Origin of the sequence: Sphaerotilus sp., from assembly GCF_013299175.1 — a bacterium.
GTDB lineage: Bacteria > Pseudomonadota > Gammaproteobacteria > Burkholderiales > Burkholderiaceae_C > Sphaerotilus.
This window is the reverse complement of the sequence record NZ_JAAFKF010000002.1, coordinates 1-52,610: the sequence shown is the minus strand read 5'-3', so window position 1 is coordinate 52,610 and position 52,610 is coordinate 1. Positions and strand designations below refer to the sequence as shown.

62 protein-coding genes and 1 tRNA gene (1 of these 63 running past the window's edge) are annotated in these 52,610 nt (G+C 68.3%); 22 read left to right on the top strand and 41 right to left on the bottom strand.

Translation table 11 applies throughout. The features are described from left to right. Positions 1-394, top strand: the 3' end of a protein-coding gene (locus tag QZW52_RS00845; protein ID WP_293994060.1) for a DMT family transporter. It extends 509 nt beyond the left edge of the window; the window shows 394 of its 903 coding nt (coding positions 510-903); the start codon falls outside the window, past its left edge; its stop codon occupies positions 392-394. 44 nt (positions 395-438) lie between these two features. On the opposite strand, the gene orn is transcribed toward QZW52_RS00845, so the two are convergent. Continuing rightward, the gene (gene orn / locus QZW52_RS00840) at positions 439-1,023 is read right to left on the bottom strand and encodes an oligoribonuclease (protein ID WP_293994058.1); all 585 of its coding nucleotides are present in this window, start codon (positions 1,021-1,023) and stop codon (positions 439-441) included. Positions 1,024-1,079: 56 nt separating this feature from the next. Here orn and QZW52_RS00835 point away from each other — a divergent pair, with 56 nt between their 5' ends. Then, entirely contained in the window at positions 1,080-2,348 is a 1,269-nt protein-coding gene (locus tag QZW52_RS00835; RefSeq protein ID WP_293994055.1) for a M48 family metallopeptidase, read from the top strand. Further along, positions 2,335-3,249: a ribosome small subunit-dependent GTPase A gene (gene rsgA, locus QZW52_RS00830; protein WP_293994052.1), complete on the top strand. Its 915-nt coding sequence runs from the start codon at positions 2,335-2,337 to the stop codon at positions 3,247-3,249. Before QZW52_RS00835 ends, rsgA begins: the two co-directional genes overlap by 14 nt. Positions 3,250-3,267: 18 nt before the next feature. On the opposite strand, the gene QZW52_RS00825 is transcribed toward rsgA, so the two are convergent. Next, a complete protein-coding gene (locus tag QZW52_RS00825; protein WP_293994050.1) occupies positions 3,268-3,873 on the bottom strand; it encodes a LysE family translocator in 606 nt (201 codons plus the stop codon). A 104-nt stretch (positions 3,874-3,977) separates the two neighbouring features. Here QZW52_RS00825 and QZW52_RS00820 point away from each other — a divergent pair, with 104 nt between their 5' ends. Next, on the top strand, positions 3,978-4,913 hold the full coding sequence (locus tag QZW52_RS00820; protein ID WP_293994047.1) for a LysR family transcriptional regulator: 936 nt from the start codon (positions 3,978-3,980) through the stop codon (positions 4,911-4,913). 2 nt (positions 4,914-4,915) lie between these two features. Here the strand turns inward: QZW52_RS00820 and QZW52_RS00815 are convergent, their stop codons facing one another. Further along, on the bottom strand, positions 4,916-5,821 hold the full coding sequence (locus QZW52_RS00815; protein WP_293994044.1) for a LysR family transcriptional regulator ArgP: 906 nt from the start codon (positions 5,819-5,821) through the stop codon (positions 4,916-4,918). Positions 5,822-5,896: 75 nt separating this feature from the next. On the opposite strand from QZW52_RS00815, the gene QZW52_RS00810 reads away from it, so the two are divergent. Continuing rightward, on the top strand, positions 5,897-6,517 hold the full coding sequence (locus tag QZW52_RS00810) for a LysE/ArgO family amino acid transporter (RefSeq protein WP_293994043.1): 621 nt from the start codon (positions 5,897-5,899) through the stop codon (positions 6,515-6,517). Here QZW52_RS00810 and QZW52_RS00805 read toward each other — a convergent pair whose 3' ends face one another. From QZW52_RS00805 to rpsP, 6 genes are all read right to left on the bottom strand, one after another. Further along, positions 6,518-7,507, bottom strand: a complete 990-nt coding sequence (locus QZW52_RS00805) for a CobD/CbiB family protein (RefSeq protein WP_293994041.1) — start codon at positions 7,505-7,507, stop codon at positions 6,518-6,520. Between the two features lie 59 nt (positions 7,508-7,566). Continuing rightward, positions 7,567-8,271: an NUDIX hydrolase gene (locus QZW52_RS00800; protein WP_293994040.1), complete on the bottom strand. Its 705-nt coding sequence runs from the start codon at positions 8,269-8,271 to the stop codon at positions 7,567-7,569. A 101-nt stretch (positions 8,272-8,372) separates the two neighbouring features. After that, on the bottom strand, positions 8,373-8,726 hold the full coding sequence (rplS, locus tag QZW52_RS00795; RefSeq protein WP_293994038.1) for a 50S ribosomal protein L19: 354 nt from the start codon (positions 8,724-8,726) through the stop codon (positions 8,373-8,375). An 85-nt stretch (positions 8,727-8,811) separates the two neighbouring features. Next, on the bottom strand, positions 8,812-9,558 hold the full coding sequence (trmD, locus tag QZW52_RS00790) for a tRNA (guanosine(37)-N1)-methyltransferase TrmD (protein WP_293994036.1): 747 nt from the start codon (positions 9,556-9,558) through the stop codon (positions 8,812-8,814). Between the two features lie 25 nt (positions 9,559-9,583). Next, on the bottom strand, positions 9,584-10,177 hold the full coding sequence (gene rimM, locus QZW52_RS00785) for a ribosome maturation factor RimM (protein ID WP_293994034.1): 594 nt from the start codon (positions 10,175-10,177) through the stop codon (positions 9,584-9,586). A gap of 44 nt (positions 10,178-10,221) precedes the next feature. Further along, positions 10,222-10,494, bottom strand: coding sequence for a 30S ribosomal protein S16 (gene rpsP / locus QZW52_RS00780; protein ID WP_293994032.1), 273 nt, complete (start codon positions 10,492-10,494; stop codon positions 10,222-10,224). Between the two features lie 221 nt (positions 10,495-10,715). On the opposite strand from rpsP, the gene QZW52_RS00775 reads away from it, so the two are divergent. Both QZW52_RS00775 and QZW52_RS00770 read left to right on the top strand, forming a co-directional pair. Next, positions 10,716-11,288 carry a GNAT family N-acetyltransferase gene (locus tag QZW52_RS00775; protein WP_293994030.1) on the top strand — a complete coding sequence of 191 codons (573 nt, stop codon included), beginning with the start codon at positions 10,716-10,718 and terminating at the stop codon, positions 11,286-11,288. Further along, a complete protein-coding gene (locus QZW52_RS00770) occupies positions 11,285-11,740 on the top strand; it encodes a TM2 domain-containing protein (protein WP_293994028.1) in 456 nt (151 codons plus the stop codon). The genes QZW52_RS00775 and QZW52_RS00770 overlap by 4 nt, the downstream gene beginning before the upstream one ends. Before the next feature lie 31 nt (positions 11,741-11,771). Here QZW52_RS00770 and QZW52_RS00765 read toward each other — a convergent pair whose 3' ends face one another. The 9 genes from QZW52_RS00765 to murJ all read right to left on the bottom strand — a co-directional run bounded on the left by QZW52_RS00765 (position 11,772) and on the right by murJ (position 20,572). Next, positions 11,772-12,782, bottom strand: coding sequence for an inorganic phosphate transporter (locus QZW52_RS00765; RefSeq protein ID WP_293994026.1), 1,011 nt, complete (start codon positions 12,780-12,782; stop codon positions 11,772-11,774). Positions 12,783-12,801: 19 nt separating this feature from the next. Continuing rightward, on the bottom strand, positions 12,802-13,449 hold the full coding sequence (locus QZW52_RS00760; RefSeq protein ID WP_293994024.1) for a DUF47 domain-containing protein: 648 nt from the start codon (positions 13,447-13,449) through the stop codon (positions 12,802-12,804). Positions 13,450-13,564: 115 nt separating this feature from the next. Beyond that, positions 13,565-14,098, bottom strand: coding sequence for a 2-amino-4-hydroxy-6-hydroxymethyldihydropteridine diphosphokinase (gene folK / locus QZW52_RS00755; RefSeq protein ID WP_293994022.1), 534 nt, complete (start codon positions 14,096-14,098; stop codon positions 13,565-13,567). Further along, on the bottom strand, positions 14,082-15,683 hold the full coding sequence (pcnB, locus tag QZW52_RS00750; protein WP_293994020.1) for a polynucleotide adenylyltransferase PcnB: 1,602 nt from the start codon (positions 15,681-15,683) through the stop codon (positions 14,082-14,084). Before pcnB ends, folK begins: the two co-directional genes overlap by 17 nt. Beyond that, positions 15,680-16,369 carry an HAD family hydrolase gene (locus tag QZW52_RS00745; protein ID WP_293994018.1) on the bottom strand — a complete coding sequence of 230 codons (690 nt, stop codon included), beginning with the start codon at positions 16,367-16,369 and terminating at the stop codon, positions 15,680-15,682. Before QZW52_RS00745 ends, pcnB begins: the two co-directional genes overlap by 4 nt. Positions 16,370-16,406: 37 nt before the next feature. Beyond that, on the bottom strand, positions 16,407-17,117 hold the full coding sequence (hda, locus tag QZW52_RS00740; RefSeq protein ID WP_293994016.1) for a DnaA regulatory inactivator Hda: 711 nt from the start codon (positions 17,115-17,117) through the stop codon (positions 16,407-16,409). A gap of 21 nt (positions 17,118-17,138) precedes the next feature. Then, a complete protein-coding gene (locus QZW52_RS00735) occupies positions 17,139-18,197 on the bottom strand; it encodes an AI-2E family transporter (RefSeq protein WP_293994013.1) in 1,059 nt (352 codons plus the stop codon). A 16-nt stretch (positions 18,198-18,213) separates the two neighbouring features. Beyond that, positions 18,214-18,978 (bottom strand): SirB1 family protein, encoded by a 765-nt coding sequence (locus QZW52_RS00730; protein WP_293994009.1) that lies wholly within the window; start codon positions 18,976-18,978, stop codon positions 18,214-18,216. Between the two features lie 34 nt (positions 18,979-19,012). Then, a complete protein-coding gene (gene murJ, locus QZW52_RS00725) occupies positions 19,013-20,572 on the bottom strand; it encodes a murein biosynthesis integral membrane protein MurJ (protein WP_293994006.1) in 1,560 nt (519 codons plus the stop codon). Between the two features lie 85 nt (positions 20,573-20,657). Here murJ and rpsT point away from each other — a divergent pair, with 85 nt between their 5' ends. Then, the gene (gene rpsT / locus QZW52_RS00720; RefSeq protein WP_293994003.1) at positions 20,658-20,966 is read left to right on the top strand and encodes a 30S ribosomal protein S20; all 309 of its coding nucleotides are present in this window, start codon (positions 20,658-20,660) and stop codon (positions 20,964-20,966) included. A 71-nt stretch (positions 20,967-21,037) separates the two neighbouring features. On the opposite strand, the gene QZW52_RS00715 is transcribed toward rpsT, so the two are convergent. Continuing rightward, positions 21,038-22,063 (bottom strand): CDP-6-deoxy-delta-3,4-glucoseen reductase, encoded by a 1,026-nt coding sequence (locus tag QZW52_RS00715; RefSeq protein WP_293994001.1) that lies wholly within the window; start codon positions 22,061-22,063, stop codon positions 21,038-21,040. 97 nt (positions 22,064-22,160) lie between these two features. Between QZW52_RS00715 and QZW52_RS00710 the strand changes: the two genes are divergently transcribed. Beyond that, the gene (locus tag QZW52_RS00710) at positions 22,161-23,102 is read left to right on the top strand and encodes an NAD-dependent epimerase/dehydratase family protein (RefSeq protein WP_434738250.1); all 942 of its coding nucleotides are present in this window, start codon (positions 22,161-22,163) and stop codon (positions 23,100-23,102) included. Here the strand turns inward: QZW52_RS00710 and QZW52_RS00705 are convergent, their stop codons facing one another. Together QZW52_RS00705 and QZW52_RS00700 are read right to left on the bottom strand one after the other, a co-directional pair. Next, complete coding sequence (locus QZW52_RS00705) at positions 23,103-23,708, bottom strand: rhomboid family intramembrane serine protease (RefSeq protein WP_293993999.1); 606 nt, start codon at positions 23,706-23,708, stop codon at positions 23,103-23,105. Between the two features lie 70 nt (positions 23,709-23,778). After that, a tRNA-Leu gene (locus QZW52_RS00700) sits at positions 23,779-23,866 on the bottom strand. Positions 23,867-24,006: 140 nt separating this feature from the next. Between QZW52_RS00700 and cysM the strand changes: the two genes are divergently transcribed. The 3 genes from cysM (at position 24,007) to QZW52_RS00685 (ending at position 27,152) form a co-directional block, all read left to right on the top strand. Then, positions 24,007-24,912, top strand: a complete 906-nt coding sequence (cysM, locus tag QZW52_RS00695; RefSeq protein WP_293993997.1) for a cysteine synthase CysM — start codon at positions 24,007-24,009, stop codon at positions 24,910-24,912. Between the two features lie 250 nt (positions 24,913-25,162). Continuing rightward, a complete protein-coding gene (locus QZW52_RS00690; protein WP_293993994.1) occupies positions 25,163-26,377 on the top strand; it encodes an ammonium transporter in 1,215 nt (404 codons plus the stop codon). 4 nt (positions 26,378-26,381) lie between these two features. After that, positions 26,382-27,152 carry a hypothetical protein gene (locus QZW52_RS00685; RefSeq protein ID WP_293993991.1) on the top strand — a complete coding sequence of 257 codons (771 nt, stop codon included), beginning with the start codon at positions 26,382-26,384 and terminating at the stop codon, positions 27,150-27,152. A gap of 48 nt (positions 27,153-27,200) precedes the next feature. Here QZW52_RS00685 and QZW52_RS00680 read toward each other — a convergent pair whose 3' ends face one another. The 9 genes from QZW52_RS00680 to QZW52_RS00640 all read right to left on the bottom strand — a co-directional run bounded on the left by QZW52_RS00680 (position 27,201) and on the right by QZW52_RS00640 (position 34,016). Then, a complete protein-coding gene (locus QZW52_RS00680) occupies positions 27,201-28,265 on the bottom strand; it encodes a FimV/HubP family polar landmark protein (RefSeq protein WP_293993988.1) in 1,065 nt (354 codons plus the stop codon). An 8-nt stretch (positions 28,266-28,273) separates the two neighbouring features. Further along, positions 28,274-29,023 (bottom strand): phosphate/phosphite/phosphonate ABC transporter substrate-binding protein, encoded by a 750-nt coding sequence (locus QZW52_RS00675; RefSeq protein WP_293993986.1) that lies wholly within the window; start codon positions 29,021-29,023, stop codon positions 28,274-28,276. After that, positions 29,020-29,514 carry a PAS domain-containing protein gene (locus QZW52_RS00670; protein WP_293993984.1) on the bottom strand — a complete coding sequence of 165 codons (495 nt, stop codon included), beginning with the start codon at positions 29,512-29,514 and terminating at the stop codon, positions 29,020-29,022. Before QZW52_RS00670 ends, QZW52_RS00675 begins: the two co-directional genes overlap by 4 nt. Positions 29,515-29,544: 30 nt before the next feature. After that, positions 29,545-29,907, bottom strand: a complete 363-nt coding sequence (locus QZW52_RS00665; RefSeq protein ID WP_293993981.1) for a roadblock/LC7 domain-containing protein — start codon at positions 29,905-29,907, stop codon at positions 29,545-29,547. A gap of 51 nt (positions 29,908-29,958) precedes the next feature. After that, entirely contained in the window at positions 29,959-30,600 is a 642-nt protein-coding gene (locus QZW52_RS00660) for a hypothetical protein (protein ID WP_293993978.1), read from the bottom strand. A gap of 22 nt (positions 30,601-30,622) precedes the next feature. Next, the gene (locus tag QZW52_RS00655; RefSeq protein ID WP_293993977.1) at positions 30,623-31,159 is read right to left on the bottom strand and encodes a GTP-binding protein; all 537 of its coding nucleotides are present in this window, start codon (positions 31,157-31,159) and stop codon (positions 30,623-30,625) included. Between the two features lie 5 nt (positions 31,160-31,164). Further along, entirely contained in the window at positions 31,165-31,950 is a 786-nt protein-coding gene (locus QZW52_RS00650) for a hypothetical protein (protein ID WP_293993975.1), read from the bottom strand. 1,017 nt (positions 31,951-32,967) lie between these two features. Continuing rightward, complete coding sequence (locus tag QZW52_RS00645; RefSeq protein ID WP_293993973.1) at positions 32,968-33,630, bottom strand: hypothetical protein; 663 nt, start codon at positions 33,628-33,630, stop codon at positions 32,968-32,970. Next, a complete protein-coding gene (locus QZW52_RS00640; protein ID WP_293993970.1) occupies positions 33,627-34,016 on the bottom strand; it encodes a bactofilin family protein in 390 nt (129 codons plus the stop codon). The genes QZW52_RS00645 and QZW52_RS00640 overlap by 4 nt, the downstream gene beginning before the upstream one ends. A 510-nt stretch (positions 34,017-34,526) precedes the next feature. On the opposite strand from QZW52_RS00640, the gene miaB reads away from it, so the two are divergent. From miaB to QZW52_RS00625, 3 genes are read left to right on the top strand one after another with little or no spacing between them, the layout of a single operon-like run. Continuing rightward, a complete protein-coding gene (miaB, locus tag QZW52_RS00635) occupies positions 34,527-35,909 on the top strand; it encodes a tRNA (N6-isopentenyl adenosine(37)-C2)-methylthiotransferase MiaB (RefSeq protein ID WP_293993968.1) in 1,383 nt (460 codons plus the stop codon). Between the two features lies 1 nt (position 35,910). Then, on the top strand, positions 35,911-36,819 hold the full coding sequence (locus QZW52_RS00630; protein ID WP_293993965.1) for an MBL fold metallo-hydrolase: 909 nt from the start codon (positions 35,911-35,913) through the stop codon (positions 36,817-36,819). Between the two features lie 9 nt (positions 36,820-36,828). Continuing rightward, positions 36,829-37,803 carry a LysR family transcriptional regulator gene (locus tag QZW52_RS00625; protein ID WP_293993963.1) on the top strand — a complete coding sequence of 325 codons (975 nt, stop codon included), beginning with the start codon at positions 36,829-36,831 and terminating at the stop codon, positions 37,801-37,803. Between the two features lie 8 nt (positions 37,804-37,811). On the opposite strand, the gene QZW52_RS00620 is transcribed toward QZW52_RS00625, so the two are convergent. Continuing rightward, a complete protein-coding gene (locus QZW52_RS00620) occupies positions 37,812-38,090 on the bottom strand; it encodes a hypothetical protein (RefSeq protein WP_293993962.1) in 279 nt (92 codons plus the stop codon). A gap of 82 nt (positions 38,091-38,172) precedes the next feature. On the opposite strand from QZW52_RS00620, the gene hemA reads away from it, so the two are divergent. From hemA to QZW52_RS00590, 6 genes are all read left to right on the top strand, one after another. After that, a complete protein-coding gene (gene hemA / locus QZW52_RS00615) occupies positions 38,173-39,456 on the top strand; it encodes a glutamyl-tRNA reductase (RefSeq protein WP_293993959.1) in 1,284 nt (427 codons plus the stop codon). Continuing rightward, entirely contained in the window at positions 39,453-40,535 is a 1,083-nt protein-coding gene (gene prfA / locus QZW52_RS00610) for a peptide chain release factor 1 (protein ID WP_293993957.1), read from the top strand. The genes hemA and prfA overlap by 4 nt, the downstream gene beginning before the upstream one ends. After that, entirely contained in the window at positions 40,532-41,353 is an 822-nt protein-coding gene (prmC, locus tag QZW52_RS00605; RefSeq protein ID WP_293993955.1) for a peptide chain release factor N(5)-glutamine methyltransferase, read from the top strand. Before prfA ends, prmC begins: the two co-directional genes overlap by 4 nt. 126 nt (positions 41,354-41,479) lie before the next feature. After that, positions 41,480-41,899, top strand: coding sequence for a hypothetical protein (locus QZW52_RS00600; RefSeq protein ID WP_293993952.1), 420 nt, complete (start codon positions 41,480-41,482; stop codon positions 41,897-41,899). A 63-nt stretch (positions 41,900-41,962) separates the two neighbouring features. Further along, positions 41,963-42,292 (top strand): Grx4 family monothiol glutaredoxin, encoded by a 330-nt coding sequence (gene grxD, locus QZW52_RS00595; protein WP_293993950.1) that lies wholly within the window; start codon positions 41,963-41,965, stop codon positions 42,290-42,292. Positions 42,293-42,296: 4 nt separating this feature from the next. Beyond that, a complete protein-coding gene (locus QZW52_RS00590) occupies positions 42,297-42,902 on the top strand; it encodes a UbiX family flavin prenyltransferase (RefSeq protein ID WP_293993948.1) in 606 nt (201 codons plus the stop codon). On the opposite strand, the gene QZW52_RS00585 is transcribed toward QZW52_RS00590, so the two are convergent. From QZW52_RS00585 to QZW52_RS00550, 8 genes are all read right to left on the bottom strand, one after another. Next, complete coding sequence (locus QZW52_RS00585; protein ID WP_293993946.1) at positions 42,874-44,067, bottom strand: HupE/UreJ family protein; 1,194 nt, start codon at positions 44,065-44,067, stop codon at positions 42,874-42,876. The two genes, QZW52_RS00590 and QZW52_RS00585, sit on opposite strands and share 29 nt — an antisense overlap. Continuing rightward, positions 44,064-45,260: a hypothetical protein gene (locus tag QZW52_RS00580; RefSeq protein WP_293993943.1), complete on the bottom strand. Its 1,197-nt coding sequence runs from the start codon at positions 45,258-45,260 to the stop codon at positions 44,064-44,066. The genes QZW52_RS00585 and QZW52_RS00580 overlap by 4 nt, the downstream gene beginning before the upstream one ends. 8 nt (positions 45,261-45,268) lie before the next feature. Then, on the bottom strand, positions 45,269-45,529 hold the full coding sequence (locus QZW52_RS00575; RefSeq protein WP_293993941.1) for a hypothetical protein: 261 nt from the start codon (positions 45,527-45,529) through the stop codon (positions 45,269-45,271). Between the two features lie 10 nt (positions 45,530-45,539). Continuing rightward, positions 45,540-47,021 carry a DUF4331 domain-containing protein gene (locus QZW52_RS00570; RefSeq protein ID WP_293994131.1) on the bottom strand — a complete coding sequence of 494 codons (1,482 nt, stop codon included), beginning with the start codon at positions 47,019-47,021 and terminating at the stop codon, positions 45,540-45,542. Between the two features lie 234 nt (positions 47,022-47,255). Then, complete coding sequence (locus QZW52_RS00565; protein ID WP_293993939.1) at positions 47,256-47,951, bottom strand: Bax inhibitor-1/YccA family protein; 696 nt, start codon at positions 47,949-47,951, stop codon at positions 47,256-47,258. 78 nt (positions 47,952-48,029) lie between these two features. Then, complete coding sequence (locus tag QZW52_RS00560; protein WP_293993937.1) at positions 48,030-48,356, bottom strand: hypothetical protein; 327 nt, start codon at positions 48,354-48,356, stop codon at positions 48,030-48,032. Between the two features lie 26 nt (positions 48,357-48,382). Beyond that, on the bottom strand, positions 48,383-49,030 hold the full coding sequence (locus QZW52_RS00555; RefSeq protein ID WP_293993935.1) for a lytic transglycosylase domain-containing protein: 648 nt from the start codon (positions 49,028-49,030) through the stop codon (positions 48,383-48,385). Further along, positions 49,027-50,772 carry a proline--tRNA ligase gene (locus tag QZW52_RS00550; protein WP_293993933.1) on the bottom strand — a complete coding sequence of 582 codons (1,746 nt, stop codon included), beginning with the start codon at positions 50,770-50,772 and terminating at the stop codon, positions 49,027-49,029. The genes QZW52_RS00555 and QZW52_RS00550 overlap by 4 nt, the downstream gene beginning before the upstream one ends. Positions 50,773-50,884: 112 nt before the next feature. Here QZW52_RS00550 and QZW52_RS00545 point away from each other — a divergent pair, with 112 nt between their 5' ends. After that, the gene (locus QZW52_RS00545) at positions 50,885-51,535 is read left to right on the top strand and encodes an RNA pyrophosphohydrolase (protein ID WP_293993930.1); all 651 of its coding nucleotides are present in this window, start codon (positions 50,885-50,887) and stop codon (positions 51,533-51,535) included. Positions 51,536-51,583: 48 nt separating this feature from the next. Here QZW52_RS00545 and QZW52_RS00540 read toward each other — a convergent pair whose 3' ends face one another. Next, positions 51,584-52,474 carry a DMT family transporter gene (locus tag QZW52_RS00540; protein ID WP_293993927.1) on the bottom strand — a complete coding sequence of 297 codons (891 nt, stop codon included), beginning with the start codon at positions 52,472-52,474 and terminating at the stop codon, positions 51,584-51,586. Between the two features lie 18 nt (positions 52,475-52,492). Beyond that, positions 52,493-52,609, bottom strand: coding sequence for a zinc ribbon domain-containing protein (locus tag QZW52_RS00535; protein WP_293994128.1), 117 nt, complete (start codon positions 52,607-52,609; stop codon positions 52,493-52,495). Position 52,610 lies beyond the last annotated feature (1 nt).

The following is a 52,610-nucleotide window of genomic DNA, read 5'->3' as shown; positions in this document are numbered from 1 at the left end:
GATCGCCCTGCTCGGCATCACGGCCGGCACGCTCTACCAGAAGCGGTTCTGCCCGCGCTTCGATGTCCGCACCGGGGCGGTGGCGCAGTTCGTGCCGTGCCTGCTGGTCACCGGCGTGCTCGCCTGGACCACCGAGGACCGCGCCATCGACTGGTCCTCGGGACCGTTCGTCTTCGCGCTGGGGTGGCTGGTGCTGGTGCTGTCGCTGGGGGCGGTCGGGCTGCTGAACCTGCTGATCCGCTCGGGCAGCGCGGTGAACGTCGCCAGCCTGTTCTACATGGTGCCGCCCTGCACGGCGGTGGTGGCGTGGGCGCTGTTCGGCGAGGCGCTCAGCCCGGTGGCGATGGGGGGGATGGTGATCGCGATGGCGGGCGTCTATCTGGCGCGCAAGTAGCCAGCAGCGCACGCCATCGACCGGCGCACCTCACACCTCACACCTCACACCTTGAGGATGTGCGCCCGGTAGTACAGCAACTCGTCGATCGACTCGTGGATGTCCGCCAGCGCCGTGTGCTTCTGGTGTTTCTTGAAGCCTTCGACCAGCCCCGGCTGCCAGCGCCGCGCCAGCTCCTTCAGCGTGGAGACATCGACGTTGCGGTAGTGGAAGAAGGCTTCGAGCTTCTTCATGTAGTTCGCCATGAAGCGCCGGTCCTGGCAGATGGTGTTGCCGCACATCGGGGAGAGCTTGGCGCCGACGTGCTGCTTCAGGAAGGCGATCACCTGCTGCGCCGCTTCGTCCTCGGTCACGGTGGACGCTTTCACGCGGTCGATCAGGCCGCTCTTGCCGTGCGTGCCCTTGTTCCAGGCGTCCATGCCGTTGAGCACCGCGTCGGACTGGTGGATGGCGATCACCGGGCCTTCGATGCGCACGGTGAGTTGCGGGTCGGTGACGACGACGGCGATCTCGATGATGCGGTCGGTCGCCGGGTCGAGTCCGGTCATTTCCATGTCCACCCAGACGAGGTTCTGGTCGTGGCGGGCAAGGACGGGGGCAAGGGCAGCGGCGGCAGTCGGCTCGGTCATCAGGGGCTCCAGGAGAAGCCGGGATTTTCCCACGCGCCATCGGCGAGAATCGGCGCATGCATTCGCTCGCCGTGACGTTCGCCTTTGCCGCCGCCCTCGTGGCGATGCTCGGCACCCGCCTGTGGCTCATCAGCCGCCAGATCCGCCATGTCGCGCAGCACCGCGCCGCCGTGCCCCCAGCGTTCGCCGATGTGGTGTCGCTGGAGGCCCACCAGAAAGCCGCCGACTACACCATCGCCCGCCAGCGTTTCGAGCTGCTCACCACCGCGTGGGGCGGCGTGATGCTGCTGGGCTGGACGCTGCTGGGCGGGCTGGACGCGGTGAACGTCGTCGTGCGCGACTGGGCGTTGCCGCGCTGGGGTGAACTCGGCTACCAAGTCGCCTTGCTGATGGTCGTGAGCCTGATCGGCAGCGTGATCGACCTGCCCTTCGACCTGTGGCGCACCTTCCGCATCGAGCAGCAGTTCGGCTTCAACCGCATGACCTGGGCGCTGTGGCTCAAGGATGCGCTGGTCGGCACGGTCGTGGGCGTCGCGGTCGGCGTGCCGCTGCTGGCGCTGGTGCTGTGGCTGATGGCGGCGGCGGGGGCGCTGTGGTGGCTGTGGGCGTTCGCGGTGCTGGCGGGGTTCACGCTGCTGATGCAGGTGCTCTACCCGACGGTCATCGCGCCGCTGTTCAACAAGTTCCACCCGCTGGCCGACGAGGCGCTGAAAGGCCGCGTGCAGGCGCTGATGCAACGCTGCGGTTTCAAGGCGCAGGGGCTGTACGTGATGGACGGCTCCAAGCGGTCGGCGCACGCCAACGCCTACTTCACCGGCTTCGGCAGCAGCAAGCGCGTGGTCTTCTTCGACACGCTGCTGGCCCGGCTGTCCCCCGAGGAGATCGAGGCCGTGCTCGCCCACGAACTCGGCCACTTCCACCACCGCCATGTGCCCAAGCGCATGGCCACGGTGATGGGCGTGTGGCTGGCGGGGCTGGCGCTGCTGGGCTGGCTGATGAACCAACCGGCGTTCTACACGGGACTCGGGGTGCAGCCGAACCTGATGGCGCCGAACCATGGCCTCGCGCTGCTGCTGCTGACGCTGGCCGGGCCGGTGTTCAGCTTCTTCGTCACGCCGCTCATGGCCGCCACGTCGCGCCGCCACGAGTTCGAGGCCGATGCCTACGCCAGCGTGCAGGCCCGCGCCGCCGACCTGACCTCCGCACTGCTCAAGCTGTTCGAGGACAACGCCAGCACGCTGACGCCCGATCCGCTGTACGTGCGTTTCCACTACTCCCACCCCCCCGCGTCCGAACGCCTTGCCGCCCTCCATGCCCACACCTGAACTCGACATCGGCCTCGTCATCGCCGGCCACGGCCGCCACTACATCGTCGAGACACCGGAGGGCCGCGAGATCAAGTGCAGCACCCGCGGCAAGAAAAGCCAGTGCGTCGTCGGCGACCGCGTGCGCTGGCAGCCCACCGACACGCTGGGCAACGAGGGCGTGATCGAGTCGCTGGAGCCACGCGACAACCTGCTCTACCGCCAGGACGAGTGGAAAACCAAGTCGTTTGCCGCCAACCTGGACCGGCTGCTGATCCTCGTCGCCGCCGAGCCGGTGTTCAGCGAGAGCCAGCTCGCCCGTGCGCTGGTCGCGGCGGAACAGGCGCGGATCAAGGTCAGCATCCTCCTGAACAAGATCGACCTGATCGAGTCGGCGCAACTCGCCCGCGATCGGCTGGCCCCTTACGTGAAGATGGGCTACGACGTGATCGAGGTGGCCATCAAGGCGCAGCCGGACGAGACCCGCGCCCGCCTGACCGACCTGCTGGCGACAGGCTCGACGCTGGTGCTCGGCCCGTCCGGCACCGGCAAGAGCACGCTGGTGAACCTGCTCGGGCTGGACGCGGCGGCACCCGTGCGGGAAATCTCGGTGGCGCTGAACTCCGGCCGCCACACGACGACGCACACGCGCTGGTACTGGCTCGACGATGCGCACAAAGGCGCGCTGATCGACTCGCCGGGCTTCCAGGAGTTCGGCCTGCGCCACATCCCGGTGGAAGACCTCGCCGCGTGGATGCCTGACCTGTCGCGCTACCTCGGCCAGTGCCGCTTCGCCAACTGCAGCCACGACCACGAGCCGGGCTGCGCGGTGCTGGCGGCGCTGGGGCGCGGGGACATCGCGCCGTCGCGGCATCGGATCTACCTGGAAGTGCGGGACGAGCTGGGGCGCACGCATTACTGAATCAGCGCCACCTGCAATTCATGTCAACGCAAGCCAGAAACCAAGCCCTGCCAGAATGATGCCGATCATGCGATTCAGTACGCGCTGGTGATGCACCATCTTTGAACGCAGGTGCTCCTCCGAAAAAAACACCGTCACAAGGCTGAACCATATCCAGTGCGCCAGTGACATGAATAATCCATACCCCACTTGCACGGCAATGGATGTTTCTGGTTGAATGATTTGCGTATAGACACTGACTACAAAAAGGGTGGTTTTAGGGTTCAGTGCATTGGTGAAAAAACCTGTGCGCAATGCGTCGAACGCACCAAGCTTCTTGAGTGGTGTCGCGCTGCTGCTCGACGGCAGAGGGGTAAAAAAGGTCTTGTAGCCTACGTAGACCAGATAGACGGCACCAAGCAATTTGACAGTCGAAAAAAGCCCCGGGGAATTCTGAAGCACAAGACCGACACCCAGCATGGTGTACAGCACATGCAACTGAACGCCGAGCGCAATGCCCAGCGAAGCCAGCAGTCCGGCCGACCGGCCATGAATAAGGCTGTTGCGTGTCACCATCGCAAAATCTGCACCCGGACTGATGACAGCCAAAATAGTAATGGTCGCTACGGCAGCAAGTTCGATCATGGCATCGGGTATATTTTGGTGGTAACTGGTCCGGGTGAAGACCAAGTCAAGTCAATATTCTCCATGACGAATTTGAAATTGATAATCGATTTATACTCACGCCCATGAGTGAGAAAAAATCACCTTTCGACAGCCGCATCCCGCCGATGAACAGCTTACGCGTGTTCGAGGCGGCGGCCCGTCACGAGAGCTTCGTGCGGGCGGCGGACGAGTTGCATGTGACACACGGGGCGGTCAGCCGCCAGATCAAGCAGTTGGAAGAGTCGCTGGGAGTGGATCTCTTCGATCGGCGCAACCGGGCCGTCTTCCTGACCCCTCGGGGAAAGATCCTGCTGGAAGCGTGTACGCAAGCCATGGAGCGGCTGACGGAAGCCCTGCGTCAGGTGAAGGCGCCCACCGTGGAATTGCCCTTGGTCTTGTCGTGCGAGCCAACCATCGCCATGCGCTGGCTGATCCCCCGGTTGCCAGCGTTCCGTGAACGCTTTCCGCAACACCAGATCCACCTGCTGACGGCCGGGGGACCGGTGGACTTCGCCCGCGACCGGGTGGACCTCGCCTTGCGGCGCAACGATTTCAACTGGGGCACGCACTGCCATGCCGAACCTGTGGCACCCGAATTGACGGGGCCGGTCTGCACACCCAGCGTGGCATTGGCCATGGCGTCCGACCTGCCAGCGTCCCGCAAACACAAGTTGCTGCACTCGCGCACACGACCAAGCGCATGGCAGCGGTGGTTTGACGTGGGTGGTCACAGTCCAGAGGCGGCCGGATCAGAGCATTTCGAGCATTTTTATCTGAGCTTGCAGGCGGCGGGGGCGGGCCTGGGCATGACGATCGGGTCGGCTTACATGGTGGAAGAGGATCTGCGCGATGAACGTCTGGTCGCGCCGTTCGGCTTCCTGCCGGATGGTTCTGAATACGTCTTGCTGTCACCGACCCCGTTCAGGGGCGACACGCGGCGCATGCTGTTCCTGGACTGGCTGCGACATGAAATGGGGCGCTCTCGGCACGGGGTGGAAAGCCTGATCGATGCGGCGTGAAGTCAGGCCGGCTCCAGCACCGCCGACGCCGCCCGCCAGACGCAGTCCCGCAGCGTGCGCACACTGGCCGAGTCCAGCCGCCAGCTCTGCCAATACAGCGCCACCGAAATGCTGTGCCCCGGACACAGGTCCGCCAGCGTGCCCGCCTTCAACGCCGCGGCGGCCAGCGGCACCGGGTGCAGCCCCCAGCCCAGCCCGGCGATGGCCGCGTCCAGAAACCCCTGCGCCGACGGCACCCACCACTGCGGCGGCGTGCAGTCCTCGCCGATCACCTGCGACAGGAAGCGGTGCTGCATCTGGTCTTTCTGGTTGTAGACCAGCATCGGCGCCCGCCGGAAACCCTCCGCCAGCGTCACGCCCGAGAAATACCGCTGTGCAAACGCCGGGCTGACCGCCGCGACGTAGCGCATCACCCCCAGCGCATCGACCCGGCAGCCGCCCACCGGCTCGGCCGCCGCCGTGACCGCCCCGAACACTGTGCCGTTTTTCAGCCACTCGCGGGTGTGGTCCTGGTCATCGACGTGCAGCGCCAGCGTGTCACCGCTGCGGGTGTGGAAATCGACCATCGCCGGGATGAACCAGGTCGCCAGACTGTCGGCGTTGACGGCCACGGGGATGCTGCGCGAGCGGCTACCAGGGGTGCCTGCCTCGGCGAGCGGCTGCAAATCGTTCTGCAGATCCGCTTCCAGCATCTCGATCTGCAGGTAGTGGCGGTACAGGCGCGCGCCTTCCGGCGTGGCCGTGACGGGCGCCGAGCGGACCAGCAGCACGCAGCCCAGCCGCTCCTCCAGCGCCTTCACCCGCTGCGACACCGCGGACGGCGTGACGTGCAGCTCCCGCGCCGCACGCTCGAAGCTGCCCAGCCGCAGCACGGTGGACAGCGCACGCAGCGCGACGAGGTCGATCATGGGGTGAAGTACAGCTTAATCATGATTAGGAAGTTTAGCTGTACTGCACACCGAGCGCCCCCTACGCTGCACGGCATGAACACGTCCACCTACTTCCTCGGCATGGCCGCCAGCGCCGGTCTGATCATGGCCATCGGCGCCCAGAACGCGTTTGTCCTGCGCCAGGGCATTCGGCGCGAGCATGTGGCGGCGGTGGTCGCCGTGTGCGCCTTGTCGGATGCGGCGCTGATCGCACTGGGCACCGCGGGCATCGGGGCGGTGTCCACGCGCTTTCCGCTGGCGATTGCGCTGCTGACGGTGGCGGGCATCCTGTTCCTGTCGGTCTACGGCCTGCGGGCGGCGCGGCGGGCGTGGCACCCTGCGGGGCCAGGACTCGACGCGCAAGGAGGCACGCCGCTGGCGTTGTCGGCCGCGCTGGTGCAGGCGGCGGCGTTCAGTTGGCTCAATCCCCATGCGTGGCTCGACACCACGGTGCTGCTGGGTTCGCTGGCCAATGCGCAAGGGGACGCTCGCTGGAGCTTCGCGGCTGGGGCGATGACGGCGAGCCTGCTGTGGTTCACGGGGCTGGCGTGGATGGCGGGCCGGCTGGCGCCGCTGTTTCGCCGGCCGCACACCTGGCGCGTCTTCGACGCCGGAGTGGCGGTGATGATGATCGGGCTGGCGGGCGGGTTGACGCTGCAGACCCTGAAGGGCTGATCAACCCAACCGGTTCGCCAGCGACAGCAGCGCCAGCAACATCATCCACAGCACCATCGAGCGCCACACCAGCCCCACGACCGTGCGCAGGTGGGACAGGGCGGGCGGCGCGCCGGGGGTGCTGCCCTGGCCATCCACGGGCAACTCGCCGGGCAAGGCCACGGCGTAGCCCGCCGCACCGGACCCCAGCGTCGGCGCATCGGCCCCACCCAGCGAGACACCGCAGGCACCGGCCGCCGCGGACAGCAGGATGCCGTCGTTCGACTGCTTCCACAGGCCCGCGCACTGCCGCCAGCAGTCCACCGCCTCCTCGAAATTGCCGACCACCGCGAAGCCCGCCGCCGTCAGCCGCGCCGGCACATGGTCGAGCACCGAAAACGCCGCCTGCGAGCGCAGCATCAGGGCACCGTTGACGGGTGCCGTCTGGGCGCGGATCTTGAAGGCCCAGTAGCGGGCGCAGAACTCGGACATCCGGTAGACCACCGCCCCCACCGGCCCCAGCCCCAGCGCCGACCCCAGCACGAACCAGAAGAACACGCCGAACACATGCCGGTGGGCGGCCAGCAGTGCGTGCTCGATGACGTGGCGCAGCAGCTCGGTGCGCGGCAGTTCGCTGGCGTCGAGGTGGCGCCACTCCTGCAGCACGCGGCGGGCGCGGTCCTCGTCACCCTGCTCCAGCGCGTCGCGGATGTCGGTGAAGTAGTGGCTGAACTGGCGGAAACCGAGCGTCAGGTAGAGGATCAGCAGGTTGAAGCCGAGTGCCAGCAGCAGACTTTGCTGGTGCAGCAGCGCGAAGGCGCCCCAGGCCAGCAAGGCCGGCGTGAAGACCGTGACGGCCCAGACCACCCAGGCGTGGTGCTCGCGGCCGGCGTCGAAGTTGCGCGCGGTCCAGCGTGCCCAGTCGATCAGGGCTTCATGGACGGGATTGCCCTGCGGCAGGGGCCGCAGTTGTTCGACGATCAAAGCCAACAGGACGGCGAGGAAACTCATGCTCTCAATGATAACGGCGTGAACAACGACACGGCATCAGCCTTCACCCGCATGAACAATCAGGCCGCCAGAAAGCGGTAGAGGTTGCGCAGCATCGCCGCCGTGGCACCCCAGATGAAGTAGTCGCGCTCGTCTCCGTCGGCCGACGGGCCACGCCAGGGCATCGACAGGAACTGGCGGCGCTCGTCGGGCGTGTCGAACACGTGGACCTGGTGGTGAGCAGGCGCCATCAGGAAGGCCAGCGGCACCTCGAACGCCTCGGCCACCTCCCCGCCCTCGATCTCCAGCGCAAACGGCGGATGCACCAGCGCCACGACCGGTGTCACGACGTAGGACGTGACGGTGGTGTAGGTGGGCAGCGCACCGATGACCTCGATGTGCCGGGCGGCCAGGCCGATCTCCTCGCGGGCTTCGCGCAACGCCGTCACCACGGGGTCGACTTCCCCCGGATCGACCCGCCCACCGGGAAAGCTGATCTGCCCGGCGTGGTCGCGCAGGTGGTCGGTGCGGCGCGTCAGCAGGACATGCAGGCCGTCCTCGCGTGCCACCAGTGCCACCAGCACCGCCGCCGCGGCAGGCACGCGCTCGGCCAGCGGGCCACCCCCATCGCCGCGGAACTCCGGCTGCCAGTCGGGCGGCGCGGCAAAGCGGGCCTTGATCTGTGCCGGCGTGAGGCGATCGCTGGTCAGCGCGGGCAGGTGGTGGTCGGCACTGGCCACCGGCACAGCGCGTGGATCGCGGATGAGGGTCGGGCGTCGGGACATGGGTTTCAGGATAGGCCGAAAACGACAAAGCCGCCCGGAGGCGGCTTGGTGATCGAGGCATCCCGCGTGCAGGATGCCTGGGTCGGCGGGTGAGCCAGCGATCAGGCCAGCTTTTCCTTGATGCGTGCCGACTTGCCGCTGCGCTGGCGCAGGTAGTACAGCTTGGCGCGGCGGACATCGCCACGGCGCTTGACTTCGATGTTGGCGATCAGCGGGCTGTAGAGCTGGAACGTGCGTTCCACGCCTTCGCCGCTGGAGATCTTGCGGACGATGAAGTTGCTGTTCAGGCCACGGTTGCGGCGGGCAATCACGACGCCTTCGTAAGCCTGCACGCGCTTGCGGGTGCCTTCGACGACGTTGACGCTGACGATCACCGTGTCGCCGGGGGCGAAGACGGGGATGGTCTTGTTGAGTCGAGCGATTTCTTCTTGCTCAAGTTCGAGGATCAGGTTCATGGGGACTCCAGGCGATCGTGCCGGCAAGGGCCAGCGTTCATGCCGAACACCGGACTTCCTTCAGGCAGAGGATCAAAGCCCGCGATTATAGCCGGATGTTGGAGAGGTACTGCTCGTCGGCCCGACTCAGGCGGCCGGCCTGGCGTGCCGCCGTGATCAGGTCGGGTCGGCGGCGGGCCGTCAGCTCCAGCTGACGCTCGCGGCGCCAGCGGGCGATGTGGGCGTGGTGGCCCGACAGCAACACCGGCGGCACGGCGTCCTCGCCCAGCGTTTCGGGGCGGCTGTAGTGCGGGCAGTCGAGCAGCCCGTCCGAGAAGCTGTCCTGCTCGTGCGAGGCGGCGGCGTTCAGGACACCGGGCTGCAGGCGGGTCACGGCGTCCAGCAGCGTCAGCGCGGGCAGCTCGCCGCCGGACAACACGAAGTCGCCCAGGCTCACCTCTTCGTCCACATGGCGGTCGATGAAGCGTTGGTCCAGGCCCTCGTAGCGGCCACAGACCAGGATCGCGCCGGAGCTGGCCGCCAGCGCCTGCACCCGCGACTGGGTCAGCGTGGCGCCCGCGGGGCTGAAGAGGAGGACGGGTGCGCCTGCCGCTTCGGCACGGTCCTGGCGGATAGCCGCGAGCGCACGCTCCAGCGGCTCGACCAGCATCACCATGCCGGGACCGCCGCCGTAGGCGCGGTCGTCGATGCGGCGGTAGGTGTTGTCGGCGTGGTCGCGCAGCGGCCACAGGCGCACGTCCACCTGCCCGGTCGAGTAGGCGCGGCGCGTCACGCCGACCTTCAGGAACGGGTCGAACAGCTCGGGAAACAGGGTGACGATGTCGAAGCGCACAGCGGGTGCAGCAGGCGCGGCAGCGTCAGTAGTCCAGGCCCCAGTCGGCGACGATGCGCCGCTCGGTCAGGCTGACATCGTCGATGTAGGCGGCGACGAAGGGGATCAGGCATTCGACGGTACCGGGCACGCCCGCTGCATCGACGCTCTCGGCGGTCAGGCGCATCACGCTGTGGGCACCGGTGTCGAGCATTTCGGCGACCGTACCGAGCACTGCGCCGTCGCGGTTGACGACGTTCAGGCCGATCAGGTCGATCCAGTAGAACTCGCCGTCGTCCGTCTTCGGGAAGATCGAACGCGACACGAAGATGCGGGCGCCGCGCAGCGCTTCGGCGCCATTGCGGTCGGCGACTTCGCGCACGGAGGCCACCATGCCATCGCTGTGCTCCTTGACCAGCGTGACGTTCAGCACCTTGGGCAGCGCCGGGGCATCCTTGGCGCGCGGCTTGCCGGCGGGTGGCTGCAGGAACCAGTGCCGTGCCTTGCGCACGACTTGCGGATCCGCCGCGTAGGGCTGGATCCGCAGCCAGCCCTTGATGCCCCAGGCGTCGGCCACCCGCGCGACCTCGATGGCGTCATCGGGCCAGGCCACGGCGTCATCGGGAGTGGTCACGGTCATGGTGGGGGCGCTCGGGGCGGTCAGGGCAGGAACAGCAAGTGCAATCAGGCAGCGACGGCGACGGGCGCAGCGACCGTGGACTTGGCTTGCTTGATCAGGCGCTCGACGGTGGGCGACAGTTGCGCACCGACGCTGGTCCAGTAGTCCACGCGGTCGAAGGCGACGCGCAGGGCTTCGGCTTGACCGGAGGCCACCGGGTTGTAGAAACCGACGCGCTCGATGAAGCGGCCGTCACGGCGGTTCTGGCTGTGGGCCACGACCAGGTTGTAGAACGGGCGCTTCTTGGCGCCGCCACGGGAAAGACGAATCACGACCATGATGTTTCCTTGATCAAAGGTATAGAAGGCAAAACCAGAGACCCACGCGACCAGGAGACACTCAGGCCAGCAGATCAGACAATGCCGCATGCAGACCGCAACTTCATGCGAGCTTCACGCGACAACCCCATTCTTCCCGACCCCGTTAGATCGCGCTGCGTGGCATGGTGCCGGTCAGCCGTCGTCGGAAAACCCAAGATTATAAACTCTCCCGGACTTCCATGAACGCTCCCATGATCCGCCCCAGCGAGGAAGCCGACCTGCCGGCCATCACCGCGGTCTACGCCGCCAACGTCGCACACGGTACAGGCACCTTCGAGATCGACCCGCCCGACCTCGCCGAGATGACCCGCCGCCGCGCCGATGTGCTCGGCAAGGGGCTGCCCTGGATCGTCGTCGAGCACGACCTCGGCCACGGCCCCGAGGTGCTTGGCTACGCCTATGCCAACCACTTCCGCGCCCGCCCCGCGTGGCGCTACGCCCTGGAGGATTCGATCTACCTCTCGCCACGCGCCCACCGGCTGGGGCTGGGCCGGTTGCTGCTGGCGGAGCTGGTGGCACGCTGCACCGCGCTCGGGGCACGGCAGTTGCTCGCGGTGATCGGCGACTCGGACAACCACGGATCCATCGGCGTCCACCGCGCCTGCGGATTCGAGACGCTGGGCGTGATGCGCTCGGTGGGCTGGAAGTTCGACCGCTGGCTGGATGTTGTGATGATGCAACGCTCGCTGGGCGCAGGGGACACACTTGCCCCCACCATCGCCCTCCCTGGACACGCTGGAGCCTCGACATGAGCGCCGTGAAATCGAAAACGCTGGCGACCTGGCTCGCCGTGGTGGGAGGCGGCTTCGGGCTGCACCGGTTCTATCTGCACGGCCTGCGCGACGTGTGGGGCTGGGTGCATGTGCCGCTGACGCTGCTGGGCATGGCCGGGGTGCAGCGCATGGCCGCCTTCGGGCTGGACGACACCGCCGCGCCGTGGCTGCTGCCGCTGGGCGGGTTGTCGATCACGGCGGGGATGCTCGCCGCCATCCTCTGCGGGCTGACCAGCGACGAGCGTTGGGATGCCCGCTACAACCCCGGCGCCGCCGCTGGCCAGGGTTCGCCGGCGGCGGGCTGGGGCACGGTGCTCGGCGTGGTCGCAGCACTGCTGCTGGGGGCGACGATGCTGCTGTCGTCGATCACCTTCACGCTGCAACGCTACTTCGAAGCGCAGGTCGAAGCCGCGCACCAGATCAGCCGCTGAGCCGCAGGCGGCCCGGCGGCGCTGGCTCAGATCAGAACAGCCGGGTGCCCGCGTAGTAGGCGATGGCGGCCACCGTGGCGGACGCGGGAATCGTGAAGATCCACGCCCACACGATGTTGCCCGCCACGCCCCAGCGCACGGCGGAGGCCCGCTGCACCGAGCCGACACCGACGATGGCCCCGGTGATGGTGTGCGTCGTCGAGACCGGCACGCCCAGCGCCGTCGCCAGGAACAGCGTGATCGCCCCGCCCGTCTCGGCGCAGAAACCACCCACTGGCTTGAGCTTGGTGATCTTCTGGCCCATCGTCTTCACGATGCGCCAGCCGCCGAACATCGTGCCCAGGCCGATCGCGATGTAGCAGCACCAGATGACCCAGCTCGGGGGCATCTTGTCGCCAGCCTGGGTGTAGCCGGTGGCGATCAGCAGCATCCAGATGATGCCGATGGTCTTCTGCGCGTCGTTGCCGCCGTGGCCCAGGCTGTACAGCCCTGCCGAGACCAGTTGCAGCCGCCGGAACCACTTGTCCACCCGCAGCGGCGGCGTGCGCCGGCACAGCCACGCCACCAGCACCATCATCAACGACCCCAGCAGGAAGCCCAGCAGCGGCGACACGAAGATGAACGCCACCGTCTTCCACACGCCCGTGCCGATCAGCGCCGTGACACCTGCCTTGGCGATCACCGAGCCGACGATGCCACCGATCAGTGCGTGCGACGAGCTGGACGGGATGCCGTAGAGCCAGGTCACCACGTTCCAGGTGATCGCCCCGATGAGCGCGCCGAACACGACGTAGTGGTCCACGATGCCCGGCTCGACGATGCCCTTGCCGACCGTGGCGGCCACCTTGAGCTGGAAGATCGAGATCGCGATCACATTGAAGAACGCCGCGAACAGCACCGCCTGCTGCGGCTTGAGCACGCCCGTGGACACCACGGTGGCGATCGAGTTCGCCGCGTCGTGGAAACCGTTCATGAAATCGAACGCGATCGCCAGCACCACCAGCAAGGCAATCACCCAGAAACCGACCTGTACACCATTCATGTGAACAGACTCCGCGCGCTCAGGAGTTTTCGAGGACGATGCCCTCGATCAGGTTGGCCACGTCCTCGCACTTGTCGGAGATCGACTCCAGCAGCTCGTAGATCGCCTTGAGCTTGATCAGCTCGCGGATGTCCTGCTCCTCCCGGAACAGCTTGGACATCGCCGAGCGCATCACCCGGTCGGCATCGGACTCCAGCCGGTCGATTTCCTCGCAGGTCTTGATGGTCGCCTCCGCCACGCTGCTCTGGCTCAGCTTGGACAGCAGCGTCACCGCGTGCGCCACCCGCTCGCAGCACTTGGCCGACAGCTCGCTCAGGCGCAGCACGTCCTCGGTCATGTGGCGCACGTCGTAGAGCGACATCGTCTCGGAAGTGTCCTGCAGCAAGTCAAGGATGTCGTCCATCGCGTTGATCAGGCCGTGGATCTGCTCGCGGTCGATCGGCGTGATGAAGGTCTTGTGCAGCAGGCGGTTGACCTCGGCCGTGACCTTGTCGGCGGCATGTTCGGCGTCATCGACTTCCGCCGCGTATTTTTCGCGCAATGCCGCGTCACCATAGTTCTGGACCATGGCCAGGAAGGCGCGGGCACCGGTGACGATGGCTTCGCCATGCGTGTTGAAAAGCTCGAAGAAATTGCCTTCGCGCGGCAGCAGCTTGCCGAACAACATGGTGGGGACTCCAGGGGAACTTCAGGGAAAAGATCAGGGCGGGGCCAGACGGGGCGAGTTTAGCCGCAGGCGTCAGGAATTCACGCCCTGCGTAACCCGAACGATTCTGGGCAGTTCAGGCCGGCGCGATGCCCTGTGCGGTGGCGAGGCGCTGTGCCCGTGCGGCCCAGGTTTCACCGCCCGCGAGGTGGTCCGGCAGGTGGACTTGTCCTGGCAGTGCAGCGCACACCTGCAGCAGCGGCAGCAGCACGAACGCCCGCTCGGCCATGCGCGGATGTGGCAGGGTGAGCCGCGCAGTCTGGCGCTGCAGATCGCCGTGGAGCAGCAAGTCCAGGTCGAGCGTGCGCGGGGCGTTGCGGTAAGGGCGCTCGCGGCCGTGGTCCAGCTCGATCGCCAGCAGTGCCTCCAGCAAGGCTTCTGGCGACAAGCAGGTGCGGACACAGGCGACGGCGTTGAGGTAGTCCGGCCCGCTCGACGCCACGGGTCGGCTGCGCCAGCGGCCGGACGCCATGATCCACTCGGTATCGGGCAGCGCGGCCAGGGCGGCACACGCCGCGTCCAGCGCCGCCGCCGCATCGCCGAGGTTGGCCCCCAGGCCAATGCAGGCCAGCCGCGCGGTGGGCGCCGTGGAATCAGCCTGCGCTGTCATCCACAGCCGGTGCGGCGCCACGCTCGCCCGCGGGCTTGCGGCGGCGACGGCGCTTGCGCGCAGCCGGCGCCGGCACGCCTGCGGCGACGGCGTCGCTCTCCGCTGCCGGACCCCGCGCAGCCGCCGCAGCGCCCCCCGCCGCGCGGCGGGCCTGGTCCTGCACCCGGGCTTCGGTCAGCAACTCCTCGCGGGTGGCGTCGTTGGCGGTGGAGAAGGTCTCCCACCAGCGGGCCAGCTCCAGCTCGGCCTCGCCCGATTCGGCCCGCAGGCGCAGGAAGTCGAAACCCGCCCGGAAGCGCGGCTGCTCGACCAGCGACAAGGCGGACGACGGCGTGCGGCGCTCGAAACGCGGCTGCATCAGCCAGATTTCGCGCATGTCGGCGGCCAGCTTGCCGCGGCCGGAGATGTCACCGACGCGGGCGTCGAACACGGCGTCGGTGGCCTGCTGCATCGCAGGCGTCGGGGTCTCGCCCTGCTTGCGCAGTTGCGCGGCGCGGCGCTGCACGTCGTGCCACAGCATGCACGCCAGCATGTAGCTCGGCGCCACCGGCTTGCCCTCGCCGACGCGGCGATCGGTGTCCGCCAGCGCACGCTGGATGAACTGCTCGCGGCCGTCGTGCTGGTGCGCGTCGTCGAGCACCGCGTCGAGGATCGGGAAGATGCCCTTGTGCAGCCCCTGCTTGCGCAGCTCTTCGAGGCTGGCGAGCGAATGCCCCGTCTGCAGCAGCTTGATCATCTCGTCGAACAAGCGGCTGGCCGGCACGTTGGCGAGCAGGTCGGCGCAGGCGCGGATCGGCTTGCGCGTGCCCGGTTCGATCTCGAAACCGAGCTTGGCCGCGAAGCGCACGACGCGGATGATCCGCACCGGGTCTTCGCGGTAGCGCGTCACCGGGTCACCGATCATGCGCAGCAGGCGCTTCTTGGCATCGGCGAGACCGTGGTGGTAGTCCACGACGATCTGGCGGCGCGGGTCGTAGTAGAGCGCGTTGACGGTGAAATCGCGCCGCGCCGCGTCCTCGTCCTGCGGACCCCAGACGTTGTCGCGCAGCACCCGGCCGCTGGCGTCCACGACGTGGCTCTTGCCGGCGAGTTCGGATTTCGAGGTCTTCTCGTTGCCCGCCACCTGCTCGGCAGCACTGGCGTCGAGGTAGGCGCGGAAGGTGGACACCTCGACCACCTCGTGCTCGCGGCCACGGCCATGCACGACGTGGACGATGCGGAAGCGCCGGCCGATGATGAAGGCGCGGCGGAACAGCGATTTCACCTGCTCCGGCGTCGCGCTGGTGGCCACGTCGAAGTCCTTGGGGCGGTGGCCGAGCAGCAGGTCGCGCACCGCGCCGCCGACGACATACGCCTCGTAGCCAGCGTCCTGCAGCGTCGTGACCACCTTGATGGCGCGTTCGTCGAGCAGCGCCGGGTTGATGCCGTGTTCGGACACGGGCACCTCCACGCGCACGCCGATCACCGGGCCAGCCAAGGCGGGCACCTCGGCAGCGGTGGCGGGGGTGGGCGGGACCGCGCTGGCCTTGCCGGTCACGGGGCTGGCCGATTTGCCCAGCAGTTTGTCGATGAATTTCTTGATCATGGGAAGAGCCGCAGGATGCGCCAGCCGCGCTCGCGGGCGGTGGCTTCGAGTGCGGGACTCGGGTTGGTCGCCACCGGTTCGGTGGCCAATTCCAGCAGCGGCAGGTCGTTGGGCGAGTCGCTGTAGACGCTGATGCCGGAGAAGTCGCTCAGGCGGTGGCCCAGACCGGCGAGCCAGTCGTGGACCCGGCCGACCTTGCCTTCGCGGAAGGTGGGCGTGCCGCGGATGGTACCCGCCCAGCGCCCGTCGGGCTCGGGCTGGCGTTCGAGCTGGACGGCCAGCAGGTGATCGACGCCGAACTCGGCGGCGATCGGGGTGGTGACGAATTCGTTGGTCGCCGTGACGATGGCCACCAGATCACCGCGCTGCTGGTGGAAGCGCACCAGATCCAGCGCCTGCGGCTGCACGTTCGGGCGCAGCACCTCGGCCATGAAACGCTGGTGCGCCGCGGCCGATTCGGGCAGCGGGCGGTCGCGCCATGCCGCGGTGGTGAAGGCGATGTAGGCCGGCAGGTCGAGCGTGCCGGCCTGGTAATCGGTGTAAAAAGCGTCGTTGCGCTGGCGGAAGGTCTCGCCGTCGGCCCAGCCGATCGCGACCATGAATTCACCAAAAGCGTGGTCGGAGTCGATGGGGATCAGGGTGCCGTCGAGGTCGAACAGGCAGAGATGGCGTGCATTCTGGGGCATCGGAGGGACAAGATTTCGGGGAGTCAGGGAACGCAGATCAGAGCGTGTGCAGGTCCGGCTCGGCCAGCATCTGCCGCAGCAGGGGCAGCGTCACCGGTCGCTTGGTCGCCAGGGCGTAGCGGTCGAGCTGGCCCAGCAGCTCCATCAGGTGGGTCAGGTCACGCTCGCTGTGGCTGAGCAGGTAGGCCAGCACTTCGTCGCTCAGGGGGATGCCACGCCGCTGTGCCTCGCGGTGCAGCAGCGCGCAGACCTGCTCGTCGGTCGGCGGCACCAGCCGGTACACCAGCCCCCACGCCAGCCGCGTGCGCAGGTCGTCGCGCACGGGCAGGTCCACGGGCGGCAGCCGTCCGCCCGCGATGATGGGCACGCCGGCGATCGTCGCCTCGATGAACATGCGGAAGGCTTCGTGCTGGCGCTCGGCGTCGTAGCGGTCGCAGTCGTCGAGCAGCAGCAGGCGCGCATCCTCGTCGTACTCCCAGGGCGTGGGCGAGGCCAGGTCGAAGCTCAGTGCGTGCAGCCCGAAAGACTGCGCCTGCGTGCGTGCGGCGTGCAGCAGGTGGGATTTGCCGCTGCCGGGCGGGCCCCACAGGTACAGCGGCATCGACGGACTCGGCGACAGCAGCGCCATCAGCACCTGCTCCCACTGCGCATTGCCGCCGGGCAGGAAGGTGTCGAAGCGCAGCACCGGCTCCGGCCCGAAGGCGAGCGGCACCTGCCGCATCAGCGGTGGTGTCCGGTCACGAGGCATTCCACGAGACATTCGAGAGGTTCATCCTTGGTAGAGCCGACTGGCCACATAACCCGTGCGCAAGCGCCGCAGCGCCACCAGCACCAGCGCCCCGGCCGGCAGCGCCAGCAGCACGCCGACAAAGCCGAACAGGTGCCCGAAGGCCAGCAGCACGAAGATCACGGCCAGCGGGTGCAGGCCGATGCGCTCGCCGACCAGCCGTGGCGTGAGGAAAAAGCTCTCGATCACCTGGCCTGCGCCATACACCACCGCCACCACCCCCACGCCGTACAGATTCGCGTATTGCAACACACCCGCCAGCAAGGCCAGCGCCGCGCCGATGCCGAAGCCCAGGTAGGGGACGAAGATCGCCAGCCCCGTGAAGATGCCGACGGGCAAGGCCAGATCGAAGCGCCCCAGCGCCAGCGCCACCGTGTAGTAGGCCGCCAGGATCAGCATCACCATCAACTGCCCGCGCAGGTACTGTCCGAGCACCGCATCGCACTCCTGCGCGAAGTCGAGCACCGCCTCCAGATACCGCGGCGGCACCATGCGGCACAGGCGGCGCTGCAGGTCGTGCCAGTCGAGCAGCAGGTAGAACGTCACCACCGGCACCAGCACCGCATTGCCGATGATCGCCAGCAAGAAACTGCCGCCAATGCGCGCCGAGCTGAGCAGCGCGGACAGCCAGCCATCGCCGTTGGCATCGAAATACTTGACGACAAACGCCTTGATGCTCTCGGTGTCGAGCTTGACCGCGAAGCCGTGCTCGGTCAGCCACGGCGCCACATGGTCATTGAGCCGCACCGCCAGCACGGGGATCTGGTCGCGCAGCACCGGCAGCTCGCGCGAGATGATGGGCACGATCAGCAGCGCCACTCCCAGCGCCGCCGCGATCGCCGCCAGCTCGACCAGCACCGCCGCCAGCGCCCGTGGCAGGTGCCGCGACAGCCGATCGACCGCCGGCTGCAGCACATAGGCCAGCACCGCCGCCGTCAGGAACGGCGTCAGCACCGGCGCCAGCAAGCGCACCAGCAGCACCGACACCAGCGCCAGCGCCAGCCAGGCGAGCATCAGCCGTTGGGTCAGGGACAGTTTCATGCGGTCCTCATGCGGTTCAATCGCCTTCCGGTTGGCCCAGCGCCGCGCGGGTGCGGTCGAGCGCGCGGCGCAGCGCCACATCCGCGGGTTCCAGGACGACCTGGCGCTGCTGGATCTGCAGCAGGCGCGGCAGATCGCCATCCTCCCGGTACAGCACCGCCAGATTGCGCAGCATGCGGGCGAGGATCTCGCGCGCCGACGCCGGTTGCAGGTATTCGCCCAGCCAGGCGCCCAGGTCCAGACCGGCGGCAGGATCGAGGTGTCCACCGTGGTCGAGGAAGGGGGTGAGCCGCTCCTCCAGCTCGGCCCGCGTCAGCGAGCGGCCGTCCACCGGGTCGATCACCGCCTCGCCCAGCGGCAGGTGCAGCTTGAGCAGGAAATGGCCGGGGAAGGACACGCCATCCGCCTGCAGCCCGAGCTGTCCGGCGAGTTCGAGGTAGAGCACGGCCAGCGCGATCGGCAGGCCGCGCCGACGCTGCAGCACGGCGTGGAGGTGGCTGTTGTCGGGATCGCGCACGTCGTTGACATTGCCGCCAAAGCCGAGATCGCGGTAGAAGAACTGGTGCAGCCCCCGCACCCGCTGCAACGCCCCCGCGTCGGAGGGCAGACGCTGGCGCAAACGCTGGGCCAGCGTGTCCAGCTCGGTCTGCAGGGCGGCGAGATCCAGCGTGGGATGCGTCGCCAGCGCAATCGCGCCAGCCGCTTCGGTGAGCGACAGGCTGTCGTCGTCGCGCACCAGGGCAGCGAAATAGTCCAGCGGGGATGGCGAGGGGCACTCCATGGCCCAAAGTGTATCGGTCAGCGCCTGCAGGCCCTCAACGGCGTGCAAATTGCCGCAAGTTCACCCCCACCAGCCGCAGCACACCAAAGTACACCGCCGCCGCCGCCGCCAGCACGCCCGCCAGCACCGCGACCCGCAGCCCCGGCTGTGCCCGCATCCCGAGCCAGTCGATCGCGTGTGCCGCCCAGGCCAGCCCGGCCGCCATCACCGCGCAGCCCGCCGCCACGCGCAGACCGAACCCCAGCCAGCCCGGCGACGGCCGGTAGCTGCCCCGCTGGCGCAGGCCGATCAGCAACCAGGTCGCATTGACCAGTGCCGCCAGCCCGATCGACAGCGCCAGCCCCGCGTGGCCCAGCCGCGGCACGAACACCGCGTTCAGCACCTGCGTCAGCACCAGCACGGTGATGGCGATCCGCACCGGGGTGCGGATGTCCTGCCGGGCGTAGAACCCCGGCGCCAGCACCTTGATCGCCACCAGCCCCATCAGCCCGGCGCCGTAGCCCATCAGCGCGATCACGGTCTGGCGCACATCCTCTGCCGTGAACGCGCCGTAGTGGTAAAGCACCGCGACCAGTGGCTGCGGAAACACCAGCAGCGCCAGTGCGCACGGCAGCGCCAGCAGCACCACCAGCCGCAGGCCCCAGTCGAGCAGCGCCGAGTAGGCGTCCATGTCGCCCTTGGCCTGCGCCGCCGACAACTGTGGCAGCAGCACCACGCCCATCGCCACCCCCAGCAGCGCGGTCGGAAACTCCATCAGCCGGTCGGCGTAAGTCAGCCACGACACCGAACCTGCGGCCAGGTGCGAGGCGATCTGCGTGTTCACCAGCAGCGACAACTGCGCCACCGACACCCCGAGCAGCGCCGGTGCCATCTGTTTCAGGATGCGGTGAACGCCCTCGTGCGCCCAGGCTTGGCGGAATGCGGCCACCGTGAACCCCAGCTTCGGCATCACCCCGACATGGCGCAGCGCGGGCAACTGCACTCCGAGCTGCAGCACCCCGCCCACCATCACGCCGACCGCCAGCGCGTACACCGGCGGAATCGCCCAGCGCGCGAACTGCGGCGTCAGCCACCATGCGGCGGCGATCACGCTCAGGTTCAGCAGCACGGGCGTGACGGCCGGCACCGCGAACCGCTTCCACGAATTCAGGATCCCCGCCGACAGCGCCACCAGCGACATGCAGCCGATGTAGGGAAACATCAGGCGGGTCATCACCGTGGCCGAATCCTGCGCATCGGCCGGCAGCCCCGACGCCATCACCCACACCAGCACCGGCGAGCCGACCACCCCGAGCACGCACACCGCCGTCAGCGTCCACAGCAGCACGGTGGCCACGGCATCGATCAGCGTTTGCGTGGCGGCGTCGCCGTGGGTCGTGCGCGATGCGGCCAGGATCGGCACGAACGCCTGCGAGAACGCGCCCTCGGCAAACAGGCGGCGCAGCAGGTTCGGAATGCGGAACGCGACCTGGAACGCATCGGTCGCACTGCTCGCCCCGAAGGCCGCCGCGATGAGCTGCTCGCGCACGAGTCCGGTGATCCGGGAGGCCAGCGTGAGGGCGGACACGACAGAGGCAGATCGAAGCAGGCTCATGGGCAGGGGGGACTCGGTCGCAAAGCCTGTGATTATCCATGCTATAGTGCTAGGCTTTCCTCCACCCGGAACACGAGACACATTTATGGCCACCGCTTCCAAAGCCAAGAAGAAGACCGTCCGCATTGCCTCGGGCCTCAAGCGCGTCCGCCAGGACGTCAAGCTGAATGCCGCGAACACCTCGCTGCGCTCGAAGTTCCGTACCGCCGTCAAGGGCGTGCTGAAGGCTGTTGCCACGGGCGACAAGGTCAAGGCTGGCGACACGTTCAAGTCTGCCCAGGCCGTGATCGACTCGATCGCCGACAAGGGCATCTTCCACAAGAACAAGGCCGCCCGCATCAAGAGCCGCCTGTCTGCCAAGGTCAAGGCCCTGGCGGTTGCTGCCGCTGCCTGAAGACTGATCCGGGTGGATCGATCGCAAAGGCCCGCTCTGGCGGGCCTTTCGCATTGTTCAGCCCCGTGCGGTCAGCCCCCGTGCTTGTCCGCCTCGCTGGTGAACGCATCGGCGTAGAACTCCTCTTCCGGCAGCGCGCACTGCGCCACCAGATCCCGCTGGGCTGACGCCACCATCACCGGCGCCCCGCAAGCGTAGACCTGGTACCCGGACAGATCCGGCAGATCCGCCATCACCGCCCGGTGGACGAACCCCGTGCGCCCCTGCCAGCCCGCCCCAGCCTCCGACAGAACCGGCTCATAACGCAGCCAGGGCAGCGTGCGCGCCATCTCCAGCGCCCAGTCGTGCAGGTAGAGATCGGCCTCGCTGCGACAGCCCCAGTACAGCACCGCCTCGCGGGTCATGCCACGCGCCTGCATGTGCTCGATCAGCGCCTTGATCGGGGCAAAACCCGTGCCGGACGCCAGCAGCACCACCGGCTTCGTGCTGTCCTCGCGCAGGAAGAAACTGCCGAACGGCCCCTCCACACGCAGGATCTCCCGCTCCTTCATCGCGCCGAAGACGTGGTCGGTGAAGCGCCCGCCGGGCATGTGGCGGATGTGGAGTTCCATCTGGCCCTGCGCCGTCTCCGGCGCGCTCGCCATCGAATAGCTGCGCCGGGCACCGTCGCGCAGGATGAATTCGATGTACTGGCCCGCGTGGTACTGGAACACCTGGTTGCCCGGCAGTTGCAGCGTCAGTACCGCCACGTCCGGCGCGCGGCGCTCGATCGTCGTCACCCGCACCGGCATCTTCAGGACCGGGAACTGCCCCACTGATGTCACCTGCCGCGACTCGACCACGCAATCCGTCTGCGGCGTGGCGCAGCAGGTGAGGATCAGACCGGCCGCCTCTTCCGCTTCGCTGAGCGCCTTGGTCTGGTGGGCGCCGTGCAGCACGCGCCCCTCCAGCAGCCGGCTCTTGCACGACCCGCAAGCCCCGTCCTTGCAGCCATAGGGCAAACCGATGCCCTGGCGGATGGCCGCCGGCAGCATCGCCTCGTCGCGCGCCACCTCGAAGCTGCGGCCCGCGGGCTGCACTGTCACCGTGAAAGTCATTGCTCGTATCCTCTGGGCCGTCCTGGCGCTGTCCGTGGTCCACGGCCATGTCGCCGCGCGCGAGATTGTGCCGCACCGATCCGAAAGAACCCGACCCATGCCCCACCCTGCCCGCCTGCGCTCCCACCATGCCGCCGCAGCCCCTCGATTGCGGCCGCTGCGCCCGATGCGGCGCCCGCGCCTGCTGGTCATCGGCTGCGGGGATGTCGGCCAGCGCGCCGTGCAAGCACTCGGTGGCCGCTGGACAGTGCGGGCGCTGACTTCCCAGCCCGAGCGCGCTGCCGACCTGCGCCAACGCGGCATCACCCCGCTCATCGGCAACCTGGACGCACCAGCCACGCTGCGCCGGCTGGGCGCGCTCGCCCCGCGTGTGCTGCATCTGGCGCCCCCGCCGACCACAGGCGACGACGACCCACGCACCCGCCACCTCCTGCAGGCCCTCGGGCGCCACACCGTCTGCCAGCGCCTCGTCTACGGCAGCACCACTGGCGTCTACGGCGACACCGGCGGCGCCCGCTTCGATGAAACCCGCCCCGTCGCGCCGGCCAATGCGCGGGCGCGGCGCCGGGTCGCGGCCGAATCCACCCTGCGGGGCTGGGCACTGGTCCACGGCGTGACGGCGTCGATCCTGCGGATTCCCGGCATCTACGCCGGCGATCGGCCCGGCGGCCATCCCCGCGAGCGGCTGGCGCGCGGCACCCCCGTGCTCCGCCACGAAGACGATGTCTACACCAACCACATCCACGCCAACGATCTGGCGCGGCTGTGTGTCGCGGCGCTGCTGCGCGGCCGGCCGCAGCGCATCTGGCACGCCTGCGACGACACCGAACTGAAGATGGGGGATTACTTCGACCTGGCCGCCCGGCTCTGCGGGCTGCCGCTGCCACGGCGCATCTCGCGCGAAGAAGCCCGCACGCAACTCAGCCCGATGCTGCTCAGTTTCATGGGCGAATCGCGCCGGCTGGACAACCAGCGGATGAAGCGGGAGTTGCGGACCGTGCTGCGCTACCCGGAGGTCAGCGCCGGCCTGCTCGCCTGATCAGCGGCGGCGCTGCTTCGGGGGAAACGGCGGCAGACCACGCCAGAAGCGCAGCGTCAGCCAGCCACCCAGCATGCCGCCGAGGTGTGCGAAATGGGCCACGCCACCCGCACCCGCCAGACCGAACAGCAGCTCCATCCCGCCGAACACCAGCACGAAGACCTTGGCCTTCATCGGGATGGGCGGGAACAGCGGCATGATCGTGCGGTCGGGGAACATCATCCCGAAGGCCATCAGCAGCCCATACAGAGCGCCCGATGCACCCAGCGTCGGACCGCCCCCAGTGACACCCAGGCTGACCACCAGCAACTGCACCACGCCGCCCGCCAGTGCGCTGGCCGCGAGGAACTGCAGGTAACGCTGGCGGCCCCAGACCGACTCCAGCTCGGCACCGAACATCCACAGGCCCAGCATGTTGAAGAACAGGTGGCCCATGCTGCCGTGCAGGAAGGCATAGGTGATCAACTGCCACGGCATGAACGGCCCGCTGCCCAGCGGCCACAGCGCGAACAGCGTTTCGACCCAGTACCCCGCGAGCATCTGCAGGCAGTACATCGCCGTGCAGATCAGCATCAATGCTTTGGTGACGGGGGGGAGCTGGGGCATGGGAAGACTCTCTGACAGAGGGAGAGAGAAGTGTATGCAGTACCTGCAGTGTCTTCAGCGGTTGAAGCACTGGTGCCGGAGGCCGGACTCGAACCGGCACGCCTGTTGAGGGCGGCGGATTTTGAATCCGCTGCGTCTACCGATTTCGCCACTCCGGCAGGTGGGTGTCGCGCTGCGTACGGCGCGAAGCCGCGATTATGGCATGGACAAACGCCGCTTCGATCAACGGCAGCGCGCCCGCGGCCATGCTGCCAAAATGTGCCACATCGGCGCTGCGCCACCTCCGGAGACCACCCCCATGCCCGCCTACCAGACCATCGAAGACGTGATCGGCCGCACCCCGCTTGTGCGCCTGCAGCGGCTGCCCGGCGCCGACGCCACCGAGCGTGGCAACGTCCTCCTGGCCAAGCTCGAAGGCAACAACCCGGCCGGCTCGGTGAAAGACCGCCCGGCCATCAGCATGATCCGCCGGGCCGAGGAGCGCGGCGAGATCCAGCCCGGCGACACCCTGATCGAAGCCACCTCGGGCAACACCGGCATCGCGCTGGCCATGGCGGCGGCCGTGCGCGGCTACCGGATGGTGCTGATCATGCCGGAGGATCTCTCCATCGAACGCGCCCAGACGATGAAGGCGTTCGGTGCCGAACTGGTCCTCACGCCCAAGGCCGGCGGCATGGAATACGCCCGCGACCTCGCCGAGCAGATGGCGCGCGACGGCAAGGGCCGCGTGCTCGACCAGTTCGCCAACGCCGACAACCCGCGCATCCACTACGAGACCACCGGCCCCGAACTCTGGCAGGACACCGACGGCCAGATCACCCACTTCGTCAGCGCCATGGGCACCACCGGCACCATCACCGGCACTTCGCGCTACCTGAAGGAGCGGAACCCGGCCGTGCGCATCATCGGTGCGCAGCCGTCCGAAGGCTCGCGCATCCCCGGCATCCGCAAATGGCCGGAAGCCTACCTGCCGAAGATCTACGAGCCGCGCCGCGTGGACGAGCTGGTGCTGGTCAGCCAGGCCGACGCCGAAGACATGGCCCGCCGCATGGCCCGCGAGGAAGGGCTGTTCGCGGGCATCTCGGCGGCGGGTGCTTGCTGGGCTGCGCTGCAGCTCTCGCAGCAGGTGCGCGGTGCCACGATTGTCTTCATCGTCTGCGACCGCGGCGACCGCTACCTCTCCACGGGCGTGTTTCCAGCCTGAACACGGCGTTTCTGCCATTTTTTCGAGCGCGCCACCGCCAAATTTCCGCAGAGTCCATTGAGATTTGGCGCCAGATTCCGATGGAATACAGCACAGCCAGCAGCCCCTAAAGTGTGTGATTTTTTCACTTTAGGGTGCTGTAAGCCTTTGATTCAATTGGCATCGTCTTTGCCCTGCAAATTCGGCCAGAATCCGGCTCCAGACGGCTGTAGTCCGATGTCCAAGTCCAATTCTGCGGGTGCTCGAAGCGATGAATGAACTGATCAACCTAGTCTGGGTGGGCATCTGCACCGCCCTCGTGTTTTTCATGCAAGCGGGGTTTGCGCTGGTCGAGGGCGGTCTGTCGCGGGCCAAGAACTCGATCAACGTGATCATGAAGATCTACCTGGGCACCTGCTTCATCGGGGTGAGCTTCTGGGTGGTCGGCTACGGTCTGGCCTTCGGTCCCTCCATCGAAGGCCTGATCGGCGGCGGCGGCTTCGCACCCCAGAAGCTGGGCGCCACCGACGCGGTCGGCCTGCTTTACCAGATGATGTTCGCCACGACCGCCGTGACCATCGTCTCCGGCGCGGTGGCCGAGCGCATGCGCTACGGCGCCTACCTGACGTTTGCCGCGCTGATGGCGCTGGTGATCTACCCGGTCTACGCCCACTGGGCCTGGAATCCGGGCGGCTGGCTCAAGACCATGGGGTTCGTCGATCTGGCCGGTGATGGTGCCGTCCACTCGGTGGGCGCGTGGTGCTCGCTGGCAGGTTTGCTGGCACTCGGGCCGCGCCTGGGCCGCTTCGGCAAGAACGGCGAGGTGCGCGACATCCCTGGCCACAACCTGCCGATGGTGGCCCTCGGCGGCTTCATCCTGTGGCTGGGCTGGTTCGGCTTCAACGGTGGCTCGATCGCCGGCGTCGAAAGCGGCCAGCTCGGCACCGTGCTGCTCAACACCTACCTCGGCGGCTGTGCCGGTGGCATCGGCGCGCTGGCCTTCATGCGCTTCACCGGCCGTCCCATCCTGATGAGCGCGTCGGTCAACGGCAGCCTGTGCGGCCTGGTGTCGCTCACGGCTGGTGCCGCGACGCTGAATCCAGTCACGGCCATCGTCACCGGTGTCGTGGCCGGCGCGCTGTGTACCTGGGGCGCGGAAGCCCTGCGCAAGCGCCGCATCGACGACACCGTGGACGCCATCGCGGTCCACGGTCTGGGCGGCACCTGGGGCCTGATCGCCGCGGGCCTGTTCTTCGAGGGCGACCTGTTCAACGGCAGCCGCGTGATGGTGCAGGCACTCGGCGCCGTGGCGGCCTTCGCCTGGGCATTCCCGATGGCCTATGTGTGCTTCAAGCTGGTGGACAAGCTGATCGGCCTGCGCGCACCCACGCTCAACGAGCAGCGCGGCCTCGACTACACCGAGCACCACGAGATCGGCTACCCCGAGTTCCAGAACTCGCCGGGCCAACTGCACAAGGAAGCCTGACGCGATGGCCACCCAAGCCCTGTCCCAGCGGCGCCGCGCCGCCTACGCCGTGCTGTCGCCGCTGCTGGAGGAGGACGCCCTGCTCGATGCGCTGCGGATGCAGCACCAGTCGATGCGTGGCGATTCGGTGTCCGACATCATCGGCTACATCGACCAGGTGGCCGCGCGCAACCACATCGACGCCGCCAGCCGCAAGAAGCTCTACGAGGCGTACTTCAAGGCCCTGAAGCAGCCTGAAAGCGAGCTGCCGATGGACCCCTGGCCGCTGATGCAGATCGGCACCCCCGCTGCACCCACCCCCGCTCCAGCGCCCATGCCGGCCAGTGCCGCAGCCACACCCTTCGATCCAGCGGCATCGGCAGCGGGCACCTCGCAGCCGATGGTGACAGCCCTGCCCCCCGCCCCGGCCGCACCACCCGCATCACCGGACCGGGTGGTCTGCGCCGAACTGCTGCGCAATGCGCTCACCGAGGTGCAACGCTTTCACGCGGGTTCGCTGACCGACTTGCGCAGCAGCGCGCTGGAGCAGCTCGACCAGGGCCGCCTTTCGCAGCCCGTGCGCAAGCAGGTGCGCGATGCCTGGGCACAGCCGATGCAGGTGTCCTGGGTGATCGACGGCACGCCGGCCGAACTCTCGCAGCTTGTCCACCAGTTCTATGTGGCGCTGTGCGAGGCACTGGGCCCGATCGATGCGGACCAGGTGCTGACCCGCGCGGTGCGGTCAGCGGAGCAGATCCCGGCGGCCCGCCAGTTCTCGCCACGTAAACTGATCTGAGCTGAGCTGGGCTGAAACGGCCCGAGAGACCGGGCCGGTCTCTCGCCCTCAGCCCATGCGCGCGAGAATCTCGGCGGCCTCCGCCGCATGGCGCCCGGAGCCTTCGCGCACCACCGCCAGCAGCAGCGCCCGCGCACTGTCCGTGCGGCCAAGCTCCAGGCTGGCGCGGGCGATGTCGAGCTTGATGGCGGCTTGCTCCGCCAAGCGGGACACATCCACCTCATCCCCAACGTCGGCACCGGCGCTGGCGTTGCTGCGCACCAGTTGGGTCGCGGCTTGCGAGGTTTCCACCGAGCGGGCCATCTCGGCGGCCGCATTCGAGATGTCGAACACCCGCGGGCCGCCAGTGCGCGTGGCACTCAGCGTGTTCGTGAAGTCCGGTGCCGGCCCATCCGGCTGGAATCCGGCCCGCCGACGGCGCCACAGGATCACGCCACCAGTCAACGCGCCCAGCCCCAGCAACCACGGCAACACCCGCGACGCCGAACCGCCACCGACCGCGGCACTGGCCACCTCGGATGCAGCCGCCACCGCCACGGGCGCGGAGGCGACCGGCTCGGCCGGGATGGGTGGTGCAGCCGATGCGACCGGTGCCGCAGGCTCCACCGCCGACGCGGGTTTCTCGACCGGAGTGGGGACAGAAGCCGGTGCGGGCGGTGGCGCCACCGGTGCGGGAGGCGGGGGGGGTGGCGACGGAGCAACCGGTGGCGCGGGCGTTTCGGTCGCTGCACGCGGAACCAGCGGCGTCAGCACAGCCCCGCCCCGCAGCGCCTTCAAGTGGTCGGCAACCAGCGCCACCGAACCCGCACGGTCCTCGGCCAGCACCTCGCTCTGCCCAGGCAGCACCAGCGGCACGCCGCGGCGCAGGCGGTGGATGTTGCCCTTGACGAAGGCGTCCGGGTTGCGGCGCAGCACCGCCACCATGACCTGCTGGCGCGTGGCACCCATGGCCGGGGCAAGCTGGCCGGCGATGTCCCAGAGGTTGTCCTGCTCCACCGTCGTGCGCTGCGTCGGCGCGGGTGCGCCGGCCGACGAAGTCTGGGCCAGAACAGGTCCGGCCGACAGGGCCAGCGCAAGGGGGAGGAGGTGACGCTTCAGGGGGGGTCGCAACATGTCCGTTTTCACACCATCAAGGTGTCCATCAGGTCGATCATGAATTCGGTGTCTTCCTGATCCTGCTTGTCCCAGCCACGCAGGCCAAGGGCTTGCAGCGTGGCGCGGCCATCCGAGCCCGGCGCCGACATGCCCAGCAAGAGCGCCTGCAGCGGCTCGCGCAGCGCTGCGCACCGCGGCCCGACCAGCAGCACATGGTGAACCAGACTGATCTGGCTGGTCATCAGCGGGCGCAACTGGCGGCGGATCGGGGCGCTCAGGTCATCGAACGCTTCCTGAAGGAAGAAACCACAGTCCGCCTTGCCTTGCAGCAGGGCGCGGGCGAGCACGACGTAGGTCGAAACCTGCTGTGCCTGCGTGTTGTCGCGGGTCAGGTCGGCCGATTCCAGCAGGATCATGCCGATCAGGTTCACATCCGGGTCGTGGGTCATGGCCAGGCGCAACCCCGGCTGCAGGTCTTCCACGGTCTGCGCAGGCGAGCTGGCCGGCACGGCGATCACCACCTCGTCGGCCTTGCCCTGCGGCGCGGCGATGGCCACGAACCCTTTCTCGCGCACCAGCACGGCCGCGTCGTAGGGATTGGCGTAGATCAGGTCTACCCGATCTGCCGCGATCGCCTGGCGCTGGGTAGAAAAATCCTCGTACAGCTCCAGGTGGATCCGCACGCCAAGCTTGCGCTGCAGCCAGGTGTTGAACACGTACCAGCCGGCGATGTGCTCGGGCGAGAAGTCCGGGCTGACGGTCAGTTCCAGGGTCACTTCAGCTCCTCGCTGCGCAGCCGCGCATAGTGCGCGATGCAGTCGTTGACCTTGGCGCGCGAAGGCTTGCGGCGCACCGACGTGTAGCCCACGACGCGGCCCTCGCGCACATTGGGGATCGCGGTGGCGAAGACCCAGTAATGCGCGCCATCCTTGCGCAGATTCTTCACGTAGCCCTGCCACTTGGCACCACGCTTGACCGTGTCCCACAGGTCATGGAACGCGGCCGTCGGCATGTCCGGGTGGCGCAGGATGCAGTGGCTCTCGCCGATCAGCTCGTCGCGTGCATAGCCCGACATGTCCACGAACGCCTGGTTGGCGTGCGTGATGATGCCCGCCGAGTCGGTGCGCGAGACGATCAGCATGCCATCCGGGTACGGCACCTCCTGGTCGTTGACCAGCACACGACGGGTACGCCCATCGTGGTAGCTCAACGTCAGCGCACGGTGCGGCGCTGCGGGGACCAGATCCGCCTCACTCATATCGGTCATCATCGATTTCCCTCGATCTCGACCGACCGATCAGATGACCTTGCTGATGGCGTCGGCGGCGCGCTTCACGTCGAGGAAGATCAGGCCCAGACGCGAATTCGGTTTGCACAGCGCCGTCAGCACCGAGTCCTTGCCCGCGTACGTCATCAGCACATAACCCTTGGCGCCCTTGACCAGCACCTGCTCCAGCTCGCCGCGGGCGAGTTCGCGCGAAGTGCGGTCGCCCAGCGACAGCATGGCGGCGCTCATGGCACCCACGCGGTCCTCGTCCATGCCGGCCGGCAGCATCGAGGCCATCATCAGGCCGTCGGTGGACAACACGGCCGAGGCTTCGATGTCGGCGGTGGATCCGTTGAGTTCGCTCAGGATCGAGTTCAGCAGGTCTTCACGCATGGGGCAGTTCCTTCGAGAGAAAAAAGGGAGATCGGGGGAGGGAAATGGACATCAGAAGGCCGTGTTGCCGTAGCGCACACCCAGGGTCCACACCAGCGTGGTGAAGGCTTCCTGGTTGAACCGTGGCATGCCATTGACGATCAGGATGAAGTAGTCGTCGCCGAAGTACAGCGGCCAGAAACCGACTTCGCAGTAGCCCGCGGCGTTCACCATGCCCCAGCCGTCGCTGCGCAGGCGCATGTTGCCGTGCAGCAGCCGCGCGTGGCGCTCGTGGACGCTGGCCAGGTCACCGCCGAGTGCGGCGAGTTCTTCGGCCGTCTCATGCGCAAAGCCGGCGGTGCCCAGGTACAGACCGCGCTTGTCGGCCAGGATCGCCTTGCCCTCGTCGGACAACTGCGCCAGCAACGGCGGCAGCATCGCCTCGATCGAGTCGGGCGGCACCTCGACGTGCATCGGCAGCCCTTGCACGAAGCCCGAGGACTGCAGGCGGTAGATGAACTCCAGCGCGTCCTGCTGCCCCATCGACATCCAGTCCTGCACCAGGTCGGCGGTCAGGCGTGGCGTCTCGGATTCGCGCAGCAGCCGCTGCAGGAACAGCCGTGCTGGATCACGGGTGGGCCGGCTGGCGGCGTAGTAGGCACCCGCCGGCGTCGGGTGGAGGTAGAACTCGCCAGTGAGGGTGTAATGGTCCATGGGTGGCGCGGAAGTTACCGGGTCAGAGGGTCGGGTCGATCTGGAGCAGCAGGGCCTCGATCAGCGTCGAGACATCGGTGCGCTGGCGGGCGTCCACCTCGAAGACGGGCGCGGACACGTCCAGCTCGGCCAGCTGGCGCACGTACTCGTCGATGGTGGGCGTCGGACGGGCGTCCATCTGCGTCACGCCGATCACGAGCCGGGTGCCATCGATGAACTCCTTGAACGCCTTGATGTAGAAGCGCATGTCCTCGAACGGCGTCGGGCGCGTGTTGTCGAGCAACAGCACCAGTCCGATCCCGCCCTTGGTCAGGATGTCCCACATGAAGTCGAAGCGTTCCTGGCCGGGCGTGCCGTACAGGTGGACCTTCTCCTTCGGGCCCAGACGGATCATTCCGTAGTCCATGGCCACGGTGGTGGCGGACTTGCGCTTCTGGGTCATGTCCGACGCATGTTCGTCGGTGCGGATCGGCTCGATGTCGCTGATCGAGGCGATGGCCGTGGTCTTGCCTGCACCGACAGGGCCGGTGAAGATGATTTTGTGATCGGTTTGGGCCATGTTGCTTATTTGTTCAGCCAGCCGAACAAGCGGGTCAGCAGACCGCGGTTGTTCTTGGTCTTGCGCTGTGCCCTGCGGACCTGCGCGCCGTCTTCAGTGATCAGATCCAGGGCCAGTGCCGCGTTGTAGAACGCGAACACGTGGCGCTGGGCGATCTTGAGCGTCAGGGCCGTCTCCAGCAACCCTGCGCCCCTGGTGGTCCACAAGGCCGCAATGCGCAAAGCGTGCGGCGTGCGGTGCAGACGGGTCAGATTGGGCCAGTGCTTGAGGTAGACCGGAGCGACCGGGTCCACGCCAACCGGCAGCCGGCCTGCCGAGGTCTCCAGCGCGGTCTGCCACAGCACATGGTCGAGCCGCTGCACCAAGGCTTTCTTCTCCAGCGTGCCCTGCAGATCGGCGAACTCCTGGCGGCTGAATGCGCGCGTCTTGGGCCGCTTGTCGAGGGGTTTGCCCACCAGCGCAGCGAGCTGCTCGGCGTTGAACTCGCAGTAGATGAGGTTGGTGGTGCCATCGACGGTGATGCGGCCGGCGGTGCTGTCGAGGTGGGTCGGCACTTGCCACTTGCAACTGACCAGGTAAGCATCCTTGAGCACGCCCACGAGGTGCTGGGCCGGGTCGTAGCGCAGGCTGCCATCGGCCAGTTGGGCGGCATCGGCCACATCGGCACGCTGGCCGCAGTAGCGGGATTCCTCGACCAGTTCCTCGGGGCGCGGGCGGCGGTGGCCATGGGCATCGTGGACGGGTGCGGCCACGGCGGCGGGTGCAGGCACAGGGGCCGGCGGGGCCAGCACCGGAGCAGGTGCTGGCGTGGGGGCTGGCAGCGGTGCAGGTTTCGGCGGAGGCGGGGGCGGTATGGGCGCAGGCTTGACCACTGGTGCTGCGGGGACCGCCGGGGGCACGGGGATCGGTGTGCGCGCAGGCGCAGGCGCAGTAACCGGCGCAGTAACCGGCGCAGTAACCGGCGCAGTAACCGGCGCAGTAACCGGCAATGGGGGCGGCACAGGCGCCGGAGCCAGCGTCGGAGCAGGTGCGGCAACGGGCGCCGCAACGGGTGCGGACTTGTGGCGCAGTAACCGGCGCAGTAACCGGCGCAGTAACCGGCGCAGTAACCGGCAATGGGGGCGGCACAGGCGCCGGAGCCAGCGTCGGAGCAGGTGCGGCAACGGGCGCCGCAACGGGTGCGGACTTGTTGAAGATCCGGCGAAACAGCCCCCCCAATCCGCCACTTGGTGCAGGCGCAGGCGAGGCCACCACCGGCCGTGGCGCGACCGGCCGCACCACGGCAGCGGGCGCAGTTGCAGGAGCAGGACTCTCCGTCCATGTCGACAGTTCAGCGATTGGCGGGAGCGCAGGCACCGGCGCCGGGGCCGGCACCACCGCAGGAGCCGCCGGTGCAGACACCGCAACACCGCCGCTCCAGCGCCGCGTGCGCAGCTCCGCGGCCGCCGCGAGCAAGGCCGCCGGCGTCACCGGCTTTTGCACCCAGATCGCCGAGTCCACGTCCTGGGACTGGGTGGACAGGGCGATGCCAGGGCCGCCGCGCCGTCCATGCCAGCGTTCCCAGTGCTGGCGCGACTCCAGCGTATCGAAGTCGAAGATGGCCACGTCGGCAGCCTCTTCGCTCGACGGCGCAAAACTGCTGCGTCCTGTGCTCGAAAAGAAGAAATCCAGCACCGCCTGGGTGCGTGGGGGCAGTGACAGAAGGACGACCTTCAATCGGGTTTGCAGCTTGGTGGCTTCCACTGACTACAGGCTCAAAGTCATAGATCGATCGGCTGGGATGTCTGCTCGGAACGCTGGACAGCGTCTCAAGCCCAACCCGAAGGCAGCGCGCCGTGGCGTGCGACAAGCTTGTCGGCCATGTCGGCCTTGCCTGCGTCGTCCCGGCTGTGCTGGTAGATGGCCAGCAGTTCGCGGTTGACTTCCTCATTGTCAGGCTCTTCCAGCAGCGCGACCTCCAGCATGCCACGCGCGCCTGCCAGATCGCCATATTCAAGTAACGACATGGCCTGCTGGAACGGTGTTTCCTGGGCGACCTGGCGGCGCTGCAGCCCCACCATGTCCAGCGAACCCAGGACGGCCGTGTCCAGCACCGACCAGCGCTGGGTCGGCAACTGCGCGCCGCGGGACAGGCGTGTATCCAGGTGCGTGCGCAGGAAATGGGCGTCGTCGGGATCGAGCCAGGGCATCGCCTGCTCCAGCAACTGCCGGCGCAGACCCCGACCGTGGTCGCCGAGCGCCAGGAACAGATCCACCAGCGCCCCGAAGGCCCGGTCGGTCAGCGGCGGCCGACTGGCCAGCAGCACGCGGCGCGTGTGGGCCTCGATGTCGAGCGGATCGCGGGCGACCTGGATGGAAAAATGGCGCCAGGCGTCCTGCACATCCGTGCTCGACGGACAGTCCAGCCGCCCGGCTCGGGCGAACACGAACATGGGGTCCGACGCCCCGATCACCGACTGAACACCGCTCATTGCACCGTACCCGCCGTCTTGTGTTTGACGAGATGGCCTTCGACCACCGCGCCCTTCTCGATCTCGATTGCACCGTAATGCACATCACCCGCCACCTGGGCGCTGATGCGCAGATCCACCAGTCCGCTGGCGTAGACCGTGCCCAGCACCCGGCCGAACACGATCAGGTGCGACACCCGCACGTCCCCGGCCACACTGCCCTGGTCGCCGATCACCAGCGTCCCCGGAATGGCCGGCGAGACGATCACGTCACCCTCGACATGGCCATCAATGCGCAAGCCCCCCGCGAACGTCAGATCGCCCGTCACGGTCGTGCCGCAGCCCACCAGACAGTCGATGTGTTCCTGCACGGGGTCGCCGCGCTGTTTTGTACGGCCGAATCGCATGGTGCTGTGTCCCCATCGTGGCTGCTGCTGAGCGTTGTGTGACCAGTTCATATCGGCAACTTCATCCAAGACTGCAGAGGGTGGATCACCGCACGGGAACAGGCGGAATGCAGATGCCGCTGCCTGTAACCGATGGTAGCGACGACCAGCCTGTCCGTCGCCCAATCACGCTGCCGTGCCCCATGAACCAGGGAAACCGCAGCACGAAAAACGCGACCGTCCCATACCACAGGCTGTTGCGGGCTTTGTCGGACCAGCTTGGTCGATTTTTTCAAATATGCATCAAATCCCACATGCAGACCCGATTTGAACATGCACAGACTGCGAATCTACCGCTGACTGGCTCACATATTGAGCCTGATCGACACTTTTGCTACGCCTTGACACGAATTGGTACCATCAAGACCCCTTCACGGAACGAATCGGTACTTGTGGCAGTACCACGCGGACCCAGGCGACCCCAGGTCCAGCCGGTAAGATCGCGTCCCTTTCGGCCGCTGGATCTACACCATGACCACCGACACCCTGCCCTCCTCCCCCTCCCCCTCCCCCACGCCCACCGGCAAGAAGGTCTACATCCGCACCTTCGGCTGCCAGATGAACGAGTACGACTCGGACAAGATGTCCGATGTGATGCACGCCGCCGAGGGCTACACCCCGACCAACGACCCCGAAGAGGCCGACCTGATCCTGTTCAACACCTGCTCGGTGCGCGAGAAGGCGCAGGAGAAGGTGTTCAGCGACCTCGGCCGCGTGCGCCACCTGAAGGCCAAGGGCGTGATGATCGGCGTGGGCGGCTGTGTCGCCAGCCAGGAAGGTGCGGCCATCATCGAGCGCGCGCCCTACGTGGACGTGGTGTTCGGCCCGCAGACGCTGCACCGCCTGCCGCAACTGCTGGAGCGCCGCAAGACGCTGGGCCGCCAGCAGGTGGACATCAGCTTCCCCGAGATCGAGAAGTTCGACCACCTTCCCCCGGCGCGGGTGGACGGCGCCTCCGCCTTCGTCTCGATCATGGAAGGCTGCTCGAAGTATTGCTCGTACTGCGTCGTGCCCTACACGCGCGGCGAGGAGTTCAGCCGGCCGTTCGAGGAAGTGCTGACCGAGGTGGCCGGGCTCGCCGACCAGGGCGTCAAGGAGGTCACGCTGCTCGGCCAGAACGTCAACGCGTACCGCGGCAAGATGGGTGGCACGGCCGAGATCGCCGACTTCGCGATGCTCATCGAGTACGTCGCCGAGATCCCCGGACTCCAGCGCATCCGCTACACCACCAGCCACCCGAACGAGTTCACGCAGCGCCTGGTCGATGTCTACGCCAAGGTGCCGCAGCTCGTGAACCACCTGCACCTGCCCGTGCAGCACGGCAGCGACCGCATCCTCTCGGGCATGAAGCGCGGCTACACGACGCTGGAGTACAAGAGCACGATCCGCAAGATCCGCGCGGTGCGGCCGGACATCTGCCTGTCCACCGACTTCATCGTCGGCTTCCCCGGCGAGACCGACGACGACCACGCCCGCACGATGAAGCTGATCGAGGACATCGGCTTCGATTCCAGCTTCAGCTTCATCTTCAGCCCGCGCCCCGGCACACCCGCCGCCGCGTTGCTCGACGACACGCCGGCCGACGTGAAGTTGAAGCGCCTGCAGCACCTGCAAGCCACGATCGAGGAGAACGTGCGCCGCATCAGTGCCAGCCGGGTCGGCACCGTGCAACGCATCCTCGTCGAAGGCCCGAGCCGAAAGGATCCGACCGAGCTGATGGGCCGCACTGAGTGCAACCGCATCGTCAACTTCCCCGGCGGGCCGAACCCGGCACGGCTGGTCGGTGAAATGCTCGACGTGACCATCCTGAGCGCACTGCCGCACTCGCTGCGGGGCGAAGTCGTGGTGCGCTGAGATGCGTGGCCTGACGCTGCTGGAGCGCGGCTGGCTCTCCTCGAACAACGTCGTGCTGCACGGTGCCCCCGGCGAGGGTGCCACCGTCATCGACACTGGCCACAGCGTCCACGCCGCGCAGACCGTGGCCCTCGTCGCCCAGGCCCTGGCCGGCGAGCCGCTCACCCGCATCGTCAACACCCACCTCCACTCCGACCACTGCGGCGGCAACGCGGCCTTGCAGGCGGCCCACCCCGGCGCCGCCCTCTGGATCGCTCCCGGCCAGGCCGCCGCCGTGTCTGGCTGGGATCTGGACGTGCTGAGCTACCGCGTCACCGGCCAACGCTGCGACCGCTTCCGGCACGACGCGGTGCTGCGGCCCGGCGAGGTGCTGCGCGTGGGGGAACGGGCGTGGGACGTGCTGGCGGCACCCGGACACGACCCCGACTCGCTGATGCTGTTCGACGCGCAGGACGGGGTGCTGGTCTCGGCCGATGCCCTCTGGCAGAACGGCTTCGGTGTCGTGTTTCCCGAACTCGATGGCATCGACGCCTTTGACCAGGTGGCCGAGGTGCTCGACCTGATCGAGCGGCTGGATGCCCGCACGGTGATCCCCGGCCACGGCAGCGCCTTCACCGATGTCGGCCCGGCCTTGCAGCGCGCCCGGCTACGTTTGTCGAAATTTGTTTCCAATCCGCCGCAGCACGCCCGGCACGCGGCCAAGGTTCTGTTGAAATACCACGCCATGGAAGAGCGTCAACAAGCTCTCGAAGACCTGCTGATCTGGGCCGAAAACACCCCGCTGGTGATTGGCACCCTGGGAAGGGCCGGATTCCACGGCGCACCCCGTGCCAGTTGCCAGACCCTGCTCGACGAGCTGCTGGCCTCGGGCGCACTGCGGCTCCAGGGGCAGGTGGTCTGCGATGTCTAGGGAGTTCCGATGGATCAATTGCGCGCGATGCGGGTGTTTGCCCGTGTCATCGACGAGGGGAGTTTCGCGGGCGCCGCCCGTGCCCTCGACCTGGCCCCTGCGGTCGTCACCCGGCTGATTGCCGAACTCGAAGAACACCTCGGTGCGCGGCTCATCCAGCGCACCACCCGCAGTCTGGCGCTGAGCAGCGTCGGCGAGCGTTACCTGGAGCGCGTGCGCCACATCCTGGCCGATGTGGACGAGTCCGCGGCGCAGATCCAGTCTCTCTCGGAGTCGCCACAGGGCAACCTGCGGGTGATGGTGCCGTCGGCCTTCGCGGTCCACCAGCTCGCCAAGCACCTGCCCGCCTTCCACGCCGACTATCCGCAGGTCACGCTGTCGCTGAACTCCACCACCGAGTTCAGTGGACCGGACGACCTGCACGACCTCCACGACATCACCGTGATGGCGCTGCGCGAAGCCCCCGAAGGCGACTTCATCGCGCGCCGGCTTGCACGCAGCGAGGTCATCCTGTGTGCCTCGCCCGCCTACCTCGACCACGCCGGGCGACCCGAGACACCGCGAGGGCTGGAGCAGCACCAGATGCTGCTGCCCCCGACTTCCATGATGCAGCGGGACGTCACGTTCGTGCATGAGGATGGCCGTACCGCCGTCCGCGTGCATCCGCCACACCGCCCGCTGCTGACGACAGCGCACACGGACACGCTCCATGCCTCGGCGCTGGCCGGGCTGGGCATCGCGGGGCTGATGTCGCTGGTGGTGGAGGACGCGCTGCGCGACGGCACGCTGGAGCGGGTGCTGCCGGGCTGGCATGCGATGCGCTTCGATCTGTGGCTGACGATGCCCACACGCAAGCCTGTGCCGGCCCGCACGCGGGTGTTCTGGGATTTCCTGCTGCGCACCTTCGGCGGCGAGGACCGCGACCCCTGGCAGACCCACCCGCGCTGCAGCGGGACACCTGTCCCGAGCAGATCACTCGGCTGAAAAACGCATCACCGGCGCAGCCCGAACGCCGTCCACCACAGCACCAGTGCCACCCCGACCACCTGGGCGGCATAGGTGGACATGCGTCCGTCGCGTCCGAGCCACACCAGGAAGAGGATCTGGATCAGCACCGCGACACCGGCCGCCGGCAGCGCCAGCCAGCTCCAGCGCACGGCCCGCAGCGCACGCCACCATGCCAGCTTGCACAGCGAGGCCGCGATCAGCCCGAGACCGATCGGCGCGAGCAGGAAGTTGAACAAATGCCAGATGGCGTCGAGCGGACCCATGGTTTCAATCCGCGCCCATGCCGGGGCGCATGCGGGAGCGCCAAGGAAAGCACTGGCCAACGCGGAATCTTACAATCGCGCCATGAGCGTCTTTGCCCTCAGCTTGAACCACCACACCGCGCCGATCGATCTGCGGGGCCGTTTTGCGTTCACGCTGGAGCAGATTCCGGCCGCCCTGCATGGTTTGCGCGACGGCCTGCACCGCGCCGCACCGGAAGCCGCCCTGCTGTCCACCTGCAACCGCACCGAGCTGTACATCGCCGGCGGCCTCGGGGACAGCCGCGCGCTGGTGCGTCCCACGCTCGAATGGCTGGCCGCGCACGGCAAGGTCTCGGCCGATGAACTGGTGCGCCACACGCATGTGCTGGAGCGCCAGGAGGCCGCGCGCCATGCGTTCCGGGTGGCGTCCGGGCTGGACTCGATGGTGCTGGGCGAAGCGCAGATCCTCGGCCAGATGAAGCAGGCCGTGCGCGAAGCCGACACCGCCGGCACGCTGGGCACGACGCTGCACCAGTTGTTTCAACGCTCGTTCTCGGTCGCCAAGGAAGTCCGCACCGCCACCGAGATCGGCGCGCACTCGATCAGCATGGCGGCGGCGGCGGTGCGGCTGGCCGGGCAGTTGTTCGAAGACCTGAGCCAGATCCGCATCCTGTTCGTCGGTGCGGGCGAGATGATCGAACTCGCCGCGACCCACTTCGCCGCCAAGGCCCCGAAGCACATCACCATCGCCAACCGCACGCTGGAGCGCGGCGAGAAGCTGGCGAGCCAGTTCGGCGCCGAGGTGATGCGGCTGTCGGACCTGCCGGCGCGGCTGCACGAGTTCGACGCCGTCATCTCCTGCACCGCCAGCACGCTGCCGCTGATCGGGCTGGGCGCGGTCGAGCGCGCGCTGAAGGCCCGGCGGCGGCGGCCGATGTTCATGGTCGATCTGGCCGTGCCGCGCGACATCGAACCCGAGGTGGCGCAGCTCGACGACGTGTACCTCTACACCGTCGATGACCTGGCGGCCGTGGTGCAGACCGCCGGAGAAAAGCGCCAGGCCGCCGTCGCGCAGGCCGAGGCGATCATCGAGTCCGGCGTGCAGAACTTCGTCCACTGGCTGGACCAGCGCGCAACAGTCCCGCTGATCCAGGCCGTTCACGCCCAGGCTGACCACTGGCGCCAGACCGAAGTGGCCCGTGCCCGCAAGCTCATCGCCAAAGGCAGCTCGCCCGAGGAGGCGCTAGACGCCCTGGCGCGCAGCCTGACCCAGAAGATGCTGCACGGCGCCCTCGCCGAGCTGCACAACGCCGATCCCCAGCAGCGCGCGCAGATGGTCGAGGCGGTGACGCGGCTCTTCCTGCGCGGCGACCAAGCCCCCCGATGACCCCGTTCCTGCGCCTGCAACTCGATCGCCAGCTCGTCCGCCTCTCCGAAATCGACGCCGCGCTGGCCGATCCGCAGGTCGTGTCGGACCTCAACCGCCTGCGCGCCCTCAACCGTGAACACGCCCGCGTCTCGGCCCTCACCGACCGCTGGACCCGACTGCAGCAGCGCGAACAGGACGCGGCCGAAGCCCGGCAGATGCTCGACGACCCCGAGATGGCCGACATGGCGGGCGATGAACTCCGCGCCGCAACAGCCGACATCGCCGCCATCGACGCCGAACTGCAGACCGCCCTGCTCCCCCGCGATGCCGACGACGACCGCAACGCCTTCCTCGAAATCCGCGCGGGCACCGGCGGCGACGAATCCGCGCTGTTCGCGGGCGACCTGCTGCGCATGTACCTGCGCCACGCCGAGCGCCAAGGCTGGAAGACCGAGATCATGTCCGCCAGCGACTCGGACCTGGGCGGCTACAAGGAAGTCGTGGTCCGCATCGAGGGCGAAGCGGTCTACGAGGCGCTGAAGTTCGAATCTGGCGGCCACCGCGTGCAGCGCGTGCCGGCCACCGAAACGCAAGGGCGCATCCACACCAGCGCCTGCACCGTGGCCGTGCTGCCCGAGCCGGACGAGGCCGAGGAGGTGACGCTCAACCCGGCCGACCTGCGCATCGACACCTACCGCGCCAGCGGGGCCGGCGGGCAGCACATCAACAAGACGGATTCCGCCGTGCGCGTGACCCATGTGCCGACCGGACTCGTCGCCGAATGCCAGGACGACCGCAGCCAGCACCGCAACAAGGCCAAGGCGCTGGCCGTGCTGGGCGCCAGACTGCGCGACAAGGACCGGCTGGAGCGCCAGGCCAAGGACGCCGCCACCCGCAAAGGGCTGATCGGCTCCGGCGACCGCAGCGACCGCATCCGCACCTACAACTTCCCCCAGGGCCGCCTCACAGACCACCGCATCAACCTGACGCTCTACAAGCTCGGCGCGGTGGTCGAGGGCGATCTGGACGAGGTGGTCGCCGCGCTGAAGGCCGCCCGCGCCGCGGAATTGCTGGCCGAGATGGAAGCGCAAGGATGAACGTCGCCGCCGCGCTGGCGTTGGCCCGCACGCTCGGGCTGCCGCGCGTCGATGCCGACGTGCTGCTCGGCGTCCTGCTCGACCGCTCGCGCACCTGGCTGCTGACCCACGACGACGCGCCGCTCGACGCCGGGCAGCAGACGCGCTGGCAGGACTGGCTCGCCCGCCGCGTGGACGGCGTGCCGGTGGCCTACCTCACCGGGCAGCACGAGTTCCATGGCCTGCTGCTGCACGTCACGCCTGACGTGCTCGATCCGCGGCCGGACACCGAGACACTGGTGGACTGGGCGCTGGAGGTGCTCGCCGGCCGCCGGCCGGGTGCGGCGGTGGTCGATCTGGGCACGGGCAGCGGCGCGGTGGCACTGGCGATCCGGCACCGGCAGGCCGATGCACAGGTCAGCGCCGTCGATGTCAGCCCCGCGGCGCTGGCGGTCGCACAGGCCAATGGCGAGCGGCTCGGGCTGCCGGTGCGCTGGCGGCTGGGGGCATGGTTCGCGCCGGTGGCCGGAGAACGCTTCGATCTGGTGGTCAGCAACCCGCCCTACATCGCGGCAGGAGATGTCCACCTGCCGGCCTTGCGCCACGAGCCGATGCTCGCCCTGACCTCGGGCGCCGACGGGCTGGACGCGATCCGGCAGATCGTGGCCGATGCGCCCGCGCACCTGTGTCCCGATGGCTGGCTGCTGCTGGAGCATGGCCATGACCAGGGTCCGGCGGTGGCACCACTGCTGCGGCAAGCGGGGTGGCGCCAGGTGGTGCAGCGCAACGACCTGGCAGGCCACTGGCGTTGCACCGGCGCACAGCGGCCCACCGCCTGACGCTCCAGGTTTCACAACTCTTGCCGCTGCCACCCCGGTTTGCAGCACAGGCTCACCCGATGCGCCCGAACGCGCAAGCACGCCGGTACCCCGCGGCGTAGCATGGACCGCACCGGAGGACACACCATGGACCGATCTGCACGCATCCTGCCCTGGGCCCTGAGCCTGTGCTGCCTGAGCGCCATGGCGGCCGAGCCGGACACCACCGACAGCGCCCGCCAACCGGGCCTGCGCCCCCCGGCGGCGATGGTGCGCAGCCTCGGCAGCCCGCTGCGCTGGCGCGTGGCGGCGGACCACTACTTCGCCCCCAGCCTGGGCGGCCTGCGGGTCACGGGCGGGCTGGGGCTGCAAGGCCCGCTGGACACCGACACCCAGGTCCGCCTTGGCAGCGCACCACAGCGCCGTGCCATGCCGTACGTGAGTCTCGGCTACAGCACCGGCGGCACCAGCACCAACCGCTGGGGTGGCTGGGGCCTCTCGGCCGACATCGGCGTGCAGGCATCGGGCAGCAGCGACCTCCAACTCGGGGTTTCCTACGCCTTCTGACGGCTGGCCGCCGTTTTGCCGTATAAATCGGGGCTGTTTTCCCCAACGCCCCGCGCACAGCCCATGTCCACACCCACGCACCAGAAAATCGACAGCCTCGTCCAGGGCAACCCCGTTGTCCTGTTCATGAAGGGCACCGCCCAGTTCCCGCAGTGCGGTTTCTCCGGCCGCGCGATCCAGATCCTCAAAGCCTGCGGCGTCAGCCAGATCACCACGGTCAACGTGCTGGAAGACCCGGAAATCCGCCAGGGCATCAAGGACTACGCCAACTGGCCCACCATCCCGCAGCTCTACATCGGCGGCCAGTTCGTCGGCGGCTCGGACATCATGATGGAGATGTACCAGGCGGGCGAGCTGCAGGAACTGGTCAACCAGCTCAAGCCGGCGTCCTGAAATCTTGACGACGACCGCCCGCCTTGTCGTCGGCATCACCGGCGCATCCGGCGCCGCCTACGGCGTCCGGCTGCTGGAGCGGGCGCGTGACCTCGGCGTCGAGACGCACTTGGTCGTGACGGCGTCGGGCGTGCTCAACGTGCATCACGAGTGCGGACTCGACCGCCGCCAGCTCGAAGCCTTGGCCAGCCACGCCCACGCCCCCGGCGAGATCGGCGCCTGCATCGCCAGCGGCAGCTTCGACACCGCCGCGATGGTGGTGGCGCCCTGCACGATGAAGACGCTGGCGGCCATCGCGCACGGTTTCGGCGACAACCTGCTGACCCGCGCCGCCGACGTGACGCTGAAGGAACGCCGCCGGCTGGTCCTGATGGTGCGCGAGACGCCGTTCAACCTCGCCCACCTGCGCAACATGACGGCGGTGACGGAGATGGGCGGCATCGTCTTCCCGCCCCTCCCGGCCTTCTACCACCGGCCGCAGACCATCGCCGAGCTGATCGACGAGACGGTGGAGCGGGTGCTGCAGCTCAGTGGCGTGGCCGAGGCCCGCCCGACAAGCTGGGGCGGTCTCAAGGCCAAGGTCACGGCAACGACAACGGCAGCAGGCTGAGCTGCAGGCTGCGCTCCAGCATCCAGACGCTGGCCAGCGCGGCGATCGCCCCCGAGCCGCTGCGCACTACCCCGCGGTAGAACGCCCGGTCGCGCCACAGGCAGGCCAGCGGCAGCAGCAGCGCCACCAGCCCCAACTGCCCCAGCTCGACCCCGAGGTTGAAGCCCAGCAGCGGCCATGCCAGCTCGCCTTGGCGCAGTCCCAGATCCTGCAGCGGCCCGGCAAACCCGAAGCCATGCACCAGCCCGAACACCGACACCATGACCCAGCGCGGCCCGCGCAGGAACGGCCGCACGTTGTCGATCGCCGCCACCAGCACGCTCGCCGCGATCAGCGACTCGACCCAGCGCGACGGCGGCGCCAGCACCCCGCTCGCCGCCAGCCCGAGGGTGAGCGAATGCGCCACCGTGAAGGCGCTCACCAGCCGCAGCGCCTCCTTCCAAGCCGAGGCCGCCGTCTGACGCGGCACCCAGCCAGTGCCGGCCTCGTCGCGCCGCCAGACCGCCACCATCAGCAGCGTCACCAGGAACAGGAGGTGGTCCAAGCCGATGGCGATGTGGTGCAGGCCCTCGAACACGAAGCCGGCGAACGATCGGCCCGCAGCGCCTGCGTCAGGCTCGGTGCTGAAGGACTGTGGGCCGGCGCCCGGCACGAGCACGGCGCCCTGCTCCACGCCATCCGCCGAGACGATCCGCACGATGCCGCGGTGCGTGGGGTCGCTCGCGGCGAAGAGGCGGTAGTCGGCCTCGATCCGGCGCACCGGGGCCGGGCACTCGAAGGTCTGCCGCAGCACGGCGTAGCGGCCATCGGTGTGCTCATCGAGCTGCAGCGTGGCTGGGGTGTTCGGTGTGGTCGGCACGACGGGCGTGCAGCGTTGCCCGTCGGCGGTGAAGCGCACGCCGTCGGCCGCGACGCGCACGAGGTCGGCCCAGCGCCCGCGCACCTCGCCCCAGGTCAACTGGCCGTCGTCGTCGGCGTCCAGCGCCAGGTCGCGGTCGAGGTCGCGCAGCGCGATGTCGAGGCGCTGCTCGACGGTGCGGCCCTCGACGCGCCAGTTCAGGTAGGCATCGCTGGACTTGTGCGCCTGGGCAGCGCCGGCACACGCCAGACCGAGCACCAGCGCAGACGCCAGCGCCGGCAGCCGCAGCATCACGAAAGAAATCATGGTCGGGCTTTCATCAGAGTCGAGGCCACCAGGGGCGACAGCCGGACATCCGACCAGCCCACCTCGCGCACCAGCGCCCGCACCGGCCCGGCCGCCTCCGGCTGACCCGCGGCCACCGCAGCCCGCGCCAGCAGCACAGCGTCCGCCGGCTCCTTCTGCCGTGCCCAGTTCTCGCCGGCCAGCGTCAGCGCCCGCGCCGGCTCGTTCAATGCGTCCAGCGCCAGCCGAGCCTCCTCGCGGGCATGGACCTCGCCCCGCAACCGCGCTGCATCCAGCCGGGCCTTCATCGCCGCGACCGCAGCAGGTGCCCGTGCATCCCCCAGCCGGTGCAACGCGATGGCACGGCGCAGCAGCAACGCGTCGGAATCGGTATCGCCACGGTCCACCAGCGCCAGCGCCTCGCGGTGCTGTCCACGGTCGAGCAGCCAGTCGGCTTGCGCGGCCACGGCGTAGACCTCGGCGCCCGCTGCCGCCGCCTCGCGGAAGTGGGTCTGCGCGGCGGCGTCGTCGCCCATGCGCTGCGCCAGTTCGGCCCGCAGCAGGCTGAGCCAGCGGTCCTGCGGCGCCTCGCGGGCCAGCGCCGCCAGGTCCGCCGCCGCCTGCCGAGGCTCGCCCTGCAGGCTGCGCAACTCGGCGACACAGGCCCGCGCCGGCCTCGACAACGCCGTCCCGAGCGGCTCGAACCGCGCCGCCTGCAATGATTCGCACACCCGGCGCGCCTCGGTCCAGCGCCCGATCACCTGCAGCACCGTCGCCCGCGTCAAGCCCGCCTGCGCCTGCACCGCCAGCGGCGCCGCACCGTCCGCCGCGAGGGCTTCCAGGTCGGTCAGCGCGGCATCGAAAGCATGCTGGCTCTGCCGCACCGTCGCCCGCAGCAGCCGCACCGCGGGTGGTGGGTCGGCCAGACCCCACCACGGCGCCAGCGCGGCCTGTGCCTGCCCAAGCTCACGCGGGTCGCCGAAGCGCCGCGCCCGCTCGATCGCCGCCCGCGCCGTGGCCAGCGCCAGCGGCAACTGCTGCGGGTCGCGGGCCAGCCGGGCGCGCTGCTGGCGGGTGGCCGCGTCCAGCCGGGTCGGCAGCCGCTGCACCACCTCGTCGTCACGCGCCGGGGTGAACGGCGCGGCTTGCGGCAGCGTCGTCCACCCGGACAGCAGCAGCGCGGCGACCAGCGTCCAGGAGGTGGTGGTGCGCATGGCGTGGCTCAGCTCACGTCGGCCGGCTCGGCCGTCTCCGACACGGGCGGCTCCATCCCGGCGAGGCTGAGCGGCTCGGTGGTGTCGTCCGAGACCGCTGCCCCGGCGTAGACGGTGAACGACTCGGACGACACGGTGGCGCTGGCGGGCACCGAGGTGTCGGCCACGGGTGGCCTGGTGGTGGCGTCGTCGCCACCGCCGCCGCAGCCGGTCAGACCGGTCAGCCCGGCACACACCAGCAGGACAAGGAAAAGTTGCTTCGTGGTCATGGCGTGCTCCTTACTTGCTGCCAGCGATCGGCGTGTTGAGGTAGGGGAACCCGGCGAGCAGCGGCACCTTGGCCTGGTCCACCGCGTCGTGCAGCTTGAACGCCGTCGCGCCCAGCGGCACCGCGGACGGCTTGCACGCGGCGCCAAAACCCAGCGCGTCGCTGTTGCCATTGGCCATGCACAGCCCGCCCATCACCGCCACCAGCGAGATGTCCACCACGTCGTCCTTAGGCCGGCGCCCGTTCGGGAAACCGGCGTTGTCGCTGCCCCCGGCGAGGATGTTGCCGACGATGCCCAGCCGGTTCTGCTGCGCGTAAGCCACCGGCGCGATGGCCGTGTTCAGGCGCAGCATCTCCGAGGCCACGACGTTCTTCGGCTGGTTCACGCCCTTGATGCCGGTGAGGAAGGTGGTCACGAGGTCGGTGCGCGGGAAGTTGGTCGGCGCGGTGCCCGGCAGCGCCAGCGCGATCTCCAGCAGCGCCGGCAGGGTCGGGTGCGTCACGTAGTCGGCGAACTGCGCGTCCCCCGAGGGCTTCGAGGCGTTGAACTTGTCCTTGTCCTTCAGCCCGATCACGACCTCGTTCACCAGCGGCATGCCCAGGCGCGACACCTGTGTCCACGCGCCGCCGGCCTTCTCGCTGGCGTGGTGGCCGGACGACGGCTGGCCGTTGAGCAGCCGGGCCTGGCGCAGGCTGGCGGTGGTCCAGCCGCCGATCACGTCGTCGCCATTGGTGAGGCAGCTCCGGTGGACCTCCATCGCCAGCGTCGTCACGTTCTTGTCGGCCAGCGGGTTGGGCACGGCGCCGATCAGCGCCGGGTCGGTGATGACCGACACGGGCGCGTTCACCAGGTCGAAGATCGTGCCCAGGTTGACGGCGAACGGGTCTTGCCGCTGGCCGACGAAGACGCGGCCGGGCTGGTTGCAACCGGGGATGTTGACGTTGTAGAGGTGCTTGGCGGCGTAGCCGGCGTAGTCGGGAATCGTCTTGACGCCGATGTTGTCCACCGGCTTGTCGAAGGTGCTGCTGCCGTTGGCGGCGTTGGTCACGGCCTGTGGCTGTGCGCCGCGCCGCCCGCCGCGCAGCACGCTGACGGTGTAGCTCTCGCCGAGCTGCAGGTTCGCGTCCTTCACGTTCGCCACCGCGCCGGCCTGGATCAGCGGGATGCCGACCGCCTTGCCGCCGATGTTCAGGTTCACGCCCGCGCCGTTGCCGGCCAGCGTGTTCTTGAAGCGGAACTGGAAGGTCAGGTCTTCCTTGGCGTCACCGTTGTGGTCGATGTGGATCTCGTAGAGCGCATTCGGATCCATCGAGAAGTAGTTCGGGCCGCCGTAGGCGTCCTGCAGCGGCTGGTAGTTGGCGATCAACGTCACGTAGTCGCTGCGGCCGGTCTCGTAGCTGCGGAAGAGGTAGAAATCGCTCGCGTCCACCTTGGGCGAGGTGGTGATGAACGGGGCCTCGCGGTGGCTGGAGGCATCGGCATTGCCCGCCATGGCGCACAAGGCGAGCGGGATGGCGGCCAGGGCGCCTTGAAAACGCGGGGTGCGGTGAAAGCGGGAAAAGCGGGGGAAGCGGTTGGGGGTGTTCACGCGGATGCTCCTTCGGGCCTGACGAGGGCAGCGCACGGGGAGGTTGTGCGCCGGTGGTGGCGCTGGTTTGCGCCACCATGACCCTCTGTACGCAGGCCGCTCCGGATCGGATGCAGGAGTCCGCGAAAAAACCGGAACTCAGTCGTCGCGCCCGCCAAAGATGCCCAGCAGCGACAGCAGCGACTGGAACACGTTGTACAGGTTGAGGTAGATGCTCAGCGTGGCGGTGATGTAGTTGGTTTCCTCGCCGCTCTGGACACGCTTCAGGTCGTACAGGATGAAGGCCGAGAAGATGCCGATCGCCAGCACCGACAGCGTGATCATCAGTGCGCTCGACTGCAGGAAGATGTTCGCGATGCCAGCCACCAGCAGCATGACCATGCCGATGAACAGGAACTTGCCCATCGAGCCAAGGTCGCGCTTGATCACGGTGGACAGCGTGGCCATGCCCAGGAAGATGGCGCCCGTGCCGGTGAAGGCCAGCATGATCAGGCTGGCGCCATTGGCCAGACCCAGCACCGAGCCGATCAGTCTGGAGAGCATCAGGCCCATGAAGAAGGTGAAGGCCAGCAGCACGGGCACGCCCGCGGCCGAGTTCTTGGTCTTCTCGATGGCGAACATGAAGCCGAACGAGCCGGCCATGAACACCACCAAGCCGACCATGGGTGACATCAGGCGGGTCAGGCCGGTGCTGACGCCGATCCATGCACCGAGCACGGTGGGGATCATCGACAGCGCGAGCAGCCAGTAGGTGTTGCGCAGGACACGGTTGCGCTCGGCGGCGCTGGGCATGGCCACGGAACCGAAGCCGTGGGTCTGGAAGAGATCGGACATGGCAGAACTCCTTGCTGGGAAACGAACGGGGAACGGGGAAATCGACGAGAACGGGGCGGCCAGAGCAGGCCGGGGGGTTCAGGCGCGCTGGCAAGGTGGGCGCAGCAGCCCGTCCAGACACGGCGCAGGATGGCCGTCGTGCAGCACCGGGCGCGGTGGCAGGTGTTGCCCCGCGCACAAGGGCAGCGCCGGTGTGCCAGCGGACAGCAGGGGCACATCGGCCAGCTCGACCGCACTGTCCGTGCCCGATTCCACTGCGGGCAGCGGCTCGGCGGGCATACCCTGGTCGGTCGGTGCAAGCTCGACCACCGCCACGGTCAACACCGCCGCCCGCGCCACGCCGGACAGACCGGCACAGAGCAGCAGCAGCGCAGCGAACAGGGTCAACAGGAGTCGGCGGGGCATGGCGGTCGAGTGTAGCGGAGTGCCGATCACCGTGATGCGGCCGGGCCTGCAGGCGGCTCGGCGTAGTCCCAGCGCCGCCGCGCCGCCATGACCATGGTCGGGTACGGCGCCTGCCCGCGGCTGCCGTTGTAGCGGCCGAGCGCGAGGAACAGGTCGCCCTTCTCGCGGTCCAGGTAGTGGCGCAGGATGACGCAGCCGAAGCGCAGGTTGGTCTGCAGGTGGAACAGCCGGCTCGCGTCGCCATCGCCGATCAGCCGCGCCCAGAACGGCATCACCTGCATGTAGCTGCGTGCGCCGACGCTGGAGATCGCGTACTTGCGGAAACCGCTTTCCACCTCGACCAGCCCGAGCACCAGCGCGGTGTCCAGCCCGGCGCGGCGGCTCTCGTACCAGACGGTTTCGAGGAATTCGCGCCGCACGTCGAAGTCCGGCTTGCGCTTGGCGAGCCGCTGGCTCATCGCGCCGAGCCAGCGCAGGTGCGCGAGCCGGGCGTCTATCGTCGGGAAGTCGAGCTTCGGCGGCGCCCCCTCGCCCGCCACCGCCGACGCCAGCGCCGTGCGCACCGAGTCGGCCAGCGGCTCCTCGGCCTGCCCGCCGGCCAGGGCCTGCGGCGTCCAGCCCGTCAGGCCGACACTGCCCACCCAGGCGAGCAGCGTCCGGCGGGTCGGTTTCATGCCTGCAAGCGGGCCTTCACGAAGGCGGCCACGTCGGCGGCAGGCACCTTGGTGGCGGCCTCGTCGCGGCGGCCCTGGTATTCGAGCTGGCCTTCCTTCAGCCCGCGGTCGGACAGCACCACCCGGTGCGGCACGCCGATCAGCTCCCAGTCCGCGAACATCGCCCCCGGCCGCTCGCCGCGGTCGTCGAGCATCACGTCGATGCCCGCCGCCTGCAGCTCGTCGTGCAGCGCGTCGGCGGCGGCCTTCACGTCGGCGGAACGGTCGTAGCCGATCGGGCAGAGCGCCACCGTGAACGGGGCGATCGCGTCCGGCCAGACGATGCCGCGGGCGTCGTGGCCCTGCTCGATCGCCGCGCCCAGGATGCGCGTCACGCCGATGCCGTAGCAGCCCATCTCCATCAGCGCCGGCTTGCCGGTCTCGTCGAGGAAGGTGGCGTTCATCGCCTTGGAATACTTGGTGCCGAGGTAGAACACTTGGCCGACCTCGATGCCACGCTGGATCGACAGCACGCCCTGCCCGTCCGGCGACGGGTCACCCGCGACGACATTGCGGATGTCCGCCACCAAGTCCGGCTCGGGCAGGTCACGGCCCCAGTTCACGCCGGTGAGGTGGAAGTCGGCTTCGTTGGCGCCGCAGACGAAGTCCGCCATGTTCGCCACCGTGCGGTCGGCGATGACCTTGACCGGCTTCGTCAGGCCGATCGGGCCGAGGTAGCCGGGCTTGCAACCGAAGTGGTCCTCGATCTCGCCGAGCGTGGCGAAGCGGAAACCGTTCTTCAGCCCTTCGACCTTGCCGACCTTGATCTCATTCATGTCGTGGTCGCCGCGCAGCAGCAGCAGCCAGACCGTGGACTTGACGATGTCGCCCCGGTCGTTCACCTCGTCCGTCGCCATGACCAGCGACTTCACCGTCTGCGCCAGCGGCAGGTCCAGCAGCGCGGCCACGTCGGCGCAGGTGCTCTTGCCCGGCGTCGGCGTCTTCGTCAGCGCCTGTGTCGCGGCACCGCGTTCGGTCGTCAGCGCCACGGCTTCGGCCATCTCGATGTTGGCCGCGTAGTCGCTGGTCGGGCAGTAGACGATGGCGTCTTCTCCCGCGTCCGCGATCACCTGGAACTCGTGCGACAGGTCACCCCCGATCGCACCGGTGTCGGCCGCCACGGCGCGGTAGGTCAGCCCGAAGCGGTCGAAGATGCGCTTGTAGGTGGCGTACATGCGCTCATAGCTCTTGGCGGCAGCGGCGGCGTTGCGGTCGAAGGAGTAGGCGTCCTTCATGATGAACTCGCGCCCGCGCATCAACCCGAAGCGCGGCCGGCGCTCGTCGCGGAACTTGGTCTGGATGTGGTAGAAATTCTTCGGCAACTGCTTGTAGCTGCGCAGTTCCTGCCGGGCGATGTCGGTGACGACTTCCTCGCTGGTCGGCTGGATGATGAAGTCGCGGCCGTGGCGGTCCTTCACGCGCATCAGCTCCGGGCCCATCTTGTCAAAGCGGCCCGTCTCCTGCCACAGCTCGGCCGGCTGGACGACCGGCATCAGCATCTCCACGGCGCCCGAGCGGCCCATCTCCTCGCGGATGATGGACTCGACCTTGCGGATCACGCGCAAGCCCATCGGCATGTAGTTGTAGATCCCCGCCCCGAGGCGCTTGATCATGCCGGCTCGCATCATGAGCTTGTGGCTGACCACCTCGGCGTCGGCGGGGGCTTCCTTCTGGGTGGCGATGAAGAACTGGGAGGCTTTCATGGGGCGGGCAGCAGACTCGGGGGAAATCACTGTTCTTGTCGGGTGATACGCGGGGTTGCGATCACCAAGCCCAGTGCAATAATGAATCCAACGTGAAAATTGGGGTCTGATTATGCTTGACCGTGAAGGCTTCCGGCCCAACGTCGGCATCGTCCTGCTCAACCAGCGGAACCAGGTGTTCTGGGGCAAACGCATACGCACCCACTCCTGGCAGTTTCCGCAAGGCGGCATCAAGTATGGTGAATCGCCCGAGCAGGCGATGTTCCGAGAACTCCACGAAGAGGTGGGGTTGCATCCTGAACATGTCCGCATCCTGGCGCGCACGCGCGACTGGCTGCGCTACGAGGTACCTGAACATTTCATCCGCCGTGACGCACGGGGGCATTACCGAGGACAGAAACAGATCTGGTTCCTGCTGCAACTGACCGGCCGCGACAGCGACATGAACCTGCGTGCCTCCACGCACCCCGAGTTCGATGCCTGGCGCTGGCACGACTACTGGGTGCCGCTGGAGGTGGTGATCGAGTTCAAGCGCGATGTCTACCAGATGGCGCTCACGGAACTCGCCCGCTTCCTGCCTCCACGGCCCAGCGGCCACACGAACCGCTTCCTGCGTGGCGGGATGCGGGCGCAGCGGCGTGAGGACGGCAGCCTCGGCACCAGCACCGACCACGACAGTGACCCTCTGGACCAAGGGCATGGCGAGCCACCGCACGAGGAGCCGCTCATGCTCTCGGTGGCAAAACTTTCAAGCAGCGTCTGACAGTGGCGGCGGCACGATCGGCCAGACCGTGGTGCATGGGAAGGCAGCTCATCGGCGGTTGAGCATCGCCAGCCCGGCGCCCACGCCGGTCAACGCCCCGATGAGCGCGGGCGTGATCGCTTCCCCCAGCAGCCAGCCTGCACACAGCGTGCCGAACACGGGCGACAGGAACACGAAGGCTTGCACCTTGGTGGCTGGATAGCGCGTGAGCAGCCAGAACCACAGCAGGTAGCTGGCGAAGGTGACGATGACGCTCTGGTAGAACAGCGCGCCCACGGCCAGTCCGCTCCAGTGCGCCGGCCACGCCGATCCACTGACCACCGCCGCGATCGGCGACAGCACCGCCGCCACACCCAACTGGTAGGCCAGCGTCACCTCCGACGCCGCGCCGCGCAGCGCCGACAGCCGGATCACCACCGTCGTCAGCCCCCACAGCACCGCCGCACCCAGGATCATCAGGTCGCCGTGCCACGAACCACCCGCCGCGCCCTCGCCGAAGGCCAGCGCGATCGAGCCGAAGGCCACCAGCAAGCCACCGAACTGCAGCGGCGCCAGACGCTCGCCCTGGTGCGCCGCAGCGAGCACGAGCGCGACGATGAACGGCGAGGTGTTGATGAAGACGACGCCGCGCGCGGCTGTCGTGTATTGCAAGCCGACAAAGGCCAGCCCGAACTCGACCGCGAACAGCAGCCCGCACAGCAGCCCCGGCCACCCGGTGCCGTCGGTGAACGACCAGCGGATGCCGCGCCAGCGCATCCAGCCCAGCAGCAACGCGAACGCCACGATGCTGCGGATGGCGAGCTGCACCAGCACCGGCACCTCGGGCATCGCCGCCTTGATCGAGACCTGGTTCAGGCCCCACAGGAAGCAGCACAGCAGCAGGCTGAGCACGGCGGTGGTGTCGAGGTGCGTGTGGCGCACGGGGGCCGTCGTGGTCATCTTGACATCATCCCCGCCCTAAAGGACGGGGATTCCTCCTGCGAGACGCGCATGTCCGCGCGCGGCGATGTTCCTGGCTGCATTCACGTCGCGGTGGTGTTCCGCGCCGCAATCGCAGCATGTCCATCGCCTCATT

What these genes read in the sequence shown, in the direction of transcription:
- orn (WP_293994058.1), bottom strand. Translation starts at nt 1,023, where the DNA reads ATGACCGAGCCGACTGCCGCCGCTGCCCTTGCCCCCGTCCTTGCCCGC.
- QZW52_RS00835 (WP_293994055.1), top strand. Translation starts at nt 1,080, where the DNA reads ATGCATTCGCTCGCCGTGACGTTCGCCTTTGCCGCCGCCCTCGTGGCG.
- rsgA (WP_293994052.1), top strand. Translation starts at nt 2,335, where the DNA reads ATGCCCACACCTGAACTCGACATCGGCCTCGTCATCGCCGGCCACGGC.
- QZW52_RS00825 (WP_293994050.1), bottom strand. Translation starts at nt 3,873, where the DNA reads ATGATCGAACTTGCTGCCGTAGCGACCATTACTATTTTGGCTGTCATC.
- QZW52_RS00820 (WP_293994047.1), top strand. Translation starts at nt 3,978, where the DNA reads ATGAGTGAGAAAAAATCACCTTTCGACAGCCGCATCCCGCCGATGAAC.
- QZW52_RS00815 (WP_293994044.1), bottom strand. Translation starts at nt 5,821, where the DNA reads ATGATCGACCTCGTCGCGCTGCGTGCGCTGTCCACCGTGCTGCGGCTG.
- QZW52_RS00810 (WP_293994043.1), top strand. Translation starts at nt 5,897, where the DNA reads ATGAACACGTCCACCTACTTCCTCGGCATGGCCGCCAGCGCCGGTCTG.
- QZW52_RS00805 (WP_293994041.1), bottom strand. Translation starts at nt 7,507, where the DNA reads ATGAGTTTCCTCGCCGTCCTGTTGGCTTTGATCGTCGAACAACTGCGG.
- QZW52_RS00800 (WP_293994040.1), bottom strand. Translation starts at nt 8,271, where the DNA reads ATGTCCCGACGCCCGACCCTCATCCGCGATCCACGCGCTGTGCCGGTG.
- rplS (WP_293994038.1), bottom strand. Translation starts at nt 8,726, where the DNA reads ATGAACCTGATCCTCGAACTTGAGCAAGAAGAAATCGCTCGACTCAAC.
- rimM (WP_293994034.1), bottom strand. Translation starts at nt 10,177, where the DNA reads ATGACCGTGACCACTCCCGATGACGCCGTGGCCTGGCCCGATGACGCC.
- rpsP (WP_293994032.1), bottom strand. Translation starts at nt 10,494, where the DNA reads ATGGTCGTGATTCGTCTTTCCCGTGGCGGCGCCAAGAAGCGCCCGTTC.
- QZW52_RS00775 (WP_293994030.1), top strand. Translation starts at nt 10,716, where the DNA reads ATGAACGCTCCCATGATCCGCCCCAGCGAGGAAGCCGACCTGCCGGCC.
- QZW52_RS00770 (WP_293994028.1), top strand. Translation starts at nt 11,285, where the DNA reads ATGAGCGCCGTGAAATCGAAAACGCTGGCGACCTGGCTCGCCGTGGTG.
- QZW52_RS00765 (WP_293994026.1), bottom strand. Translation starts at nt 12,782, where the DNA reads ATGAATGGTGTACAGGTCGGTTTCTGGGTGATTGCCTTGCTGGTGGTG.
- QZW52_RS00760 (WP_293994024.1), bottom strand. Translation starts at nt 13,449, where the DNA reads ATGTTGTTCGGCAAGCTGCTGCCGCGCGAAGGCAATTTCTTCGAGCTT.
- folK (WP_293994022.1), bottom strand. Translation starts at nt 14,098, where the DNA reads ATGACAGCGCAGGCTGATTCCACGGCGCCCACCGCGCGGCTGGCCTGC.
- pcnB (WP_293994020.1), bottom strand. Translation starts at nt 15,683, where the DNA reads ATGATCAAGAAATTCATCGACAAACTGCTGGGCAAATCGGCCAGCCCC.
- QZW52_RS00745 (WP_293994018.1), bottom strand. Translation starts at nt 16,369, where the DNA reads ATGCCCCAGAATGCACGCCATCTCTGCCTGTTCGACCTCGACGGCACC.
- hda (WP_293994016.1), bottom strand. Translation starts at nt 17,117, where the DNA reads ATGCCTCGTGACCGGACACCACCGCTGATGCGGCAGGTGCCGCTCGCC.
- QZW52_RS00735 (WP_293994013.1), bottom strand. Translation starts at nt 18,197, where the DNA reads ATGAAACTGTCCCTGACCCAACGGCTGATGCTCGCCTGGCTGGCGCTG.
- QZW52_RS00730 (WP_293994009.1), bottom strand. Translation starts at nt 18,978, where the DNA reads ATGGAGTGCCCCTCGCCATCCCCGCTGGACTATTTCGCTGCCCTGGTG.
- murJ (WP_293994006.1), bottom strand. Translation starts at nt 20,572, where the DNA reads ATGAGCCTGCTTCGATCTGCCTCTGTCGTGTCCGCCCTCACGCTGGCC.
- rpsT (WP_293994003.1), top strand. Translation starts at nt 20,658, where the DNA reads ATGGCCACCGCTTCCAAAGCCAAGAAGAAGACCGTCCGCATTGCCTCG.
- QZW52_RS00715 (WP_293994001.1), bottom strand. Translation starts at nt 22,063, where the DNA reads ATGACTTTCACGGTGACAGTGCAGCCCGCGGGCCGCAGCTTCGAGGTG.
- QZW52_RS00710 (WP_434738250.1), top strand. Translation starts at nt 22,161, where the DNA reads ATGCCCCACCCTGCCCGCCTGCGCTCCCACCATGCCGCCGCAGCCCCT.
- QZW52_RS00705 (WP_293993999.1), bottom strand. Translation starts at nt 23,708, where the DNA reads ATGCCCCAGCTCCCCCCCGTCACCAAAGCATTGATGCTGATCTGCACG.
- cysM (WP_293993997.1), top strand. Translation starts at nt 24,007, where the DNA reads ATGCCCGCCTACCAGACCATCGAAGACGTGATCGGCCGCACCCCGCTT.
- QZW52_RS00690 (WP_293993994.1), top strand. Translation starts at nt 25,163, where the DNA reads ATGAATGAACTGATCAACCTAGTCTGGGTGGGCATCTGCACCGCCCTC.
- QZW52_RS00685 (WP_293993991.1), top strand. Translation starts at nt 26,382, where the DNA reads ATGGCCACCCAAGCCCTGTCCCAGCGGCGCCGCGCCGCCTACGCCGTG.
- QZW52_RS00680 (WP_293993988.1), bottom strand. Translation starts at nt 28,265, where the DNA reads ATGTTGCGACCCCCCCTGAAGCGTCACCTCCTCCCCCTTGCGCTGGCC.
- QZW52_RS00670 (WP_293993984.1), bottom strand. Translation starts at nt 29,514, where the DNA reads ATGACCGATATGAGTGAGGCGGATCTGGTCCCCGCAGCGCCGCACCGT.
- QZW52_RS00665 (WP_293993981.1), bottom strand. Translation starts at nt 29,907, where the DNA reads ATGCGTGAAGACCTGCTGAACTCGATCCTGAGCGAACTCAACGGATCC.
- QZW52_RS00660 (WP_293993978.1), bottom strand. Translation starts at nt 30,600, where the DNA reads ATGGACCATTACACCCTCACTGGCGAGTTCTACCTCCACCCGACGCCG.
- QZW52_RS00655 (WP_293993977.1), bottom strand. Translation starts at nt 31,159, where the DNA reads ATGGCCCAAACCGATCACAAAATCATCTTCACCGGCCCTGTCGGTGCA.
- QZW52_RS00645 (WP_293993973.1), bottom strand. Translation starts at nt 33,630, where the DNA reads ATGAGCGGTGTTCAGTCGGTGATCGGGGCGTCGGACCCCATGTTCGTG.
- QZW52_RS00640 (WP_293993970.1), bottom strand. Translation starts at nt 34,016, where the DNA reads ATGCGATTCGGCCGTACAAAACAGCGCGGCGACCCCGTGCAGGAACAC.
- miaB (WP_293993968.1), top strand. Translation starts at nt 34,527, where the DNA reads ATGACCACCGACACCCTGCCCTCCTCCCCCTCCCCCTCCCCCACGCCC.
- QZW52_RS00630 (WP_293993965.1), top strand. Translation starts at nt 35,911, where the DNA reads ATGCGTGGCCTGACGCTGCTGGAGCGCGGCTGGCTCTCCTCGAACAAC.
- QZW52_RS00625 (WP_293993963.1), top strand. Translation starts at nt 36,829, where the DNA reads ATGGATCAATTGCGCGCGATGCGGGTGTTTGCCCGTGTCATCGACGAG.
- QZW52_RS00620 (WP_293993962.1), bottom strand. Translation starts at nt 38,090, where the DNA reads ATGGGTCCGCTCGACGCCATCTGGCATTTGTTCAACTTCCTGCTCGCG.
- hemA (WP_293993959.1), top strand. Translation starts at nt 38,173, where the DNA reads ATGAGCGTCTTTGCCCTCAGCTTGAACCACCACACCGCGCCGATCGAT.
- prfA (WP_293993957.1), top strand. Translation starts at nt 39,453, where the DNA reads ATGACCCCGTTCCTGCGCCTGCAACTCGATCGCCAGCTCGTCCGCCTC.
- prmC (WP_293993955.1), top strand. Translation starts at nt 40,532, where the DNA reads ATGAACGTCGCCGCCGCGCTGGCGTTGGCCCGCACGCTCGGGCTGCCG.
- QZW52_RS00600 (WP_293993952.1), top strand. Translation starts at nt 41,480, where the DNA reads ATGGACCGATCTGCACGCATCCTGCCCTGGGCCCTGAGCCTGTGCTGC.
- grxD (WP_293993950.1), top strand. Translation starts at nt 41,963, where the DNA reads ATGTCCACACCCACGCACCAGAAAATCGACAGCCTCGTCCAGGGCAAC.
- QZW52_RS00585 (WP_293993946.1), bottom strand. Translation starts at nt 44,067, where the DNA reads ATGATTTCTTTCGTGATGCTGCGGCTGCCGGCGCTGGCGTCTGCGCTG.
- QZW52_RS00580 (WP_293993943.1), bottom strand. Translation starts at nt 45,260, where the DNA reads ATGCGCACCACCACCTCCTGGACGCTGGTCGCCGCGCTGCTGCTGTCC.
- QZW52_RS00575 (WP_293993941.1), bottom strand. Translation starts at nt 45,529, where the DNA reads ATGACCACGAAGCAACTTTTCCTTGTCCTGCTGGTGTGTGCCGGGCTG.
- QZW52_RS00570 (WP_293994131.1), bottom strand. Translation starts at nt 47,021, where the DNA reads ATGGCGGGCAATGCCGATGCCTCCAGCCACCGCGAGGCCCCGTTCATC.
- QZW52_RS00565 (WP_293993939.1), bottom strand. Translation starts at nt 47,951, where the DNA reads ATGTCCGATCTCTTCCAGACCCACGGCTTCGGTTCCGTGGCCATGCCC.
- QZW52_RS00560 (WP_293993937.1), bottom strand. Translation starts at nt 48,356, where the DNA reads ATGCCCCGCCGACTCCTGTTGACCCTGTTCGCTGCGCTGCTGCTGCTC.
- QZW52_RS00555 (WP_293993935.1), bottom strand. Translation starts at nt 49,030, where the DNA reads ATGAAACCGACCCGCCGGACGCTGCTCGCCTGGGTGGGCAGTGTCGGC.
- QZW52_RS00550 (WP_293993933.1), bottom strand. Translation starts at nt 50,772, where the DNA reads ATGAAAGCCTCCCAGTTCTTCATCGCCACCCAGAAGGAAGCCCCCGCC.
- QZW52_RS00545 (WP_293993930.1), top strand. Translation starts at nt 50,885, where the DNA reads ATGCTTGACCGTGAAGGCTTCCGGCCCAACGTCGGCATCGTCCTGCTC.
- QZW52_RS00540 (WP_293993927.1), bottom strand. Translation starts at nt 52,474, where the DNA reads ATGACCACGACGGCCCCCGTGCGCCACACGCACCTCGACACCACCGCC.
- QZW52_RS00535 (WP_293994128.1), bottom strand. Translation starts at nt 52,609, where the DNA reads ATGAGGCGATGGACATGCTGCGATTGCGGCGCGGAACACCACCGCGAC.